51 protein-coding genes (1 of these 51 running past the window's edge) are annotated in these 56267 nt (G+C 68.6%); 24 read left to right on the forward strand and 27 right to left on the reverse strand.

What is annotated here, in order from left to right; all coding sequences use genetic code 11:
- Positions 1 to 896 precede the first annotated feature (896 nt).
- On the forward strand, positions 897 to 1328 hold the full coding sequence (locus tag VDQ83_RS13745; protein ID WP_309920015.1) for a hypothetical protein: 432 nt from the start codon (positions 897 to 899) through the stop codon (positions 1326 to 1328).
- A gap of 135 nt (positions 1329 to 1463) precedes the next feature.
- On the opposite strand, the gene VDQ83_RS13750 is transcribed toward VDQ83_RS13745, so the two are convergent.
- The 3 genes from VDQ83_RS13750 to VDQ83_RS13760 all read right to left on the reverse strand — a co-directional run bounded on the left by VDQ83_RS13750 (position 1464) and on the right by VDQ83_RS13760 (position 3022).
- Complete coding sequence (locus VDQ83_RS13750) at positions 1464 to 2168, reverse strand: DUF2306 domain-containing protein (protein ID WP_455435369.1); 705 nt, start codon at positions 2166 to 2168, stop codon at positions 1464 to 1466.
- A gap of 178 nt (positions 2169 to 2346) precedes the next feature.
- On the reverse strand, positions 2347 to 2700 hold the full coding sequence (locus VDQ83_RS13755) for a SymE family type I addiction module toxin (protein WP_455435370.1): 354 nt from the start codon (positions 2698 to 2700) through the stop codon (positions 2347 to 2349).
- Positions 2693 to 3022 (reverse strand): hypothetical protein, encoded by a 330-nt coding sequence (locus tag VDQ83_RS13760; RefSeq protein ID WP_455435371.1) that lies wholly within the window; start codon positions 3020 to 3022, stop codon positions 2693 to 2695. The genes VDQ83_RS13755 and VDQ83_RS13760 overlap by 8 nt, the downstream gene beginning before the upstream one ends.
- Positions 3023 to 3133: 111 nt before the next feature.
- On the opposite strand from VDQ83_RS13760, the gene VDQ83_RS13765 reads away from it, so the two are divergent.
- The gene (locus tag VDQ83_RS13765; RefSeq protein WP_455435372.1) at positions 3134 to 3379 is read left to right on the forward strand and encodes a helix-turn-helix domain-containing protein; all 246 of its coding nucleotides are present in this window, start codon (positions 3134 to 3136) and stop codon (positions 3377 to 3379) included.
- Between the two features lie 132 nt (positions 3380 to 3511).
- Here the strand turns inward: VDQ83_RS13765 and VDQ83_RS13770 are convergent, their stop codons facing one another.
- From VDQ83_RS13770 to VDQ83_RS13780, 3 genes are all read right to left on the reverse strand, one after another.
- On the reverse strand, positions 3512 to 4399 hold the full coding sequence (locus VDQ83_RS13770; protein WP_455435373.1) for a hypothetical protein: 888 nt from the start codon (positions 4397 to 4399) through the stop codon (positions 3512 to 3514).
- An 820-nt stretch (positions 4400 to 5219) separates the two neighbouring features.
- Complete coding sequence (locus VDQ83_RS13775; protein ID WP_455435374.1) at positions 5220 to 6200, reverse strand: hypothetical protein; 981 nt, start codon at positions 6198 to 6200, stop codon at positions 5220 to 5222.
- Between the two features lie 249 nt (positions 6201 to 6449).
- Positions 6450 to 8057 (reverse strand): N-acetylmuramoyl-L-alanine amidase, encoded by a 1608-nt coding sequence (locus tag VDQ83_RS13780; protein WP_455435375.1) that lies wholly within the window; start codon positions 8055 to 8057, stop codon positions 6450 to 6452.
- A gap of 397 nt (positions 8058 to 8454) precedes the next feature.
- Here VDQ83_RS13780 and VDQ83_RS13785 point away from each other — a divergent pair, with 397 nt between their 5' ends.
- The 5 genes from VDQ83_RS13785 (at position 8455) to VDQ83_RS13805 (ending at position 12022) form a co-directional block, all read left to right on the forward strand.
- Complete coding sequence (locus VDQ83_RS13785) at positions 8455 to 8901, forward strand: HIT family protein (protein WP_455435376.1); 447 nt, start codon at positions 8455 to 8457, stop codon at positions 8899 to 8901.
- A 158-nt stretch (positions 8902 to 9059) separates the two neighbouring features.
- Entirely contained in the window at positions 9060 to 9548 is a 489-nt protein-coding gene (locus VDQ83_RS13790; RefSeq protein ID WP_455435377.1) for a hypothetical protein, read from the forward strand.
- A 422-nt stretch (positions 9549 to 9970) separates the two neighbouring features.
- Positions 9971 to 10288, forward strand: a complete 318-nt coding sequence (locus VDQ83_RS13795) for a helix-turn-helix domain-containing protein (protein ID WP_455435378.1) — start codon at positions 9971 to 9973, stop codon at positions 10286 to 10288.
- Complete coding sequence (locus tag VDQ83_RS13800) at positions 10285 to 11568, forward strand: type II toxin-antitoxin system HipA family toxin (RefSeq protein ID WP_455435379.1); 1284 nt, start codon at positions 10285 to 10287, stop codon at positions 11566 to 11568. The genes VDQ83_RS13795 and VDQ83_RS13800 overlap by 4 nt, the downstream gene beginning before the upstream one ends.
- Position 11569: 1 nt before the next feature.
- A complete protein-coding gene (locus VDQ83_RS13805) occupies positions 11570 to 12022 on the forward strand; it encodes a hypothetical protein (RefSeq protein WP_455435380.1) in 453 nt (150 codons plus the stop codon).
- A 91-nt stretch (positions 12023 to 12113) separates the two neighbouring features.
- On the opposite strand, the gene VDQ83_RS13810 is transcribed toward VDQ83_RS13805, so the two are convergent.
- Complete coding sequence (locus VDQ83_RS13810) at positions 12114 to 12941, reverse strand: cupin domain-containing protein (RefSeq protein WP_455435381.1); 828 nt, start codon at positions 12939 to 12941, stop codon at positions 12114 to 12116.
- A 135-nt stretch (positions 12942 to 13076) separates the two neighbouring features.
- Here VDQ83_RS13810 and VDQ83_RS13815 point away from each other — a divergent pair, with 135 nt between their 5' ends.
- Positions 13077 to 14027, forward strand: a complete 951-nt coding sequence (locus tag VDQ83_RS13815) for an alpha/beta fold hydrolase (protein WP_455435382.1) — start codon at positions 13077 to 13079, stop codon at positions 14025 to 14027.
- 228 nt (positions 14028 to 14255) lie between these two features.
- On the opposite strand, the gene VDQ83_RS13820 is transcribed toward VDQ83_RS13815, so the two are convergent.
- Complete coding sequence (locus VDQ83_RS13820; RefSeq protein WP_309919947.1) at positions 14256 to 14822, reverse strand: TetR/AcrR family transcriptional regulator; 567 nt, start codon at positions 14820 to 14822, stop codon at positions 14256 to 14258.
- Positions 14823 to 14911: 89 nt separating this feature from the next.
- Between VDQ83_RS13820 and VDQ83_RS13825 the strand changes: the two genes are divergently transcribed.
- Together VDQ83_RS13825 and VDQ83_RS13830 are read left to right on the forward strand one after the other, a co-directional pair.
- A complete protein-coding gene (locus VDQ83_RS13825; protein ID WP_455435437.1) occupies positions 14912 to 15655 on the forward strand; it encodes an SDR family NAD(P)-dependent oxidoreductase in 744 nt (247 codons plus the stop codon).
- A 253-nt stretch (positions 15656 to 15908) separates the two neighbouring features.
- Positions 15909 to 16241, forward strand: a complete 333-nt coding sequence (locus tag VDQ83_RS13830) for a hypothetical protein (RefSeq protein WP_455435383.1) — start codon at positions 15909 to 15911, stop codon at positions 16239 to 16241.
- Between the two features lie 101 nt (positions 16242 to 16342).
- Here the strand turns inward: VDQ83_RS13830 and VDQ83_RS13835 are convergent, their stop codons facing one another.
- The 6 genes from VDQ83_RS13835 to VDQ83_RS13860 all read right to left on the reverse strand — a co-directional run bounded on the left by VDQ83_RS13835 (position 16343) and on the right by VDQ83_RS13860 (position 32390).
- Positions 16343 to 16726 carry a type II toxin-antitoxin system RelE/ParE family toxin gene (locus tag VDQ83_RS13835; RefSeq protein WP_455435384.1) on the reverse strand — a complete coding sequence of 128 codons (384 nt, stop codon included), beginning with the start codon at positions 16724 to 16726 and terminating at the stop codon, positions 16343 to 16345.
- A gap of 3 nt (positions 16727 to 16729) precedes the next feature.
- Positions 16730 to 17065, reverse strand: a complete 336-nt coding sequence (locus tag VDQ83_RS13840) for a type II toxin-antitoxin system Phd/YefM family antitoxin (RefSeq protein ID WP_455435385.1) — start codon at positions 17063 to 17065, stop codon at positions 16730 to 16732.
- Between the two features lie 178 nt (positions 17066 to 17243).
- A complete protein-coding gene (recD, locus tag VDQ83_RS13845; protein WP_455435386.1) occupies positions 17244 to 19247 on the reverse strand; it encodes an exodeoxyribonuclease V subunit alpha in 2004 nt (667 codons plus the stop codon).
- A 390-nt stretch (positions 19248 to 19637) separates the two neighbouring features.
- Positions 19638 to 23492 (reverse strand): exodeoxyribonuclease V subunit beta, encoded by a 3855-nt coding sequence (gene recB, locus VDQ83_RS13850; RefSeq protein ID WP_455435387.1) that lies wholly within the window; start codon positions 23490 to 23492, stop codon positions 19638 to 19640.
- A complete protein-coding gene (gene recC, locus VDQ83_RS13855; RefSeq protein ID WP_455435388.1) occupies positions 23489 to 26902 on the reverse strand; it encodes an exodeoxyribonuclease V subunit gamma in 3414 nt (1137 codons plus the stop codon). The genes recB and recC overlap by 4 nt, the downstream gene beginning before the upstream one ends.
- Positions 26903 to 27869: 967 nt before the next feature.
- Positions 27870 to 32390: a putative Ig domain-containing protein gene (locus tag VDQ83_RS13860; protein ID WP_455435389.1), complete on the reverse strand. Its 4521-nt coding sequence runs from the start codon at positions 32388 to 32390 to the stop codon at positions 27870 to 27872.
- A 263-nt stretch (positions 32391 to 32653) separates the two neighbouring features.
- On the opposite strand from VDQ83_RS13860, the gene VDQ83_RS13865 reads away from it, so the two are divergent.
- Genes VDQ83_RS13865 through VDQ83_RS13880 form a run of 4 tightly spaced genes read left to right on the forward strand, consistent with a single transcriptional unit; the run spans position 32654 to position 34964 of the window.
- Positions 32654 to 33199, forward strand: a complete 546-nt coding sequence (locus tag VDQ83_RS13865; RefSeq protein ID WP_309919930.1) for a phage tail protein — start codon at positions 32654 to 32656, stop codon at positions 33197 to 33199.
- 58 nt (positions 33200 to 33257) lie between these two features.
- On the forward strand, positions 33258 to 33785 hold the full coding sequence (locus VDQ83_RS13870) for a phage tail protein (protein ID WP_309919928.1): 528 nt from the start codon (positions 33258 to 33260) through the stop codon (positions 33783 to 33785).
- Positions 33786 to 33844: 59 nt separating this feature from the next.
- Entirely contained in the window at positions 33845 to 34381 is a 537-nt protein-coding gene (locus VDQ83_RS13875) for a phage tail protein (RefSeq protein ID WP_455435390.1), read from the forward strand.
- A gap of 10 nt (positions 34382 to 34391) precedes the next feature.
- Positions 34392 to 34964, forward strand: coding sequence for an N-acetyltransferase family protein (locus VDQ83_RS13880; RefSeq protein WP_455435391.1), 573 nt, complete (start codon positions 34392 to 34394; stop codon positions 34962 to 34964).
- Here VDQ83_RS13880 and VDQ83_RS13885 read toward each other — a convergent pair.
- Positions 34957 to 35244, reverse strand: a complete 288-nt coding sequence (locus VDQ83_RS13885) for a DUF6916 family protein (protein ID WP_455435392.1) — start codon at positions 35242 to 35244, stop codon at positions 34957 to 34959. The genes VDQ83_RS13880 and VDQ83_RS13885 overlap by 8 nt on opposite strands.
- A 357-nt stretch (positions 35245 to 35601) precedes the next feature.
- Between VDQ83_RS13885 and VDQ83_RS13890 the strand changes: the two genes are divergently transcribed.
- The 7 genes from VDQ83_RS13890 to VDQ83_RS13920 all read left to right on the forward strand — a co-directional run bounded on the left by VDQ83_RS13890 (position 35602) and on the right by VDQ83_RS13920 (position 40133).
- Complete coding sequence (locus tag VDQ83_RS13890) at positions 35602 to 36393, forward strand: ABC transporter ATP-binding protein (protein WP_263396365.1); 792 nt, start codon at positions 35602 to 35604, stop codon at positions 36391 to 36393.
- The gene (locus tag VDQ83_RS13895; protein WP_003466288.1) at positions 36393 to 37142 is read left to right on the forward strand and encodes an MlaE family lipid ABC transporter permease subunit; all 750 of its coding nucleotides are present in this window, start codon (positions 36393 to 36395) and stop codon (positions 37140 to 37142) included. The genes VDQ83_RS13890 and VDQ83_RS13895 overlap by 1 nt, the downstream gene beginning before the upstream one ends.
- 103 nt (positions 37143 to 37245) lie before the next feature.
- A complete protein-coding gene (gene mlaD / locus VDQ83_RS13900; RefSeq protein WP_263111720.1) occupies positions 37246 to 37791 on the forward strand; it encodes an outer membrane lipid asymmetry maintenance protein MlaD in 546 nt (181 codons plus the stop codon).
- Positions 37788 to 38456 carry an MlaC/ttg2D family ABC transporter substrate-binding protein gene (locus tag VDQ83_RS13905; RefSeq protein ID WP_309919919.1) on the forward strand — a complete coding sequence of 223 codons (669 nt, stop codon included), beginning with the start codon at positions 37788 to 37790 and terminating at the stop codon, positions 38454 to 38456. Before mlaD ends, VDQ83_RS13905 begins: the two co-directional genes overlap by 4 nt.
- Positions 38457 to 38463: 7 nt before the next feature.
- Positions 38464 to 38760 (forward strand): STAS domain-containing protein, encoded by a 297-nt coding sequence (locus tag VDQ83_RS13910; protein ID WP_455435438.1) that lies wholly within the window; start codon positions 38464 to 38466, stop codon positions 38758 to 38760.
- A 4-nt stretch (positions 38761 to 38764) separates the two neighbouring features.
- On the forward strand, positions 38765 to 39838 hold the full coding sequence (locus VDQ83_RS13915) for an MlaA family lipoprotein (RefSeq protein WP_455435393.1): 1074 nt from the start codon (positions 38765 to 38767) through the stop codon (positions 39836 to 39838).
- A gap of 52 nt (positions 39839 to 39890) precedes the next feature.
- Positions 39891 to 40133 (forward strand): hypothetical protein, encoded by a 243-nt coding sequence (locus tag VDQ83_RS13920; protein WP_455435394.1) that lies wholly within the window; start codon positions 39891 to 39893, stop codon positions 40131 to 40133.
- A gap of 839 nt (positions 40134 to 40972) precedes the next feature.
- Here VDQ83_RS13920 and VDQ83_RS13925 read toward each other — a convergent pair.
- From VDQ83_RS13925 to rmuC, 3 genes are all read right to left on the reverse strand, one after another.
- Positions 40973 to 41515: a glutathione peroxidase gene (locus VDQ83_RS13925; protein WP_455435395.1), complete on the reverse strand. Its 543-nt coding sequence runs from the start codon at positions 41513 to 41515 to the stop codon at positions 40973 to 40975.
- Between the two features lie 73 nt (positions 41516 to 41588).
- A complete protein-coding gene (locus VDQ83_RS13930; protein ID WP_455435396.1) occupies positions 41589 to 41969 on the reverse strand; it encodes a hypothetical protein in 381 nt (126 codons plus the stop codon).
- A gap of 83 nt (positions 41970 to 42052) precedes the next feature.
- Positions 42053 to 43645 (reverse strand): DNA recombination protein RmuC, encoded by a 1593-nt coding sequence (gene rmuC, locus VDQ83_RS13935; protein ID WP_455435397.1) that lies wholly within the window; start codon positions 43643 to 43645, stop codon positions 42053 to 42055.
- Between the two features lie 168 nt (positions 43646 to 43813).
- Here rmuC and VDQ83_RS13940 point away from each other — a divergent pair, with 168 nt between their 5' ends.
- From VDQ83_RS13940 to VDQ83_RS13950, 3 genes are all read left to right on the forward strand, one after another.
- The gene (locus VDQ83_RS13940; RefSeq protein ID WP_455435398.1) at positions 43814 to 44437 is read left to right on the forward strand and encodes a glutathione S-transferase family protein; all 624 of its coding nucleotides are present in this window, start codon (positions 43814 to 43816) and stop codon (positions 44435 to 44437) included.
- 116 nt (positions 44438 to 44553) lie between these two features.
- On the forward strand, positions 44554 to 45981 hold the full coding sequence (locus VDQ83_RS13945) for an amino acid permease (protein ID WP_455435399.1): 1428 nt from the start codon (positions 44554 to 44556) through the stop codon (positions 45979 to 45981).
- Positions 45978 to 46700 carry a DUF6882 domain-containing protein gene (locus VDQ83_RS13950; protein ID WP_455435400.1) on the forward strand — a complete coding sequence of 241 codons (723 nt, stop codon included), beginning with the start codon at positions 45978 to 45980 and terminating at the stop codon, positions 46698 to 46700. The genes VDQ83_RS13945 and VDQ83_RS13950 overlap by 4 nt, the downstream gene beginning before the upstream one ends.
- A 415-nt stretch (positions 46701 to 47115) precedes the next feature.
- Here the strand turns inward: VDQ83_RS13950 and VDQ83_RS13955 are convergent, their stop codons facing one another.
- From VDQ83_RS13955 to VDQ83_RS13995, 9 genes are all read right to left on the reverse strand, one after another.
- The gene (locus VDQ83_RS13955) at positions 47116 to 48327 is read right to left on the reverse strand and encodes an MFS transporter (protein ID WP_455435401.1); all 1212 of its coding nucleotides are present in this window, start codon (positions 48325 to 48327) and stop codon (positions 47116 to 47118) included.
- Between the two features lie 121 nt (positions 48328 to 48448).
- Complete coding sequence (locus VDQ83_RS13960) at positions 48449 to 48850, reverse strand: DUF2628 domain-containing protein (protein ID WP_455435402.1); 402 nt, start codon at positions 48848 to 48850, stop codon at positions 48449 to 48451.
- 332 nt (positions 48851 to 49182) lie between these two features.
- Entirely contained in the window at positions 49183 to 50328 is a 1146-nt protein-coding gene (locus tag VDQ83_RS13965) for a glycerate kinase (RefSeq protein WP_455435403.1), read from the reverse strand.
- Between the two features lie 319 nt (positions 50329 to 50647).
- Positions 50648 to 51898 carry a dipeptidase gene (locus VDQ83_RS13970; RefSeq protein ID WP_455435404.1) on the reverse strand — a complete coding sequence of 417 codons (1251 nt, stop codon included), beginning with the start codon at positions 51896 to 51898 and terminating at the stop codon, positions 50648 to 50650.
- 115 nt (positions 51899 to 52013) lie between these two features.
- Positions 52014 to 52511, reverse strand: a complete 498-nt coding sequence (locus VDQ83_RS13975; protein ID WP_455435405.1) for a hypothetical protein — start codon at positions 52509 to 52511, stop codon at positions 52014 to 52016.
- A 217-nt stretch (positions 52512 to 52728) separates the two neighbouring features.
- Complete coding sequence (locus VDQ83_RS13980; RefSeq protein ID WP_455435406.1) at positions 52729 to 54249, reverse strand: tryptophan halogenase family protein; 1521 nt, start codon at positions 54247 to 54249, stop codon at positions 52729 to 52731.
- Positions 54250 to 54316: 67 nt separating this feature from the next.
- Positions 54317 to 55336, reverse strand: a complete 1020-nt coding sequence (locus tag VDQ83_RS13985; protein WP_455435407.1) for a cupin-like domain-containing protein — start codon at positions 55334 to 55336, stop codon at positions 54317 to 54319.
- 5 nt (positions 55337 to 55341) lie between these two features.
- Positions 55342 to 56106: a SapC family protein gene (locus VDQ83_RS13990; RefSeq protein ID WP_263396382.1), complete on the reverse strand. Its 765-nt coding sequence runs from the start codon at positions 56104 to 56106 to the stop codon at positions 55342 to 55344.
- A gap of 138 nt (positions 56107 to 56244) precedes the next feature.
- Positions 56245 to 56267: the end of a TonB-dependent receptor gene (locus VDQ83_RS13995; RefSeq protein WP_455435408.1), read on the reverse strand. The gene runs 3151 nt beyond the window's last position; only the last 23 of its 3174 coding nucleotides appear in the window; its start codon lies off the right edge, out of view; its stop codon occupies positions 56245 to 56247.

Here is a 56267-nt window from a genome sequence, read left to right on the forward strand (position 1 = left end):
GTTGGCTGCACGAGGCTCCGCCCGCACCCTCATCCGCCCCTGCGGGGCACCTTCTCCCGGTGGGAGAAGGGAACAGCTGTTAGCCCCTCTCCCCCCGGGAGAGGGGTTGGGGTGAGGGTCCGGCGCGAAAGCGTCTCGCGGAGTTGGCTGCACGAGGCTCCGCCCGCACCCTCATCCGCCCCTGCGGGGCACCTTCTCCCGGTGGGAGAAGGGAACAGCCGCTAGCCCCTCTCCCCCCGGGAGAGGGGTTAGGGTGAGGGTCCGGCGCGAAAGCGTCTCGCGGAGTTGCTACACGAGGCTTCGCCCGCACCCTCATCCGCCCCTGCGGGGCACCTTCTCCCAGTGGGAGAAGGGAACAGCCGCTAGCCCCTCTCCCCCCGGGAGAGGGGTTGGGGTGAGGGTTCGGCGCGAAGCGTCTCGCGGAGTTGAGTGCACGAGGCTGCGCCGATCCCCGCACCCAGCGTTGCTGCACAGATGCAGCGGCGCTTCCAACTCCTGATGCCTGCGGCATATCGAAACGTTCGCTCACCTTCTGCAGCGATGCCAACACGTGGCCGCCCGTCCAGCAACCGACAGCATGTCTTCAACGCAAACATCAAAGCCAAACCCAGCGTCGTCGCGCGTACTGCCGGTCCGACTCGCTTGCACGAATCGCAATCTATCTACGCTTGCCAACAAGTATTCGCGTGTCGCCACGCGATCGCAGAACCTGTGCACACGCCCGCCATGCCAGCGACAAGCGCCATCACGCCCCATTTGCAATTGCCCAACCGGGTTGTTGCTAGAGTGCCGGCGCGTCCCTGGCAGCGGCCCGCCTGCGCATCGCAGCGGTCCGCAACGTTTGGAATCTTTCATCGAATAGGAGTTGTCACGTGCCCTGGAAGTCCACTGTCGCAATGCTCGCCCTGTCCACCGCCGCCCTGCCGGCCTTCGCCCAGCCCGACCGGCAAGTGGTCGAAGACATGGTGACCCGCTCCGCCAATGTCTGCCCCGGCCACAGCACCGAACGCACCACGCCCACCGTCAAAGCCGTGCCCGTCGGCGCATTGCGCGTCATGCTCGAGCGCGGCCTGGTGATGTGCCCCGACCGTCGCCTCGACGCCGAGGCGCCGGCCGTGTTCTACGGCAGGCTCGGCGTCTTCGCATGGAACCCCGACGTGGCGGCCAGTTCGGGCGTGATCGTCAAGCAGATCGGCAGCATGACCCGCAGCGACGAGTTCCCCACCGAGACCTTGGTCTGGGACAGCAAGGGCACCGCGCTCAAGCAGCAGACCGTGCCGATGTTCGAGCCGAGGCCGGGCGCCGCGGTGCTGTACAAGGTGCGCTAAGCCGGCTTGCGTACTGCGTTAGAGCGTAGGCGTTAGCGGCATTCTTGTCCCCTGAAAACGCAGGCCGACCGCTATTCCGAACCCCTTGTCATCGCGCCGCGCGCTGGTCGAAGCAACCCGGCGCGCCGCTCTTCCTCAGCCGGCATCGGCACCGATGCCGGCGCTGGTGGGCGCCGCCGCCCGCGTGCCGCGGCGCACGACGTCGACCAGGCGATGGCCCAGCGCATGGAGCAGCAACGGCACCGTCCAACTGCTCCACAGCAAGATCGCGATCAAATCGGGCGAAGGTGTCATGCCCATGCCGATCGCACCAGACAGCGCCAGACGGAACGCCACCGGCGCCAACGTCACCAGATACGCCCGCACCATCCACTGCCGGTGCCGCTCCACCTGGCCGCGCCGGATCGCCACGAACCCCACCGAACCGGTGACCAGCCACGCCAGACTGGTCGCGGCAAATGCCACGCGGATCGCCGGCGGCGCCGGCGACGTGGCGATCAATCCGACCGCCCCGGCCATCGCCACCAGCATGCCGGCGAAGTACGCGCGCCCCAGCCAGCGATGCAGCCGCGGAAACCTGCGCCAACGCTGCGTGGCGAACTGCAGCGTCCCGAGCAACAGGCCCACCGCCCCACCGCCGAGATGGCACCACAACCAACCGCGCCGGGTCAGGAACATGGCATAGGCGGGCGAATCCAGCGCCGCGTACTTGAGATAGACCGAATGGACGAACTCCACGCCCAACGCGGCCAGCGCCAGCCACAGCAGCGCCCAGCCCACGCGCGCGGCCGGCCTTGCGCGCGGCACGGCGGCACCCTGGCGAATCGGATCGAGCTTCATGCGCGGCTCCTGCGGCCTGCCTGCCCTCGGCAGCGGCACGCTAGCATGGAAGCGCGGCGGATCGCGGCCGCCGCCGGATAACGCGCCGCAACGAAACGGAGGAACGCGCCCAGCGCGGCTCCTCCGTTCCGTCATGCAGCCCGTGTTCCGACATTGCCGCGAACCGACGCCGCCCGCCTCAATCCTCGCCGGCCATGCGCACCACCAGCTCGCCGTCGCGCACCTCGATGCGCAGCGTGCTGCCGATGGCGAAACCCAGCTGCTCCAGCCAACGCCCGCGCAAGCGCAGCGACGGCACGCGCTGGTTGCTGGCCGCGTAGTAGCCATAGCCCACCGTGCACCGCTGCGGCGGGCGCGGACGGCGGGGTGCACGCGGCGGGCGAGCAAGATCGGCGGCGTTGGCCGCAGCGACCTCCTCGGGCGTCAACATCGGCGAGAGCGTCGGCTCGACAATGGTCCAGCGAAGGGACGGCGGCGGCCGGCGCGGTGCACGCTTGCGCGGGGCGGCGGCGCGAGAAGGCGGCTTACGCATGGCGCGGCTCCCCGTGCGACACCGGCGCCAGGCCATCGCCGCCCAGCCGCTGTGCGTGGATCTCGTCCACGATCCCGCGCACCGCGCGGGCGGCCGTGAAGATGCTCTCGCCCAGGATCGACACGCTCTTGTCGTCCAGCGGCACGCCACTGCACACCGCCACCATGTCGCTCTGCGCGGTGATGGTGCGCAACAGCGCGTGGAACTGGTCGAGCTGCTGCAGGGTGACGCCGAAGGTGAAGTGCTCTTCCTGCGTCTGCAGCGTGGCGGCTGGTGCAGTGTGCCGCAGCGCGGCGGTGGTGCGGGCTTTCGAAGTCGTCATGGCATCCGTCCTCGACGTGGGCGGACGGGGTGTCCGCAGAATCACAATATCCCTTTTTCGGATATTTGAAAAGGGGATATAGCTTTGCTGTGGGCCTCCGAGCTTGCAGACATGCCGACCAAGTCGATCCACAAGAAGGACTACGCGATTTTGCTGCGGCAGCTGCGTGAGCTTCGCCTCGCTGCCGGGCTGACGCAGGTTGGCTTGAGCGCCGCACTGGGCCGCCCGCAGTCCTATGTGAGCGACGTCGAGCGAGGTGAGCGCCGGATGGATCTTCTGCAGTTGCGAGATTTCTGCAAGGCCTGCGGAACGTCGCTCACAAAGTTCGTCGATGAATTCGAGCGGGAACTAAAATAGCTGCCAGTACCTGCTTTCGCTTTTCTGCTGGCACTTGTCTGCTTCTGTCTGCTTCCGGCCAGAAGCGGACGTTCCTAACATCCAAATCAAGCCGAGTAGCAGAGCGGCTTCGGCTTGAGTGAAGATTGCGGGCTACTGAAGCGACAGCCACTTTAGATTGTTGGCACGGCAGTAAGCCAATACCCGCAGGTACGATCTAAATTCAACAGGCACATCCCCGAGAATCTCTTCTGCTTCATCCACCCACAACTGGGCAAGGTGACTGAACCAGGTGTCTCTCGATGAAATTTCCGCAGGATTCTCTAAAGTGCTATTTATCGCCCCCACCAAGAACGCAAGGTTATCGCTGAGAGATTCACTGACGCCTTCTCGTTGATTGCTGAGCGTCTCAATCTGACTATCAAACTGACCAATCTCTACTCTTTCGAACTGAGGATTGGCAACACCGAATGTGCCGCACCGGTCGTAGTACCACCGAGCATGGCCCTGTAGCTTCCCAGCCGAAGGAAATGTGCTGTTCTGAACAATCGAGCGCTCCTCAGTGTGATGATAGAGTTCACCCTGGCTCAAAAACGCCGGCGCCGCGTAGCACACAAGCCCCTTACCTTTCAAGGCGGAGCTCAATCGATGCAGTGCCATCTGCTGCTGCTGGTCGATATTGAAGAAGTAGCAAGGGGTTGCAAGACCCTTATCCTTGGCCTTCTTGGGCGTGAGTGATCTATGGTTAGAGCGCTTCGCTTGAATGAATAGATTTAGTGCAAATGGCGGGAGCAGTTTTCCCTTCTTTTTCTTCTTCCAAATGTAACTGAGTCCGATCCCTGCCAGAGGTAGCCCCGCCCGATACCGCCCCCTGTGATAGCGCCAGAAGATCTCATGTTCAACATGCGCCGCATAGTCAATTCCTATGTGGTCTTCGAAAACTTGCCCGGGCTCCCAGAGCAAGTGATTGCCTCGCAAAAGTTGATTGAAGAGAGGCCCGCGAAACTCACTTTCTTCAAAATCGGCTGGTGACTCTGCCATGTCTCCTCCGCAATCTGACTGCCCAGTATGCGGACCCTAGGGGCCCGTCGTACGAGTTATACATAGAGCACCGCATGGCGGGCTTTCCCCTTGATACGGGCCGATCTTAAGGCGGCTGGATCTGGCTAACAAGCCGACAAGTAGCCGGGCCCAGCTAAAAACAGGGGCAGGTTCACTTCCTACTGCCCGATGCGTAGAAGCCCGATGGCATAGGAAGGCATTGCTCGATGCCATGGCGACAGGTATGACCGAGACTCACTGTTTCGCTTGGATCAGGCCCGCTCATCGGTCACGCAAGCCCACCACGGCTACTGTTAAGTGAATCTGCCCCGTTGCTCCCGTTGCTCCCGTTGCTCGTGGCCGGCTGTGATAAACACTTACGGCCGCGGCTGAGGGATTCACGCGCTCCTGCGCCGGATCAGGTCCCCGGCGTAGGGCACGACTTCACATTCGCGCCGTGGTACGACTGGAGCGCCCATGAGCCACCGCCTTGGCCGTTGGAGACCCACACGAAGGTCCAGGACTCCTGCTGTTTATTGATGCAGGAACTGATCGTAATTGAATCACCGGCTGCCCTCCCGGTGGCAGGGACGTGATTGGCGGGTTCGAGCCGATACCACTGGCCGTCGCCCGATCCGGCTGCAGAATCGTCTTGGTGACTGTAACGGTGCCCAGCCGATCCACGTCGCCGAGCGGCAGTCTGCTATCGCGACTGTAAAAACGGGGTCAGGTCCACTTCCTGCCGCCCGATGCGGCAAACGGGGTCAAGTTCACTTCCTGTGGCCGTTGCCCCACTCCGCTTCGGACAGAAGCGGCGCTTCTAGTCGACATCGAAAGTTTCGGCAAAGCGACTCGGCATGCTGCCAAGCATCGCCTCCAGGTAGACGTAGGGCTTGATCGCATCGAGCCAGGCGAAATAGCTTGCCTCCGACACGTGCCTGCGCACACCGGCCAGGACCGCCTGACAACGATCCGGTGACAAGAATGGCAGTGGTGGCGGCTCTGGATCGTAGACGCCCGAGAAATCGCCCTTCAACGTGTGCGCTCCATGCCACAGAACCTCTGCTGGCGTACCGGAATCGAGATGGGCCAGTTCCACCACACGCCCCGACAGTAAAGGATGGGCGGCTAACACCCAGCCGTACAGCTGCGTGGTCCACAGCGGGCAACGGATGGCGAATACCGAATCGAGCCAGTCAGCGAGTTCATGGTTGGCCAAGTACTTCGCACAGAAGAACATGCTCGCCGAGAAGTCGCCACACGCCACGCTCCACGCCACGCGCTCCCCACCCGTGAACGGATTCTCCGGCGCTGCGACCACCAGCCGCTCTCCTTCCCAGCGAGCGGGGTCCATCAGGCAGCGGCCCAACGTCTGCCTCGCATCGTCGGCGAACCCAGGGTACGGCTCGTCGATGCCGCGCGGATGCACGGCCATGAACGCCGTGACGAGGTGCTGATACAGGCTGTCGAACGACCGTTCCAGGTGGCGGGGAACGAGCTGGGCCAACAAGTAGCGATACCAATTGGTCCACTCGTCCATGGGGCCGAAACAGGAATTTCCGGAAGCGATTTCCTCAAGCGGTACGCGCAGCTCCTCGAGCGAGAAGCCCTCAAGATCGGCGAGCAGGAAGTCGAACATGCGCCGCTCTTTACTCATGAACCACGCTTCGCCCATCGGATGTGCAGGGCGGGGCAACTGATGGCGCATGCGTTGAACACAGCCGGAATTCAGCCCGTCGCCAGGACGCCAGACGAACGGATGCGCAATCTCGGGCTGTGGAAGCTGATGCGATGTGGCCATCTGGCGATTCTAGCCTTCACTTCCTACTGGCCCAATGCGTAGAAGCCCCTTGGCATAAGGATGCAGGCTAATAGAAAAGCCGCCGGTGCGCGCCCGGCGGCTTTTGAGTGTCAGCACATAGCTTCCGAGCGATGAAACCGACATCGTCCTGACAACACGAGGTGGGTAGACATCCCAAGTGCACTTTCGTCCTACAGCGAAGAGTTCGCTATAGGAAAATTATTACGTAGGGATAAGAAAAAATAGCTCTTAGAGTTGCGTAGCCTCAGCCATGCCATCGTTGGTGAGTGGTGTTGTCTTTGAAGTCGACTTAACACAAGTGTGAGTTGCCTCAACAGGATCTGTCTTTACACCATCGGCATCTACCAGCCAGCGCTTAAAGACTGAGGTTGACGATGCATCAGTACCGCTTCCGCAACTGAACTGAAAAGTGAGCGGCGATGATGTAGACGTGGTTGTCCGCGTGCCCGTCTGGCAGGTCCAACCTGGGGCGCATTTAACAGGCTCGAAGTACATAGTCACGGGGAATGTGGGGTTCCCGGAATAATTGACTTTATATGGCACCTGAGAGCCTTGGGGGCCAGTTGAAGCTGGAATGGAATCAATCTTGAACTTGGAACACGTTTTTCCGTCCTTATTGATTTCAATTCCCTTGGCGATGCCTTTACCGGCCAAGGTGCGGAATGTTGCATCTTGCAGGGCGATTGCATCATCCGCGTTTGTATGAAATGCAACCTCGATAATTGTCGCGGGGAGGCGCGCAAGAGTATTTTCACCTTTATTGGTCACACCGCGCGGTACAGTATCAATGGTCCAATTTGCATACGTTGAATTCGCCTGAATAATTTCCTTCATCGAGCAAAGTATGTTGCTGGTCAATAAGCGACTTGGTTCTGCGTAATCACCGTTGTGATACCAACCGGTAGTTCCGCGAGATGCCGTGTTAGTTCCGGCATTTGTGTGAATGCTGACAAGATAATCAGCACCTAGATAATTTGCGTAAAGTGGTCTTGCCCGGATATCTTCATTGTACTCCCGCAACTTAGAAGTATCGTAGGGGAGCGTGTCCCAAATGTCGGCTCCGTGAGTAGGCAATATACTCTGTAAATTGTACTTCGCAGAGACTTTCCACCAAGGCTCGCCTGAAGGCGTGTGAATTGCCGTGGAGTCCGATCTTGGCTTGACTATGGCTACCTGAGAGCCTCGCTCGGTAAGTGCTGAACTAATTTCACTCACGTATCCGGGTGTAATGAAGTCCTCAGTGATTCCGTTTGACGGCAATGGACGCTGTGGAAGCCAAACTGTAGGCTTTCCAACTGGGTAGTCTAGATAAAGACCGTGCCCTGCAGAGAGCATCACGAGCGGCAGTGGATCTTCTTGGCTAGGAGCGGTTAGTTTTTTTTTTGGGGCTGGAATGCTGGCCTCCGGATGATAAAAATAGATATCCTTTCCGCCGAACGTGCACTCGTAGCTTTCCACACTCACAATTCCAACCAGAAGTGGTCGTGCAGCTTCGATGAAGAGGCTGCATTGTTCTTCGTAGTCAGCCCCGTTTTGATCCGGGATGGCATCTTTGCCAAGGTCAATTTGAAGCAAGCTTTTCTTTGGTGAAAGTCGAGCAGACATATTGAACTTCTTCTGCCCTGGCACCTTCGTAACCTGCGCAGCCGTTTTCTGGAGCTCCTCAGATAATGACCTCTCAATACCCGCTTTATCGATTGCGCTCAATTGCGATGTGCTGACTCCGTCTGATGCTGGTGCATATCGTTGTGCAAACGAAGCTCCAGGGGCGGCCAGTAAGGAAAGAGCGGCAGTCAATAGAAATGCAAGCCGGTTCGGGTTTGTCCTGAGTTTCATCTTTACTCTCCTTGAGAACTTCCTTGAGAAGCGAGGCATCCGATGCTTATTTGTTAAGGCATGCCTTGCTTTGGATCCACCCTTGGCTGGGAGGGTAGGTAGAAGATGCTGTCGTGTCTAGCGCATGATCAAAAAAACGTGATTCGTTACGTGATTACTGCAGCCTCCAAAACTCGGGGCAGGTTCACGTCCTAATGCCCGATGCGTAGAAGCCCGATAGCATAGGAAGGCATCACAAGCCTGGAGTCAGTGTGCACTTCTCCCGGCCGCCATCCACCGCCCGAGCGGTATGGCGATCGGCACCAGTCACCCGCGCGTTGTCCAATTGACGAGTCGCCAAAGCGCGCCACAGAATCCGTTCCCGCCCCACAGTGGGTTCTCTTCGCCGTTGCGCCTCATGCAGCACGCTCCCCCCGGGTACGACTGTCCGTTCTGCGGTATCGCCGCTACGCTGCCCTCGCCCGCGCCGGAATCGGCCGTTGTCCTGGTGGATGCCAACGTGTACGCCTTGGTGCCAACGCACCACTACGCCGGCATCCAAGGCAACTGCCTGGTGATCCCGCGTGGCCACTACGAGAACGTATTGGACATGCCCGACGAGCTGGGCCGCGAGGTCTTCCGCGCCACGCGGCGCCTGGCGCACGCGATGCTGGCCGCCTTCGGCTGCGAAGGCATCTCCACGCGCCAACACAATGGGCCGGCCGGCAATCAGGATGTGTGGCACTACCATCTGCACGTGTTCCCGCGCTACACGAACGACGGGCTGTATGGGGGGCAGAAAGTGCGCTACGCCACCAAGCAGCGGATTGCGCTGGCCGCCCGTCTCCGGGCTGCTTTACCGTAAGAGCCGCCGTTTCGGCATCAGAAGACCCGCTCATCGGCCACGCAAACCCGCCACGGCACTGAACCTGACCCCGTTACTCGTTAGACTCGCCTCGCCTTGGACACGTCCGTTTTGGCCTTTGGCCCTCGACCCCTGCAGCGCAACCGGAGTAATTTGGAATGACCATGAGTCAATGGATGACGTATTCGCGTGGTGCCCGCATCAAGCGCCTGGCCCCTCTGCTGATTGGCGTACTCGCCGCACCAGCGGCGCATGCGCTCGACGCGGCGCAATGGCAGGCCGTCGCGCCCGCGATCCAGGCCGCCGTGGAGTGCCGGGCAAAGCCCGATACCGCCAGTGCGGCGTGGAAGGCGCTGCCCCGTGACGAACACGGTGGCATTGGGCCGATCACACCGCCCGCCCCCTTTGCGGTGTTCGGCCTGCCGGTGAAGGCCGTGTCCATCTTCATCGACCCGAACGGCGAACTTGGCGAGAGCTACACCGCCGACCTCGGCGCCAGCGCGGCGGCAGCGCGCAAGTCGGCCAAGCTCGGCGCCAACGGACGCACCACCAAGATGGGCGACCTCGCCCTCTCCGAAGACAGCCCGCCGAAGCTGACCTGCACCGTTGCGGGCAGCTACGACGAAAGCGGCTATCAGGAAAACTGATGCCTCGCTGCGCGTTGCAGGGAACAAAGGCCGGGGCCAGGTTCACTTCCTGCTGCCCAATGCGTAGAAGCCAAATGGCCTAGAAAGGCAGTGCTCGATACCTATAACGACAGGTATCGGCCACGCTCATCGGCATGGCGCGACGTCCCCGCCGCGATCTTCCTGGCATTCCGCAGCACATCGTGCAACAAGGAAACGACCGCCTGCCGTGCTTTTGGGGATGACGACGACCGCGTCCGTTACCTCCCTTTGCTGCATGACGCCCTGCATGCCTGGCCCGTCACTCGCCTTTTGGGGTTGTCCGCATCCGCTCTCTGGCTGTGGCCATGCTTCCGATGCATGGAGGTGCCAAACTGAACATCCGAGCGCCCGCATAGCAAATAAAGTTGTGTTTCCTCTCAGGAAATGTAATTTAATCTTCCATGTCCAAGCGTACCCCGCCCACGATGCCCCGTGCCCAGCGCCAGATCCGCGCCCTGGGCGAGCGCCTGCGCGCCGCGCGCATGCGCCGGCAGATGACCCAGGCCGAACTCGCCGCCCGGGTGGGCGTGAGCGTGCCCACGGTAGGCAAACTTGAGCGCGGCGACCCGGCCACCAGCCTGTCCACCATGCTGCGCGTATTGACCGCGTTGGGCCTGGACAAGGACATCGACCTGCTGGCCCGCAACGACGAGGTCGGCCGCCAGTTGCAGGACAGCCAGCTGCGCCGCACGAATGCGAAGCGGGAGAGCACGCCGTGAGCCGCGCGGCCGACAACGTGCAGGAGCTCACCCAGGTTGAGGTCTGGCTGGACGATGCCGCGCTCGGCGGCCGCGCCCTGGTCGGCCACCTGACCCGCCGGCCCAGCCGCACGGGCGACACGCTCCAGTTCCACTACACCGACAGTTGGGCGAACCAGGCCGCGCCGATCCGCGCCTTTGCGCTGGACCCGCAGTTGCCGCTCCACCGCGGCCCGTTGATCGCGCGCGGCGGCGCCAGCGCGCTGACCGGCGCGTTCGTCGACTGCTCGCCCGACCGCTGGGGCAAGCGCCTCATGGACCGGCGCGAGGTCATCGACGCGCGCGAGCAAGATCGCCGGGCGCGCGCGCTGCGCCCATGGGACTACCTGATCGGCGTCGGCGACGCCTCCAGGATGGGTGCGCTGCGCCTGCGAACGGCCGACGGCCGCTACCTGGACGACCATACCCTGAGCGCTCCGCCGATGACCGAGCTGCGTGCGCTGGAGGCCATTGCGGTGCGCGTGGAACGTGGCGACACCGACGACAGCGACCACGACATCAAGTGGATCAAGCAATTGGTGGCGCCCGGCGCGTCGCTGGGCGGCGCCAGGCCCAAGGCCAGCGTGCGCGATACCGATGGGACGCTGTGGCTGGCGAAGTTCCCTGCCGCCGACGATCGCCACGACGTGGGCCTGTGGGAATTCGTGACCTACCGGCTCTCGCTGGCGGCGGGCATCGCGATGCCCGCCGCGCGCCAGCTGGCCCTGTCCGACCTGGGCACCACCTACGCGGTGCAGCGCTTCGACCGTGCCGGGGCCGAACGCCGCGCCTACGCCTCGGCCTTGACCCTGCTGGACGTGGACGACAGCGAGGGCAGCAGCTACGCCGAGATCGCCCATGCCATCGAGAATCACGGCGTGGCCTCGGCGATTGCCGACGACCTGCATCAGCTCTACCGCCGCGTCGCCTTCAACGTGCTGATCGGCAACCGCGACGACCACCTGCGCAACCACGGGTTCCTGCGCGAGCCCGGTGGCTGGCGGCTGTCGCCGGCCTTCGACGTGAACCCCAATCCCGACAAGGACGCGCACGTGCTGGCCATCGGCCTGGACGATCCCACCCCCGACACGCGGCTGCTGCTGGACACCTGCGCGTACTACCGCCTGAGCAAGGCGCAGGCCGGCGAGATCATCGAACAGGTGCGCACGGCCATGCGCGGCTGGAAAGAGGAGGCCCGGCGCTGCGGAGCGCGCGGCGCCGAGATCGCGGCAATGGACGCGGTCATCGACGCTGAGCGCTGAGATGCCACGCAAGCACACGTTCCCGCCCTTCCTCGCCGGCGTAGTCAACGAAGTGGCCTACGCGCGCTGGTTGAACCGCAAGGCGATGGCTCACGTGCGGCGTGACCGGTTGCGCGGCCGCGCCTGCACCCGCGTGGCGTACAAGGACGCCATCCATGCCGCCGTGTTGGACAGCGGCGGCAAGGACCACTACACCGGCGAGCCGTTGGACTGGTCGCGGATCAGCACCTACACGAACGGCGACTCGCAGACGGGCCGGCACGCCTACAAGCTGGGCTTCGCGCTGCTGCCCACCGTCGACCATGTATCCGCCTCGGCGACGGAGGCCAGTTTCAAGATCTGCGCGTGGCGCACCAACGATGCGAAGAACGACCTGTCGGTGCCGGATTTCGTGGCGCTGTGCCGACGCGTGCTGGAGCATCACGGCTACGCGGTGACGCCGCCGGCCAGCTGACGCGGCGCGATGAGCCCTTCCGCATGAACTTCGGTCGATCGACCGCCGAGCGGCGGCAAGGCTGGGACCCGCGTGGTTCTTGCGGGCCGATTCAACTCACAACCTGCGCGCGCCTCCAGTCGCGCGGCGTCTGGCCCACGTGCGCCTTGAACGCGCGCGACAGCGCCGCTTCGCTGCCGTAGCCCACGTCGGCGGCCACCACCTTCAATGGACGGTCCTGACGCAGCGCCTGCTGCGCCAGGCTGACCCGCCAGCCTTGCAGGTACTGCCCGGGCGTGATGCCCACGGTGTCGCGGAACGCGCCGGCGAACACGCTGCGCGACATGCCCGCGGCGGCGGCCAGGTCGTCCAGCGTCCACTCCTTCGCCGGCGATTCGTGCATGGCGACCAGCGCGTGGCGCAGCCGCGGATGCGCCATCCCCGCCAGCATGCCGCCGCGCACTTCGCCGCGCTCCATCAGCTGGCGCAGGATCAGGATGATCAACGCTTCGAACAAGCGGTTGATCAGCGCGTGGCGTCCGCAGCGCTGCGCGAACGCTTCGTCGAACAGCAGGTCCAGCACGGGTGAACCGCCGTCGATCGCGTGCAGCGGCAGGCAGATGAACTCCGGCAGCGATGCGGCGATCGGGTTGCCCGCGCCGCCCTCGAAGCGCATGTTGGCGCAGGCCATGTCTGCGCCGCGCACCGGATCGGTGACGAAGCGGTGCGGCATCGGCCGCGGATACAGCAGCAGGCTGGGCACCTCCACGCGGTGCGACGCGCTGCCATGGAATACCTCGACCGCGCCCTCTTTCACCAGGTGCAGTTGGCCCGGGCCGTCATCGGCCTCCAGCAGGTTGACCCCGCACAGGGGGCCGGCATGGAACATCTGGGCGGTCACGGAGAAGCGCTCCAGCAACACGGCGAGCCGGTCGGTCATCGGGACTCTCGATCAAGTTTTCAGGACGATACGTGGCCAATCGTATCGCCCCGGCGCGCAAAGTACACCTCGCCAGCCCGGCACGGCCAACCCGCCGCCCACCTTCCTCTTCCTTCCACCCAAGGATTCCATGCCATGAACGCTCTCACCCGCTCCGTCGCCGTCGCGCTCTTCGCCCTCACCGCCCAGGCCGGCTTCGCCGCGCAGGCCGCTCAACCGCAAAACGTCACCACCCAAAGCGCCGCCACCGTGAGCGGCAGCTACGTCACCACCCCGGACGGCGTGCAGCTGTACTACAAGGACTGGGGCCCGAAGGACGGCCCGGTGGTCACCTTCAGCCACGGCTGGCCGCTGAACTCGGACAGTTGGGAATCGCAGATGCTGTTCCTGGCCTCGAAGGGCTACCGCGTGGTCGCCCACGACCGCCGCGGCCACGGCCGCTCCAGCCAGCCGTGGGACGGCAACGACATGGACCACTATGCCGACGATCTGTCCGCGGTGATCGAGGCGCTGGATCTGAAGGACGTCACCCTGGTCGGGTTCTCCACCGGCGGCGGCGAAGTGGCGCGCTACATCGGCCGCCATGGCACCGGGCGGGTCAAGAAGGCCGTGCTGGTCAGCGCCGTGCCGCCGATGATGCTGAAGACCGCCGACAACCCGGGCGGCCTGCCGATCGCGGTGTTCGATGGCCTGCGCAAGGGCTCGCTGGACAACCGCGCGCAGCTGTACATGGACATCGCGTCCGGCCCGTTCTTCAACTTCAACCGCCCCGGCCACACGCCGAACCCGGCGCTGATCCAATCGTTCGTGGCGCAGGGCCTGCAGGCCGGGCACAAGAACACGTACGACTCCATCGCCGCGTTCTCCGCCACCGACTTCCGCGCCGACCTGAAGAAGTTCGACGTGCCGACCCTGGTGATCCACGGCGACGACGACCAGATCGTGCCGCTCGACAGTTCGGGCAAGGCCTCGGCCGCGCTGATCAAGGGCGCCAAGCTCATCGTCTACCAAGGTGCGCCACACGGCCTGGCGGACACGCACAAGGATCGCCTCAACCAGGACCTGCTGGATTTCCTGAGCAAGTGATCGTTGCATGGCAACGGGCCCGGGCAGTCGATGCCCGGGCTCGTTGCTTTTTGGCGATCAGGTGGAAGATCCCTGCATCCGGCCAGCACTGTCGGCCGCTTTTCTGCCAGCTCATCCAGCGAATGATTCTGCGGCAGATCTTCGCGCACGCAATCCAGCAAGCTGCTCAGCAATGCGTCCTGCAACTGGCATCCCACCTGATGCCGACCCGGTGCCCGCGACGCCGCCCTAAGCGTGCGGCGTGCGCGAGCCGATGCCCTCGATAAACAACCCGATCAGGTGCGCGATGCGCGTCTTCGGCGAGCCGAGTTGCTCGGTGGCCAGCGAGGTGGCGGTGGCCACCACGACGAGGTCGTCGAAGCTGACGTCGCGGCGGACGACGCCGGATTTCTGCGCGAGCCGCAACAGCCGGCGCCCCTCCTTGCTGATGGCGTCGCACCCCGGGGTGCCGCTCTGCAGCATCGCGCCGAGCGAGGCGGCGAGCCCGCGATAGACGCTGGTGTGCACCACCAGGTCCTCGAGGTACGCGCGCAGCGCGGCCAACGGATCGAGCGTACTGGCGCGCGCGTGGCTGACCGCGGCCAGCGACAGGAAGTGTTCGCTGTAGGCGGCCGCGAATAGCGACTCGCGCGTGGGGAAGCGCCGGTAGAGCGTGCCGATGCCGACGCCGGCGCGCTTTGCGACGTCCTCCATCGACGCCTCGGCGCCGCGCTCCAGGAACACCGCCTCGGCCGCGGCGAGCAGGCGCTCGCGGTTGCGCTGGGCATCGGCGCGCAGGGGGGTGTCGGTGGTCAACGTGGGCTCGTTCGGGATGGCTTGTGGAAACGGAGGCTACCTCCATATACTAAGTGGAGCAATCCTCCACTTACAGAAAGGAACGATTTATGAGCAGTCGATTCGAGGGCAAGGTTGTGGCGATCACGGGCGGCACCGACGGCATCGGGCTGGCGACGGCGAAGGCCTTCGCCGCGGAAGGCGCGCAGGTCTACGTCACGGGACGGCGCCAGGACCGGCTGGATGCCGCCGTGGCGGAGATCGGCCACGGCGCGGTGGGCGTGCAGGGCGACGTGGGCGTGCCGGAGGACCTGGACCGGCTGTACGCGCGCATCCGGCAGGACCATGGTCGGCTGGACGTGGTCTTCGCCAACGCGGGCGTGTCCGAGTCCGCGGCGCTGGGCGAGATCGACGAAGCGCACCTGGACCGCCTGCTCACGATCAACCTCAAGGGCACGGTGTTTACGGTGCAGCAGGCGCTGCCGCTGATGACGGCCGGCGGTGCGGTGATCCTGGCCGGCTCCGCCGCGGGCAGCATGGGCATTGGCGGGCTGTCCGTGTACAGCGCGACGAAGGCGGCCATCCGCGCCCTGGCGCGCACCTGGACCACCGACCTGAAACCCCGCGGCATCCGGGTGAACGTGGTCTCGGCCGGCATGGTCCACACGCCCTCCATGCAGAGCTACCTGGAGCGCAATGCGGGCGCGGAGGATGCGTTGACGCAGATGATCCCGTTCGGCCGCCTGGGCACCTCGGAGGAGATCGCCGCGCCGGTGCTGTTCCTGGCCTCGGACGCGGCGAGTTTCGTCGCCGGGCACGAACTGTTCGTCGATGGCGGGGTCATGGCCGTCTAGCTTGCTGCGTCGGCGGCAGGTCCACCGTTCCAGGCTCGTCGGTCATCCGCACGTGCAGCGGCAGCGGAACTCGAGCGTGATGGCGAACGCTGGGCGAGTCCGGAATGGTGCCGAGCGGGCGATGCACTGACGGTGTCGGACTAGCGTTGCAACGCTAGTCCGACACCGCTGGCGACGCAGCCCCACCCTCTTGACCTCCCATACATCCAGGCTTCCTCATCCTCGCCCCTGACTTTCACACCGGAGCGCCGAGATGACGAAATGGATGGGTGCCGCGCTGGCCGCGGCGATGCTGATGACCGCCTGCGCCAAGGTGGAGGGCGAGAAGTTCGTCGGCCACTGGGTCAACGTGCAGTCGCAGGACGACGTGATGGAGATCGAGCGCAACGGCGAGTCCTTCATGGTGCGCAACACGACGCCGCGGTTCTTCAGCCGCAAGCCGAAGACCGAGAGCTACCCGGCCATCTACAAGGATGGCGTGCTGCAGGTCTCCAACGACGGCGAAACGGTGAACTTCGCCATCGACCACGCCAATGGCCACCTCAGCACCGGCAGCGACGAGTACCAGCGCGTTCCGGCCAAGTGAGCGGCAGCGAACAGGGACGCAGGCCATTGCTCGGCCTGCGATCCCCCACGGGCCGAGGATGAACGAGGACCGGCGTTAGGTGCACGTGCCGCCTGCCGCCATCATCCTCCGGGCCATTGCCTTGCGAAGTCGAACGAAAGCTGCCGGTGGTGCCGGATGGAGAGCAAGTACACCGTGGCGTTGGTCGAGGCGGACGCGTCCACCACCGTGTAGAGCATCACATAGTCGCCATGCAGGTAATCGCGCAATGCATCGGGCGCGCCCACCGGCAACGCGGCCAACTGTGCCAGCGCCTCGGCCGACTGCGGCGGGTTGTCCAGGTAGCGCCGGCCTATGCGTGGGAAACGCCGCAGGTTCGGAATGACTGTGGCGCGCAACTCGGCGAGCAGGTCGTCGAAGGCGGCACCGGCCTGGGCTTCCAGCAGGAACGCCTCGATGGCGTCCAGGCACGCAAGGAAGCTCGCGGTCAGTTCAACCCGGTACAACGGTCAGCTGCGCTTCTTGGCCGCGCGCTTGCCGGCATTCGCCGCACTGGATGCCGCGCGTCGCTGCTGCAGCTGGCCGATGGCCGCGTCCGCTTCGACTGTGCGACCGGCGGCGATGTCGGCCAGGCCGCGCTTGGCATCGTCGATCAACAGCAGGTGGATACGCTCGCGTTCCAGCCGGTGGTAGTAATCCAAGCGGTCGGCGTCGATCAGCGCGACGTAGCTCTCGCCGTTCTTGGTGATGATCTTCTCGGCGCCGGCCTTGACCTGGTCGGCCAGCTCGGAGAGGTTGGCGCGTGCAAGGGTGAAAGGCACCACATCGCGGGCGGAAAAGCCCATGGTCGGCTCCTGGCATTCGGATTACAGAATTCTGTACAGTCATCCTGCCATTGCTTCCGCGGGCCGGCAAGGCAAAGCTATTGTCTGATTCGGCGGCTGCTCTTCGAAAAGCGCTTGCCTGCCTAACACCGCCCCGTCCTGCCGCAGGGGATCACGCCATCGCTTCGGTCCGCCTCCATCAGAACAACGAACCCTGCACGGGCGTGACGGTGGACGTTTCCGCTGCGTGCGTGGCGGGTGCCGCCTCTTGCTCCCCACCCAAGCGCCACGCCAACCCCGAGATCCGTGCCGCATGTCGCGCCAGCGCGGCGCGCAGCACGGCTTCGCTGGCGGCCAGGTGCAGGGTCTGCCGGGCGCGGGTCAGGCCGGTGTAGACCAGCTCGCGGCTGAGCACGCGCACGTCGCGCGTCGGCAGTTGCAGCCAGACTTCCTCGAATTCCGACCCCTGCGCCTTGTGCACGGTCATCGCGAAGGCGCTTTCGTGCGCGGGCAACGCGGCGGGGTGGAAGCCGCGGACCTGGCCGTCGCCCTCGCCTTCGAACCAGGCCACCAGGGCGCCTTGCGCGTCCCTGAGGCAGATGCCGACGTCGCCGTTGAACAGGCCGTGGCGGTAGCTGTTCTCGGTGATCAGCAGCAGGCGGCCGTGGAACCAGGGCGAGGCGGCGCCGAGGCGGCGGGCGCCGGCACCGCTGTCGGCCAGCAACTGTTCGACGCGGGCGTTGAGGCCGCGCGCGCCTTGCGGGCCGGCACGCACGGCGCTGAGCAGGCGCAGGCGCGCGGCGTCGCGCAGGGCATGGGCGGGATCGGCGGCGTCGGCCAGGGCGCGCCAGTGCGCGAGCAGGGCGTCGCGGCGGGCGGCGAGCGGGTCTTCGCTGTCTTCGTGGAAGTGCACGCCGGCCAGCTCGCCGCTGCGCAGCAGGGCCAGGGCGGTGTCGGCGTCGCCGGCACGCACGGCGTCGGCCAGCGGTGCCAGTGCGAAGCCCTGCGCCTGGCGGTAACCGCGCAGCAGGTGCACGCGATGCCCGGACAGGCCGCCGCCGCGGGTATCGGCGTGGGTGTGGCCCAGCAGCGGCTGCAGCGCTTGTGCGTCGTCGGGCTGCAGTGCGTCGCCGGGACCGGCGGCCTGCAGGATGGCGGCGAGAACGTCGCCGGCTTCTACCGAGGGCAACTGGTCGGCGTCGCCGAGCAGGATCAGCTGGGTGCCGTCGGCGACGGCTTCGACCAGCTTGCACATCAGCGGCAGGTCGACCATCGAGGCTTCGTCGACCACGATCAGGTCGAACGGCAGGGGGTTGTCGGCGTCATGGCGGAAGCGCGGCAGGTCGGGGATCACGCCGAGCAGGCGATGCAGGGTGCTGGCGCCGGCCGGCAGCGCGGCGGCCAGGGCCGGGTCGATGCCGCTTTCGATGGCGCGCGCCACGGCGGTGCGCAGGCTCTCGGCCATGCGCTCGGCGGCGCGGCCGGTGGGCGCGGCCAGGGCGATGCGCGGGGCGGCGCTGTCCGTGGCCTGCGCCTGGGCGATGCGCAGCAGCAGCAGGCGGGCGATGGTGGTGGTCTTGCCGGTGCCGGGGCCACCGGTGACCAGCAGCAGGGCGCGGCGCAGGGCGAGTGCGGCGGCCTGGGCCTGGCGGTCGGTGGGGTGGTCGGGCGCGGGCGTGCCCTCGCCCGCCCTTTGGGCACCCTCTCTTCCATGGGGGCTTCCTTCGGTCGCCGATGGGAGCGGGAACAGCTGCGCGAACAGCGGGGCGAGTGCGGCGACGCCGGAGGCCGGCAGCGGGTGCGCGGCGATGCGGCGCAGGCCTTGCGCCAGGCGACGTTCGTATTCGCGGTAGCGGCGCAGGTAGAGCAGGCCGTGCTCCAGCACCAGCGGGCAGTCGGCGGCAGACGGGTCCTCCGCCGCGGGCTGGGCGATCCAGCGCGACGCGGACAGGACGCGTTGCCAGTCGGTCGGGTCCGGGAGTTGCGGCGGCGGGCCGTCGCGCGGGTCGAGCAGGACGCTGGCGCGGGCCGGGTCGAGGCCGGCGTGGCCGCTGGCGACGGCGAGCGAGGCCAAGGCGGCGGCGGACAGGACCAGGTCGGGGGTGTCCGGGGCCAGGCGGCTCAGGGTTTGGGCGAAGGCGTGGTCGAGCGTGCGTAGCGTGCCGCTGCGGTGGAGGGCGGTCAGGAGGTTGGGTTGGTTCACGGGGTGGGCGCTCCGTGGACGGACGTACCCTCACCCCAACCCCTCTCTCCCACGGGGACTTCCTGCGGTCGCCGGGGGGAGAGGGGCTCCAAAGCGGCGCCGGCGGACAGGGCGTCGGCGGCTTCGAGGAGCGCGGGGTCGAAGGCGTCGTCCAGGGTGCTTAGCGCGCCGCTGCTGTGGAGGGCGGTCAGGAGGTTGGGCTGGTTCACGGGGTGGGGGTTCCGTGGGCGGACGTACCCTCACCCCAACCCCTCTCCCGGGGGGAGAGGGGCTCCAAAGCGGCGCCGGCGGACAGGGCGTCGGCGGCTTCGAGGAGCGTGGGGTCGAAGGCGTCATCCAGGGTGCTTAGCGCGCCGCTGCGGTGGAGGGCGGTCAGGAGGTTGGGTTGGTTCACGGGGTGGGGGCTCCGTGGGCGGACGTACCCTCACCCCAACCCCTCTCCCGATGGGAGAGGGGCTTAAGCGGCGCGCCGGCGAACAGGGCGTCGACGGACTCGACCAGGTCGGGGTCGAAGCGCCAGGCGTGCACGCCCGGCGAAGGATCGCGCGTGGCATCCAGGCCGCGGCAGAACAGGTAGCGCACGCCGCCGAAGTCGCGGGCGTAGGCGTAGTTCTCGCCCAGGCGGAAACGCAGCCAGCGGTGCAGCGCGACGGTGTAGATCAACGCCTGCAGTTCGTATTCGCTGTGCGCCATCGCTCGCATCAATGCATCGGCGTCGTAGCTGGGCAGGCGGTTGGATTTGTAGTCGAGCACGTACCAGCGTCCGTCGTGCTGGTAGGTGAGATCGATCAGGCCGGTCATCAGGCCTTCCAGGCGCTGGCGTGCGCCGAACGCCTGGCGCTCGCCGACCACGCCGAAGCGGTGCAGCAGCGTCAGCAGCGCGTCGACGCGGGTGGGCCGCATCGCGAAGTGGAATTCCATTTCGTTGCGGCGTTGCGGTTCGGGCACCGCGGCCAGGTGGGTGCCTTCGGGCAGCGCGACGGTGAGGGTGTTGCCGACCAGGGCGGTGAGCATGGCCGCGCCATCCTCCAATTCGTCCTGGGCGTAGCCGCCGCGTTGCAGCGCTTCGACGATGGCCGCGGTCTGCCCGTCCGGTGCCGGCTGGCCGGGAATCCAATCGCGCCAGGCGGCGAAGTCGCAGCGTTCGAACACGTCGTGCATCGCCACGCCGAAGCGGTTGCCGGCGAAGCGGCGGTCGAAGGCTTCGACGTCCAGCGTGGTCGCAATGGCCTCGCTGGTGGACGGTTCGTCGCTGCCGCCGCTGCCGACGACGGTGGCGCTGGCCATCGGGTCGGTGGCGACGCCGGCATCGGCATTGGCCAGCTGGGTGAAGCTGTACACCCACCAGTCCGGGGCGATGTGCCGCTGCGGCACGCGCGCTGGCGGCACCTGGATCTCGGCGGCCGGCGGCAGGCGCGGCAGGTTGGCCGGCGGCGGCGTGGTGTCGATCGCGATCGCGCCTGTGCCGGCGGCCGCCTGCAACGCATCCAGGTCGGCGACCATCGCCGCCAGCGCGGTGCGCTCGTGCTGGTGGAACGGGCCGGCGGCGATCCACAGCGCGTGCTCGGCGCGGGTCAGGCCGACGTAGAGCAGGCGCGCGTCCTCGGCGCGCTGTTCCTGTCTCCACGCCGCCTCGGCCGTGCTCCAGGCCGGATCGTCGTTGCCGCCGCTCCACTTCGACGTGTTCCAGTGCAGCTGGCGGCCGAGCGGCGGCGCGTGCACGGCGCAATGCCGGCCGGCGCCGCGGTCGCTGCGGCCGATGCCGACGTAGGGCAGGAACACCAGCGGATATTCCAGGCCCTTGCTCTTGTGCAGGGTCACGATCTGCACCCGGCGCGCGTCCGATTCCAGGCGCAGTTGCTGGGTCTCGTCGCTATCGTCGGCATTGGCGATGCGCCGCGCCAGCCAATCGACCAGGCCGTGCGGGCCGAGCGCGCGGGTGTCGGCTTCCTGCAGCAGTTCGGCCAGCTGCAGGTAGTTGGTCAGCCGGCGCTCGCCGTCGAGCAGCGCAAGCAGGCGTTGCGCGTGCGCGGCGCTGAGGTCGCCGATCAGCGCCAGCGGACCACCGCGCTGCCAGCGCTCGCGCCAGTCCAGCGCCTGTTGCTGCCAACGGCGGTGGCGGTCGCCATCGTGTTCCAGCGCAGCGATCGCCGCGGCGTCTTCGCCGATCAGCACCGTCGCCAGCGCCGCGCGCAGGCGGCTGTCGTCGCCCGGGTCGAGCAGCGCCTGCAGCAGGGTCAGCAATTCCAGCGCCTGGTCGGTGGCGAACAGGCTCTGCCGGCCGGCGGCCACCGCGGGAATGCCGACCGCGCCAAGCGCCTGCTGGATGCGGGTGGCCTCGCCATGGCTGCGCACCAGCACCGCGATGTCGCCGGCCTGCACCGGACGGCCGCCGACCATGGCGGTGCCGGCGCGGCCGCCGGCGAGCCAGTCGCGGATCGCGGCGACGCAGGCGGCAGTGCACAGCGCGCGTGCGCGGCCGGCGCTCCAGGGTTTGGGCTTTCCTTTGTCCGGCGGCGGCGGCTCCGGCGCGCGCCACAGGGTCAGCGCTGGCGCGGTGGCGCCGTCGCGCTGCAGCTCGACATCGCTGCGCTTGGTGCCCGGCTGCACCGGGTGGAAGGCGATGCCCTCGGTCAAGAATGCCTGCGCGTGGCCGGCCTGCGCGTACAGCGCCTCGATCGCCGCCAGCAGCGCGGGACGCGAGCGGAAATTGTGCCCGAGCGGCGGCGCCGGTTCGGCGGTGGCGGCCGCGGCCAGGTAGGTCTGCACGTCGCCGCCGCGGAAACCGTAGATGGCCTGCTTGGGATCGCCGATCAGCGCGAGGAAGCGCGCTTGCGCCTGGTCGAGCGGTTCGGTGCCGTGCTCGCCTGGCGAAACGCTGCGCTCGCCATGTTCGTTCGCGGATCCGAACACCGTGGAGAAGATCGACCACTGCCGCGCATCGGTGTCCTGGAATTCGTCCACCAGCGCGATGGCGTACTGCGCACGCAGCCGCTGCGCCAGCGCCTCGCCCTGCGGGCCTTGCAGCGCACGCGCCACGCCGTCGACCAGGTCATCGTAGGTCTGCACGCGGCGCTGGCGCTTGAGCAGGGCCAGGCGCGCGCCGGCATCGTCGCGCAGCGCGTGCAGCAGGCGGATGCGGCGCCGGCCGCGCCATTCCTCCACGCGCGCCAGCGCGGCCAGATAGCCGTCGATGGCATGGCTCAGCGGCGAGGCCGGGGTGCGGTCGACGAATTTCTTGTTGGTGCCGGCGGCCAGTTCCGCGGCGGTCAGCTTGATCAGCTTGGGGTGCGGCGGCAGGCCCTGTGCGGGCGCGGCGGCGAATCCGTCGAACCAATGCCAGAGCGCGGCCAGCCAGTCGGGCTTGTAGCTGACCTTGCTCAGCACGCCGCCGTCGATCGCGGCCATGATGGCGTCGAAGAAGGCGACGCCATGGGCCTGGAACTCCGCGGCCAGTGCGCTGCCCGCCGCTTGCGCCGCCTGCAGCAACGCGGCGGGATCGTCGGCGGTGGTGGCGACCGCCGGCAGCAGCTGCGGATGCCGCACCAGTTCGCGCAGGTCGCTGGCCAGCGCCTCGGGACCGCCCGGCCACAGCGCGACCAGGTCCTCGGCCATCGCCGCGTCTGCGGCGCGCTGGCGCCACAGGTCGGCGGCGACTTCGGCCAACAGCTCGCGGTCGTTGGCCAGCAGTTCCGGCGCGGCGAAGGCCTGGCCGCTCTCCAGCGCGTGCTCGCGCAGCACGCGGGCGCAGAAGCCGTGGATGGTGAAGATCGCGGCGAGGTCGATTTCCTCCACCGCCTGCTGCAGGCGGCGGCGCAGGGCGGCGGGGGTTTCGCCGCTGGCGGCCAGATGCGCGGCAAGGATGGCGCGGGTGAGAACAGCGTCGGGCGTTTCCTGTAGGAGCGGCTTCAGCCGCGACGGGTCGTTTGCGATCTCGGTCGGTGACAGGTCGTCCGAACTCTCTGTCGCGGCTGAAGCCGCTCCTACAGGGAGCGCTGGGGCATCGGGCACCAGCGTCGCCGCCAGCGCCAGGCGCTCGCGGATGCGCCGGCGCAGTTCCTGGGTGGCGGCCTCGGTGAAGGTGACGGCGAGGATCTGGCCGACGCGCAAGCGGCGCTCGACCACCAGCCGGGTGAACAGCGTGGCCAGGGTGAAGGTCTTGCCGGTGCCGGCGCTGGCCTCGATCAGGCGCACGCCGTGCAGCGGCAGGGTCAGGTACGGGTCGTCGGCGAGCGGTCCGCTCATTCGGCGTCCTCCTGCGCGCCGCGCCACTGCCGCCAGCTCTCCGCCAGCCGCGCCGGATCCAGCGCGCCGCCGGGGTCGCCGCGTTCGAGCAGCGCATACAGCCGGTGGCTGGTGGCGGCGAATTCGGCGAAGCGCTGCGCATCGGCGAACGGGTCGCGGCCGCGATGCACCAGGCGCAGTTCCGGACTCGTCGCTTCGCTCCAGCCGAAGCTGGCCTGCCACTGCGCGGCGGCGTCCTTGATCGCCTTGTCGAGGTCGTCGTCGCGCGCGGCCTGGTGGTATTTCCAGCTGCTGTACGGGGCGAACGCCAGCGGCGCCTGCTGGCCCTGCCGGTACAGCTGCAGCAGCTCGGCCAGCGCCGCCTGCGCCTGTGCCTGCGACAGCGGTTCGGCCGCGTTGGCGTCCATCGGATGCGGGCCGAGGCTGTCGTCGTCTTCGAAGAAGCGCACGTAGTCGGCGCGCTCGCCGGCGGCGCGCAGCAGCAGCCACTCCAGGCCGTGACGGATCGCCGCGCGGCCGCTGACCGCGCCGACCTGCACCCGGCCCACGCCGTTGGCGTACCAACCCGGCAGGCGGCCGTGCAGGTCGATGTCGTCGATCCGCACCTGCAGCCGCTGCGAGCGTGCCGGCGCGTCGCCGCGCCACTGCGCGAACGCTTCAGCGTACGGGCGCAGCTGGCGCAGGCGCTCGTCGAGCAAGCGCCGGCCGAGCGGGCCTGACGGCAGCAGCGCGCGCGCGCGCAGGCGCTCGTACAGGCCATCGACGGCGCCGGCGAGCACCGCCTCCAGCACCTGTTGCTGCAGGCCGTACTGGTCCAGCCCGCCGCTCGGCGCCAGCAGCGGCTCCAGGTCGCTGTCCTCGCCGGCCGGATCGGGCAGGCGCATGCCCAGCCGATGGCGCAAGAACTGCCCGGCCGGATCGGCGAACAGCCGGCGCAGGTCGTCGATCGACACGCTTGCCGGCAGCGCCATGGCGTCCGCCGGCAACGCGCCCACGACCCATGGCGCCAGCGGCTGGCGCTGCCCGGCCAGGCTGTCCACCGCCGGCCGCCATTGCCGGCGGTAGCTGAAGCGGCGCGGGTCGGCGCCGTCCTCGCCGAGCGCGCCGAACGCGGCGGCGGCGAACGGCTGCAGCGGATGGCGCACCACCAGCGCGTCGATGGCCTTGGGAGCGGCGTGGTACTGCGCGGCGCTGGCCAACAGTTCGCTGACCAGCACCGACGGCTCGCGCGGCGTGCCGTCGCGCGCATCGGCGCCCAGGTAGCTGAGGTAGAACACGTCCTGCGCCGAGGCGAACAGCTGCAGGAACAGGAAGCGGTCGTCCTCGCGGGTGGAGCGGTCGCCGTGGCGGCGGCGCTCGCTGCCCAGGTCGGCGGTGAGGCGATTGAGCCCGGCGGCCGGGTCGCGGCGCGGGAAGTCGCCGTCGTTCATGCCGAGCAGGCAGATCGCGCGGAACGGCAGCAGGCGCATCGGCACCATGCGGCCGAAACTGATGCCGCCGGTGAGCAGCGGCGCGCGCGTGTCCGATTCGCCCAGCACCGCGGCGAAGTGCGCGCGCACCACCTCGGCCGGCACCTTGCCGGCGTAGTCGGCGCGCGCCGCGTCGCGGGCGAACTGGTCGATCAGCGTGCGCAACCGTTCCAGGGCGCGCTGCGCGCGCGGGGCCGACGGCGCCTGCGGGATCAGCGCGTCGAGCAGGCCGAGCAGGCATTCGCGCCAGTCCGCCGGGCTCATCGGCTCGGCCAGCATGGCCTGGTGGCGGTCCAGCACCCGCAGCAGCCGCAGCAGCGTGTCCAGCGCCAGCAGCGCGCTGCCTTCCAGCTGCGGCCATGGCGCCACGCCGGCGATGTCGTCCTCGGCGCCGCTGGCGTGGCCGAGCAGCAGCCGGTCCAGCGCGAAACGCCAGGTGTAGGCGTCGTCGCCGGGCGCCTGGTGCTGATGCCGATGCGCGGCATCCAGTCCCCAGCGCGCGCCGGCGGCGTGCAGCCAGCCGCGCAGGCGTTCCAATCCGGTTTCGTCCAGCCCGGCCGCCTCGGCGATCGGCGCGCTGGCCAGCAGGTCGAGGATCTCGTGCAGGCCGAAGCGCGACAGCGGCAGGCCGAGCAGGGTCAGGAACACCTCGGCCAGCGGCTCGCTGGCCAGCGGACTGGCGTCGGCCAACGCGTAGGGCAGCGCGTCGTCGCTGCCGTGGCCGCCGAACACCGCGTCCAGGTACGGCACGTACGGGTCGATGTCCGGCGACAGCACCGCGATCTCGCGCGGCTGCAGCGGCGGATCGAAGCGGGGGTCGTCGAGCAAGGCGCGCAGCTGATCGTGCAGCACCTGCAGTTCGCGCAGGCGGGTGTGGCAGGCGTGCACCTGCAGGCTCGGATCGGCCAGGTCGACCGCCGGCAACGGCGGCGGCACGGCCGGCGCGCGGCGGTGGAACAGGTCGCTCTGCATGCGCCGCAGCAGGCTGTCGCCGAGGCCGCCGTCGGCGAGCGCGCGTGCGCCGGAGGCCAGCGGGTCGGCGTAGACCGCGATTTCGGCCAGCGGATGCACCACTTCGTAGTCGCCGACCAGCGCCATGAAGTCGCGCCCGGCCGCACCCCAAGCCTGCAGCAGCGGATTCTCCTGCACCTGCTCGGCGAACAGATCCACCGCCCCGTCCTGGCGGCGGCGCTGCCACAGCGTCTGCAGGTCGCCCCAATAGCCCTGGGTCGGCGTGGGCAGGTAGAAGTGCAGCGTGCCCATGCGCGCCTGAGTGGCGAGCACGCGCAGCACGTCCGGGGAGACGTTGAGGATGGCGAAGGCGAACAGCCGCCGCGGCAGTCCTTGCGGCAACGGGCCGTCGGGGCGCGCGTAGCGGTCCAGGTACTGGCCGATGCGGCGCGCGCGGTACTGGCGGCCACTGGCGATCCGGCGCCACAGCCGCGCCTGCGGGTCGTCCGCGTCGGCGCCGCCTTCCCAGCGCAGCAGCCAGTCGCGGCGCCAGGCCTGGTACTTCTCGAACACGTTGCCCAGCTCGCCGGCCAGCGCCCAGGGCTTGAGCGCGTCGCCGTCGGCCAGGTAGCCGGCCAGCGGGGCGAGCGCCGCATCGCTGCCCAGGTCGGCCTGCAACGCCGCGTACAGCCGCCACTGGGTGGTGGCCATGTCCAGGTCGTCGGCGGCCGGGCCGAGGTTGGCCTCCAGCGCGCGCGCGACGAATTCGCCGGGGGTCAGGAATTCCAGGTTCGCGGCGACGCCGTGCGCAGCGGCGAGCGTGGACTGCAGCCAGCGACGCATCGCCACCTGCGGGATCAGCACCACTTCCGGCGTCAGCAGCGGCTGTTCCGGCACCGGCCGGCGCAGCTCCTCGGCAAGCAGGGCGGCCAGGGTATCCAGCGCATTGGACGGATACAGGCGGAAGTCGGGCGCGGAGGTGGCGTGCATGCGTGCGGCATTGTGCCGGATGCGCGGGTGCGGTGGCGTTGCGGGATGGTGGTGGCTGGCTGTTCCTTCTCCCACCGGGAGAAGGTGCCCCGCAGGGGCGGATGAGGGTGCGGGCGAAGCCTCATGCACCCAAACTCCGCGAGACGCTTCGCGCCGTACCCTCACCCCAACCCCTCTCCCGAGGGGAGAGGGGCTACGGCTGCTCCCTTCTCCCACCGGGACCATGGCCCCCCCTTTCGGGAGAAGGTGCCCCGCAGGGGCGGATGAGGGTACGGGCGCAGCCTCGTGCACCCAAACTTCGCGAGACGCTTTCGCGCCGAACCCTCACCCCAACCCCTCTCCCGGTGGGAGAGGGGCTACGGCTGCTCCCTTCTCCCACCGGGACCATGGCCCCCCTTTCGGGGGAAGGTGCCCCGCAGGGGCGGATGAGGGTCGGGCGCAGCCTCATGCACCCAAACTCCGCGAGACGCTTCGCGCCGAACCCTCACCCCAACCCCTCTCCCGGTGGGAGAGGGGCTACGGCTGCTCCCTTCTCCCATCGGGACCATGGCCCCCCTTTCGGGGGAAGGTGCCCCGCAGGGGCGGATGAGGGTACGGGCGCAGCCTCGTGCACCCAAACTCCGCGAGACGCTTCGCGCCGAACCCTCACCCCAACCCCTCTCCCGACGGGAGAGGGGCTACGGCTGCTCCCTTCTCCCCTCGGGAGAAGGTGCCCCGCAGGGGCGGATGAGGGTACGGGCGCAGCCTCGTGCACCCAAACTTCGCGAGACGCTTCGCGCCGGACCCTCACCCCAACCCCTCTCCCGGTGGGAGAGGGGCTTGGCTTCTTCCTTCTCCCATCGGGAGAAGGTGCCCCGCAGGGGCGGATGAGGGTACGGGCGCAGCCTCGTGTACCCAAACTCCGCGAGACGCTTCGCGCCGGACCCTCACCCCAATCCCTCTCCCGAGGGGAGAGGGGCTTATCGCGTCAGTACTTCTTTTCCACGTTGAACATCCAGGTCTGGTCGCTGCCGCTGTCGCCGTCGGTCACGCCGCGGTATTCGACGCGGGTGGACAGGCCTTGTTCGGTGGTGAACACCGCGCCCAGCCCCAGCATCAGCCGGTTGCGGTCGAACACGCTCAGCCCGGTGCGGTACAGCGGGCCGCCGCTCAGGTCGGCGTAGCTCAGCGTGGCGTCGCCGCGGCCCTGGAAGTCGCGCTGGTATTCCACGCGCAGCTGCGGGGTGAACTGGCCCCAGGACATCTCGCGCCGCCACTCCAGGCGCAGGCCGAGGTTGCCGGTGGTGGTGGACACGTCCATGTCCGCGTAGTGCAGCGCGTACGGCGCCATCGCCGCTTCGCTGTAGGCGTCCAGCGTGGCGCGGGCCATGTCCACCCGCGCATATGGGGTGATCTGCCAGTCGCCGCGCTGCAGGTCGGCGCCGGTGGACACCGATGCGATCCACTGGCTGCCGTCGCGGCCGCCTTCGGCCAGTTCGCCGTTGTCGGTCACGTAGCGGCGCAGGTCGTAGGACAGCAGCTGGTAGCCGACCAGGGTGTCGAAGAAGAAGTGCTGCCCGGGATGGACGCTGGCATACAACGCCAGCGTGTACGCGGTCGCCTTGCTGCGGCTGCCGTTCCTGCCGACGTCGCTGTCGTCGCGGCCCCAGCCCAGCCCCGCGCCCAGCGCCAGCCAGTCCGATGCCCGGTAGTCGGCACCCATGCTCAGGCCGTCGGACTGGAAGTCCACGCCGGCGCGCTGCGCCTGCTTGTCCAGGCTGCCGGAGCGGATCGCACCGCCCACCCACAGGCCGAGGTCGCCGTCGACCGCGGTCCTGGCGGTCGGCGTGCGCGTGGCCGCCGGATCGCCGGCGTCCATCGCCGTATCCGCATCCCAGGTCGGCTGGCTGCACGGCTGCGCCGTCACCCCGCGCTCGGCCTGGCGGCAGTGCGAGCTGGCCTGGAAGCTCAGGCCGTTGTCGAAGCTGCGATCGCCGCGGTGGGTCGCCTCCAGCCGGCGCTGGAAGTTGTCGATCTGCGCCTTGGCGAAACGCCGGGTCGACTCGGCCTGTGCATCGATCAGCCCGCGCACTTCCGCATCCAAAGTCGGATCCGGGCGCGGCGCGACCACGAACACGATGGCCGCTTCGGCCGACGTCGCATAGGCGTTGGACAGGGTGAAGCGCACCGTGGCCTGGCCGGAGAACGCCGGGTTCGGGGTGAAGGTCATGATGAAGCTGGGGCCATCGGCCGCGGCTGCGGTCGGAACACCAGCCGCCGCCGCGCCGCCGCTGCGGGTGATGGTTGCGGTGCCGGCATTGGCCGGCATGATCGCCACCAGCGCGGCGGCCACGAACGGCCCACCGGTCGCGTTGCGGGTCAGATCAACCGTCTGCGCTTCGCCGGACACCGCCTGCATCGTCGCCGACGCCGCGACAGGACGCGCATTGACGGTGATGGTGACCGTGGCCGGCGCCGAGGTGCCGCCGGCGCCGGTGGCGGTATAGCTCAGGGTGTCGGCGCCGACATAGCCGGCGGCCGGCGTGTACATCAGCTGCACGCCGTTCACCACCGCGGTGCCGTGGGTCGGCGCCGTCGTCACCGCGATCGTGTCGATGCTGCCGGTGTCGTTGCCGGTCACCGCCAGGGTCAGCGCGGTCTCGACCAGCGTTGCGCCGCTATCGTCCACCGCCACCGGCGCCGGCACCGCCGCGGCGATCGCCACGGTGTAGGCCTGTGCCGCGGTGAAGCCGTGCGCATCGGTGACAGTCACGGTGAAGGTAGAGCTGGCGATGGCGGTCGGGGTGCCCGAGAGCGCGCCGCCCGCGGCCAGGGCCAGCCCGGCCGGCAAGGTGCCGGCGCTGACCGCGTAGCTGTACGGCGCGGTGCCGCCACTGGCGCTCAGGGTCTGGCTGTAGGCGTTGCCGACCGTGCCTGACGGCAATGTCGGCGGCGCGACGCTCAGCGTCGGCGCGGCGATCGACAGCGTGTACGCCTGCGCCGCAGTGAAGCTGCCTGCGTCGGTGACGGTCACGGTGAAGGCGAAGCTACCGGCAACCGTCGGGGTGCCCGCCAGCGCGCCACCGGCCGCGAGGCTCAGCCCGGTCGGCAACGCGCCGGCGCTGACCGCGTAGCTGTACGGCGCGGTGCCGCCGCTCGCACTCAGCGTCTGGCTATAGGCGCTGCCGGCCGTACCGGTCGGCAGCGTCGGCGGCGCGATGCTCAGCGTCGGCGACACGATGCTCAGGCTGTAGCTCTGGCTCGCCTGCCCGGCGCTGCCGGTGGTGCTGTCGGTCGCGGTCAGGCTGAAGTTGAAATTGCCGGCCACGGTCGGCGTGCCGCTGAGTGCACCGGTCGCGCTGTTGACCGTGACGCCGGCCGGCAATGCGCCGGCGCTGAGCGTATAGGTGTACGGCGCGATGCCGCCGGTCGCCGGGTTGATGGCGGCCGTGTACGCCTGGCCGGCAGTACCGCCCGCCAGGGTGGTGGCCGGCAGGGTGAGCGTCGGGCTGGCCACGACCAGCGCGTAGGCGCGGTTGCCGCTGGTGGGGCTGCCGCCGCTGTCGGTGGCGGTCGCGGTGAAGTTGAAGCTGCCGCTGGCGGTCGGCGTGCCGGACAGCACGCCGGCGGCGCTCAAGGTCAATCCGGCCGGCAATGCTCCCGCGCTGATCACGAAGGAGTAAGGCGCGGTGCCGCCGCTGGCACTCAGGTTCTGGCTGTAGGCGGTGCCCGCCGTCGCCGATGGCAGCGACGCCGGACCGACAGTCACCACCGCATCGTCGTTGGTGATGGTGCCGGTGCCGGTGGCGCGGGCGATGCCCGCGTTGCTGGCGCCGGACAAATCGACGCTGAAGGTCTCGTTCGGCTCGACCGCGGTATCGCCGTTGACGGTGATCGCCACGCCTTGCGCGGTGGTCCCCGGCGCGAAGGTCAGCGTACCGACGCGCGCGACATAGTCGCTGCCGGCGGTGGCGGTGCCGTCGGCGCTGGCGTAGTCGACCGATACGGTCTGGCCGCTGGCCGCGCTCAGGCTCACCGTGAAGGTGGCCGTGGTGGTGCCGCTGTTGCCTTCGTTGACGCTGACATCGTCGATCGACAGCGTCGGCTGCGCATCGTCGTTGACGATGGTGCCCTGGCCCTGGGGGTCGCTGACGCTGGCGCCGCTGACGTTGCTGACGTTGACGAAGAAGTTCTCGTTGGCTTCGTTGAGCGAGTCGCCGTTGATCAGCACGGTGAAGGTGCCGCTGCTGCTGCCGGCGGGGATGGTCTGCCCGGTCAGGCTCGAGGCGACGTAGTCCACGCCCGCAGTGGCGGAGCCATCGGCCGTGGCGATGTCGAAGCTGACGCCGCCGGCGCCGGCCGGCTGGCTCAGCGAGACGGTAAAGGTCGCGTTGCTGGTGCCGGCATCGCCTTCGTTGAGGCTCACATTGTTGATGCTCAGCGAGGGCACATCGTCGTTGGCGATGGTGCCGGTGGCGCTATCGGGCGAACCCACGCTGTAGCCGCTGCCCGCGGCCAGGCTGATCACCACGGTTTCGTCGGGTTCGACGGTGCCGTCGGCGGTCGGATTGATGGTGATGGTGCCGATGGTCTGGCCGGCGCCGATCACCAGCGGCGAGCTCACGGCCGCGTAATCGGCGCCGGACGTGGCGCTGCCGCCGACGCTGAAGGCGACCGACGTCGCGTTCACCGGGGCCTGGTCGAGCGTGACGGTGTAGACCAGGTTGGTGGCGCCGTCCTCGGACACGCTGGCCGGGGCCACCGCGATCGACGCGCTGGGCACGTCGTCGTCGAGGATGGTCGCGGTCGCCGCGGACGGGCTGCCGATGCCGTAACCGCTGCCGCTGACCACGCTCATGATCACCGTCTCGTCCGCTTCGACGGTGCCGTCGGCGATCGGCGTGATGGGGAACGTGGCGGTGGTGGTATTGGCCGGAATCACGACGCTGCCCACCGCGCCGTTGTAGTCCCCCCCGCTGGTGGCGGTGCCGCTGGAGGCGATGTTGACCGTCGTCGCCGAATTGCTGGTCTGGCTCAGCGTCACCGTGTAGGTGAAGGCCGCGCCGCTGTCTTCGTTGCGGCTGGCCGGCGCGACCGCGATGCTGGCCGATAGCGCAGGAACGACGGTGATGTTGACGGTAATGGTGTTGCTTTCTCCATCCTCCAGCGGAAAGCTGTCACTGGCGGTGGAAATTCCGTCGTGGGTATAGGTGACGATCTGGGTGCCCTGCGGGCCGCTCGGGTTCGGCACGTCGAGCGTGCCGTGCGCCGGCTGCACGCCATCCCAGCCGACGCCGATGTCGTAGATTCCCGTGCCGTCGCAGGTGGTGACGTCGATCTGCACCGAGCCGCCCTGCACGACGCTGGTATTTATCGTCGGACAGAACTGGGAGGGCGCCGCTGCAGCCGCTCCGGAATACAGCGTTGCCACCAGCAACAAGGCGAGCATTATCGGCCAGCGCGAGGCAACGCGCGCCCAGCCGAAAGAGACGGTGCATTTCGTAGACATATTCCATTTCCCCAAAGGTCGCGCCATCCCACTGACGCCGGCAACGCTCCTGGTGCCTCAGACAGCGCGAATATAGGCCTTTGCAAGGCGTATCCCCTTCGCGCCGCCCCGCATTTGAACAGTAATTTTTACTGCGGGTAAAGCAACAAATGCGCTGAGACTGTCTCGTTCATTATTATCAAGACTTGCGTGTCAGGAAATCCGTGATTAAGTAGAGCGCGCCGGGCACGATGCCCCGGCACCACAATCGGGGGGAGATCCGCATGAGCGAGTTCTTCATCGGTCAGATCATGATGACCGGTTTCGTTTTCGCGCCCAAGTATTTTGCGCAGTGCAACGGACAGATATTGCCGGTCAACCAGAACCAGGCGCTGTTCAGCGTGCTCGGGACGCGCTTCGGCGGCAACGGCAATACCACCTTTGCATTACCCGACATGCGCGGACGCACGCCACTCGGCGCTTCGCCATCGGCGGATCCGGCCTGGCAACCGCCCGCGGCGCCGGTCGGGCAGGTGGGCGGTTCCGAGAACGTCTCGCTGCTGCCGGACAATCTGCCTGCGCACAACCATCTACTGCAGGGCTCGAGCGCCGCGGGCAACAACCGCAACCCATCCGGGAACCTGTTCGGCAACAACGTCAGCACCACCGGGCCGGCGTCGGCGCTGTATGCGGCGGCGGGACCATTGGTGGCGCTGAACCAGGCGTCGATCGGCCCGGCGGGCAGCAGCCTGCCGCATCCGAACCTGCAGCCGTACACCGCGCTCAATTTCTGTATCGCGCTGAACGGCATCTTCCCCTCGCGCAGCTAAGCCGCCCTCCATCCGCGCGCCGATGGCGCGCAGTGCACCATCGACCAGGAAGGACACCATGGCCACTCCATTCATCGGCGAGATCCGCATGTTCGGCTTCGGCCGCACCCCGCAGAACTGGCAAGCCTGCGACGGCAGCCTGTTGTCGATCGCCGAATACGAAGTCCTGTTCATGCTGATCGGCACCACCTACGGCGGCGATGGGCAGAACACGTTCGCGGTCCCGGACCTGCGTGGGCGCCTGCCGCTGCATCAGGGACAGGGGCCGGGCCTGAGCAATTACGTGCTCGGCCAGATCTCCGGAACCGAAGCCGTCACTCTCATCGGCCCACAGATGCCGGCGCACACGCATACGCTGGTGGCCACGACGGCAGCCGCGACCGCCACCGCACCGGCCGGACTGTTGCCGGCCGCGGTCGCCGCTGACGTGTTCTATGCGACCGACATCACCGGCGCCACGGCGGTGGCGATGTCCACGCAATCGACCACGATCATCGGCGGCGGCCTGCCGCACGACAACCTCATGCCGACGCTGACGGTGCAGTACTGCATCTCCACCGCCGGCATCTTCCCGCAGCAGAGCTGATTCCATTCGCCGCGCCCGCCTCGCGGCGGCGCCCGTCCGTTCCATCGGAGCACTCGTTCATGACCGAACCCTATCTTGGCGAAATCCAGCTGTTCGGCTTCGATTTCAACCCCGTGGGCTGGGCGCTGTGCAATGGCGCCATGCTGCCGGTGCAGCAGAACAGCGCCTTGTTCTCGTTGCTCGGGACCGCCTACGGCGGCAACGGCAGCAACACGTTCCAGCTGCCGAACTTCTGCGGGCGTGCCAGCTGCGAACAAGGCCAAGGCCCTGGTTTGACCAGCCGGCAGCGCGGCGATACGTTCGGCGCGGCAGGAGTCAGCCTGCAGACCACGCAGATTCCGCCGCACCAGCACGCCGCCACAATGTTTGCGCAGCCGGACCGGACCAAGAAGAGCGGCACGCCCACTGCGGGCGCGGCATTGTCGGCACTTGGCAGCAGCACCGCCCGCCCCTTCGTCACGGCAGCACCAAACGCGCAGTTCGCGCCAACGGCGCTGCAGCCCACCGGCACCGGCGCCGCACACCAGAACCAGCAGCCCTACCTGGCGGTGAACTTCTGCATCGCGCTGTCGGGTGTCTACCCATCGTTCGACTGAGGCGACCCGCATGTCCGCCGCCGCCGGTACGCCGGCGCCGACTTTTCCGGCTGGACGCGAGCCCGCCGCCCAGCCGGGCATCTTGCGCGCGCGCGGCATCGGCCTGCGCGCCGCACGCGAGGCCGACCTGCCCTGGCTGCGCGACCTGTACGCCAGCACCCGCAGCGCGGAGCTGGCCGCTATCCCATGGCCGGACGCCGCCAAGCGCGCGTTCCTCGATCAGCAGTTCGCGCTGCAGCATGCGCACTATCTAAGCCACTTCGCCGACGCCGACTTCCTGATCGTGGAAACCGCGCAGGCGCCGCTGGGCAGGCTCTACCTGCAGCGCGGCGCGACGCAACACGTGCTGGTCGACATCAGCCTGCTGCCGGCCTGGCGCGGGCAGGGCGTGGGCACCGCGCTGGTCGCGCACGCGCAAGCGCTGGCGGCCGCGGCCGGATGCCCGCTGTCGCTGCATGTGCTGCATGCCAATCCCGCCGCCCAGCGGCTGTACGCGCGGCTGGGCTTCCTCGCCGGCGACGCCAGCGAAACCCACCTGCAGATGCACTGGCGCGCCGCCTGCGCGGCGCCGGCGCTCAGTTGAACACGGCCTGGTACAGGAAGCCGTCGCGCTCGCGCGCCACCGGCACCAGGAAGATCCCCACTTCGCCCAGGCGCGCATGGCGCATGCGGTAGATCTGTTGCGGGAACAGGAACGAGGAGGTATTGCGGAACAGCAGCGAGAACGGCGCGCGCTGCGCGGGGGTCTTGATCGGCAAGGGCCGTGCCTCGACCAGCACGAAGGAGATCTCGCCCTCGTTCAACTCCGCCGCAAACGTCTCGTTCACGCTTCCTGCGAAATGTTCCAACGTCAGCAATTCCATGTACGACTCCCTGTCGCGGCGCCATCGCCCTGCGCATCGTGGCGGTCCGCGGCAGCGCGCACAAGGCCGACGCTGCGCCACGCCGACAGATCAGGCGCCGCCACGCTACAGTGGCTGCACGCACCACCGCATTGCATCGCAGGACCGGCATGGCGGCGTAAAGCGCAGCGCCTCGGAGCATCTGCCGAAGCCCGGCATGGAACCGGCCGCCCCAGACCCAAGACACGCTGTTGCATGTACGGCGTCCCCGGACCACGCGCACGCGGGCTTCACGGATGCGACAATACTGCACGGCCCAGTTCGGTTAAGTTCAGCGGACTGGCTCAATCCTGTGTTGATTTTTCGTTAAAGGCCGCGATGGCGTCTCCCGAATCCAACTTGGTGCAGCTGTCCGGCGTGCGCATCGACCGCGGCGGGCGCGCGATCCTGCGCGACGTCTCGCTAGCGGTGCCGCGCGGCAGCATCACGGCCGTGCTCGGCCCGTCGGGCAGCGGTAAGTCGACGCTGCTGGCGGCGCTGACCGGCGAGCTGGTCCCGGTCGCCGGCACGGTCGAAGTGTTCGGCCAGCCGCTGCCGCACGGTAGCCGCGCGCTGCGCGAGACGCGCAAGAGCATCGGCGTGCTGCTGCAGGGCAACGGCCTGCTGACCGACCTGAGCGTGGCCGAGAACGTGGCGCTGCCGCTGCGCGCCCACACCCGCCTGCCCGAACCGGTGCTGCAACGGCTGGTGGCGCTGAAGCTGCATGCGGTGGGCCTGCTCGCCGTCGCCGACGCCTGGCCGCGCGAACTGTCCGGCGGCATGGCGCGGCGCGTGGCGCTGGCCCGCGCGCTGGCCCTTGACCCGCCGCTGATGATCTACGACGAACCGCTGACCGGGCTGGACCCGATCGCCTCCGGGGTGATCATGAGCCTGATCCAGCGCCTCAACGACACCCTCGGCCTGACCAGCATCATCGTCAGCCACCACGTCCACGAGACCCTGCCGATCTGCGACCAGGCGGTGGCCATCGCCAACGGCGGCGTGGTCTTCGCCGGCACCCCGGACGCGCTGCAGGCCAGCGCTGACCCGCTGCTGCAGCAGTTCCTGCACGGCCGCCCGGACGGCCCGATCCCGTTCGATGCGCCGGCGCGCGCGCGGAGCGCCGCCTGATGGGCGCCGTCGCCTCGATCCGCGCGCTCGGCCGTGCCGGGCTGTTCTCGATCACCGTGCTGCGCGGCTCGCTGCCGACCCGCGATTTCCTGGCCGAGCTGGTCCGCGAGATCTACAAGGTCGGCGCGCGCTCGCTGCCGATCATCGCCGTCGGCGGCGCCTTCGTCGGGCTGGTGCTGACCCTGCAGGGCTACCGCACGCTGCAGACCTACGGCGCCTCCGACGCCTTGTCCACGCTGCTGGGGCTGTCGCTGTACCGCGAGCTGGCGCCGGTACTGACCGCGCTGCTGTTCATCGGCCGCGCCGGCAGCTCGATCGCCGCCGAACTGGGCCTGATGCGCGCCACCGACCAGATCAAGGCGCTGGAGCTGATGGCGATCGACCCGGTGGCCAAGGCGGTGGCGCCGCGCTTCTGGGCGGCGGTGCTGACCGTGCCGCTGCTGACCGGCATCTTCTGCTCGCTGGCGATCAGCGCCAGCTACTTCGAGGCCGTGCACGTGCTGGGCCTGGACAAGGGCACGTTCTGGTCGGCGCTTTCGAGCAGCGTGGATTTCTGGGACGACTTCGGCGTGGCGATGCTGAAGTCGGCGGTGTTCGGCGGTACCGCGGCGCTGGTCGCCTCGTACGTCGGCTTCCATGCCGAGCCGACCATCGAGGGCACCTCGGTGGCCACCACCCGCGCGGTGGTGAACGCCTCGCTGCTGGTGCTGATGTTCAATTTCGTGTTGTCGGCGCTGCTGTTCCAGTAGGGACCGCACGCCGCACCGAGGCCCGCCGTCGCTGGCGGGTCACCGCTTTAACGGCCCCGGCACTGTCGCCGCGGCCCGGATGAATCAACAAGGTAGACACGTTATGGCTATCCGTGGTCCCCGTCTCGAGTTCGCCGTCGGCGCCTTTCTGCTGCTGGGCCTGGCCTCGCTGCTGGTGCTGGCGCTCGCCTCCACCAACCGCCAGTGGGGGTTCGGCGGCGGCCGCTACGAGCTGACCGCCCGGTTCTCGCAGATCGGCCAGCTGCGCCAGCAGGCGCCGGTGAAGATCGGCGGGGTGATCATCGGCCAGGTGGCCAAGATCGAGCTGGACCCGGCCAAGTTCGACTCGGTGGTGACCCTGGCCATCGACGACCGCTACAAGGACCTGCCGGCCGACACCTCGGCCGGTATCCTGACCAGCGGCCTGCTCGGCGAAAGCTATGTCGGGCTGCAGCCCGGCGGCGATCCCGACACGCTCAAGCCGGGCCAGGAGATCGCCTTCACCCAGCCGGCGGTGGACCTGATCCAGTTGGTCGGCAAGTACATGTTCGGCGGCGGCAGCGGCGGAAGTAACACCGGCGCGACACCCGCTGCCGCATCCTCCGCGAACAGCCCCACTCCCTCTACGGAAACGGAACCCAAGCCATGACCAATAAACTGCTCTCCGCCGCTCTCGCCGCTGCGCTGGCCGTCGCCGCTCCCGCCGTCGCGCTGGCGCAGGCCGCGCCCGCCGGCGCCGCCGCCCAGCAGGGTTCGGCCAGCAAGGTCGTGCTCGACAACAGCACCCGCATCCTGGCCACGCTGGAACAGCGCCGCGCCGAGTTCAAGAGCAACAACGCCGCGCTCAAGCAGTTCATCGACAGCGAGATGAACAAGTCCTTCGACCGCGACTATGCCGCGCGCCTGGTGCTCGGCGTGCACGGCCGCGGCGCCTCCGATGCCGACGTCAAGCTGTTCGCCGATGCGATGGCCGACAACCTGATGCAGCGCTACGGCACCTCGCTGCTGACCTTCGAAGGCAAGCCGCAGGTGCGGGTGAAGTCGGAAACCCCGCTGCCGGGCGGTCGCGGCGCCAAGGTCTCCACCGAACTGCTGCGCAGCGGCGGCGACCCGATCCCGGTCGACTACCTGGTGCGCAATACCGGCGGCAACTGGAAGATCTTCGACGTGATGGTGGAAGGCGTGTCGTACGTGCAGACCTTCCGCAACCAGTTCGACACCCCGCTGCGCACCAAGTCGATCCCGCAGGTCGCGGCCGACCTGCGCAACGGCGCGCTGCAGGTCGCACCGGCGAGCAGCAGTGACAAGAAGTGAGCCACGCCTGCGTCGCGACGGCGACACGCTCGCGCTGAGCGGCGTGCTCGACCGCGCCGCCGCCACCGCGTTGTGGCCGGCGGCGTTGCCGCTGCTGGTCGGCGCGCGCGCGCTGGATCTGCGCGAAGTGTCGCGGGTGGACAGCGCTGGCCTGGCGCTGCTCGCCGAACTGGCCGCACGCCTGCGTGCGCAGGGCCAGGCCGAGGTCGCCATCCACGGCGCCCCGGCCGGCCTGACCGAATTGAGTGCCGCCTACCGGCTGGCCTCGACCCTGGATTTCCAATCTCCCCCGGCGGCGAGCTGATCCCATGAACGTGCTGCGTATTCTCACTTCCCTGGCCCTGGTCGCCGCCCTGGGCGCCTGTGCCGGCGCTCCCAAACGCACGCCACCGCCGCCGCAAGCGGCCGTGGCCACTACCGAGGCGATGCCCGCCGACACGGCTGCCGCCGATGACGCGCGCGCCGCCGAGGCCGCGACGCAGGCCGCCGCCGAAGCCCAGGCGGCACAGGCACCCGCCGCCGGCGAGGCAATGGCCGCTGCTGCGGGCACGCCGCCGACCGGCGGCGCCGAGACCGCGGCCGAGGACGACTATGCCGCGCTGTACGGCAGCGACCCGTACAACCCGGTCGCCGACCCGACCCTGCCGGCCGGCGTCGCCGTGCCGCAGAGTTTCGACCCGTGGGAGAAGTTCAACCGCAAGGTCCACACATTCAACAACGTGGTCGACCGCGCAGTGGCGCGGCCGCTGGCGCGCGCCTACGTCAACGTGGTGCCGCGGCCGGTGCGGCTGGGCGTGACCAACTTCTTCGACAACCTCAGTTCGCCGTTGACCATGGTCAACCAGCTGCTGCAGGGCCGGCCGTTGCAGGCCGGACAGACCCTGGGCCGGTTCCTGATGAACAGCACGCTGGGCATCGCCGGCATCTTCGACCCGGCCAGCGACGCCAAGCTGCCACGGCGCAGCGAGGACTTCGGCCAGACGCTCGGCGCCTGGGGCTGGCGCCGCTCGCGCTACGTGGAGCTGCCGCTGTTCGGGCCGCGCACGGTCCGCGACGTCTTCGGCCTGGCCGGCGACGCGCCGCTGTCGCCGTTGCGGCAGATCGAGGAAGACACGGTGCGCATCGGCCTGCAGGGCCTGCAGCTGGTGGACACTCGCGCGCAGCTGCTGTCGCTGGACAGCCTGCGCGACGAGGCGCCCGACGAGTACCAGCTGACCCGCGACGCGTGGATGCAGCGCCGCAGCTACCAGATCGAAGGCGACCTGCACACGCACAAGCGCCAGGACAACGATCTGCCCGACTATCTGCGCGAGGAAGAGACCAATCCGACCGTGCCGGTGGACGCGATGCCGATCCCGGAGTGGCGCGGCGGCAGCCGCTGAGGCTGAGACGCTTCCGGTAGTACGAAAAACCCGGCTTCGGCCGGGTTTTTTTGTGGCTGAATCCTTCCAGTTCCCGCTGTGGGGGCATCGCGATCGTGAGAGAGCATTGCGGCGCGATTTGCGGCGCAGGACGCCCGGCGGCATCGCGGATGCCATGCATGCCGTGCACGCAGCAGGCTTCGCTATTGCCGTTGCTATTGCCGTTGCTATTGCCGTTGCTATTGCCGTTGCTATTGCCGTTGTTCTTGCCGTTGTTCTTGCCGTAGCTCCTGCTGTCGCTCCTGCTGTTGCTTAGCTTTTGATTTACCGGGCCCCCTCAGCGCGGCAGGCCCGGCGGGCGAATACCCGAAGGGCGGCGCGCAGGATGCGCGCCGTTTTTCGCCGGCACATGGATGTGCCGTCGAAAAATGCCCGTTGGGACTGCGGACCTGGAGCGCGAAGCGCGGAAGGCGCGTTGCGGGGTGTGCTTTCTTTTGGTTACTTTTCTTTGCACAAGCAAAGAAAAGTGACCCGCGCCAGCGGAAGCTCTTGCTCTTGCTCCAAAGCTTCAAAGCTTCGAATTTCAGTGCCAGAACCAAGACAAACGGCAAGGCAAAAGCAAAGGCAAGGCAACGGCTTTCGCCTTTGGGCGAGTCACTTTTCTTTGCTCGCGCAAAGAAAAGTAACCAAAAGAAAGCGCGCCCTGCCTACGCGCCCTCCGCGCTGCGCGCTACGGGTCCGCGGATGCACCGGGGATTCGCGGAAGGGGCATCCTGCCCCTGCCGCGAACGGCGCACATCCATGTGCGCCGCCCTTCGGGTTTTTCCCCGGTCCATCCGCCGCTGCGGAAGGGAACCCGGTAAGTCAAAAGCAACAGCCAAAGCCAAGCCCAAATCAAAGCCAAAGCCAAAGCCAAAGCCAAAGCCAAAGCAGAAGCCAAAGCGACGGCAAAGGCGAGGCCGCGAGCTGCACGCACTCGCGACGCAGCAAGCCAGCTGCGTGACTACTGTGGGAGCGGCTTCAGCCGCGACGAGCGGAGCCGGAATCGCAAGGGGTGCGATGGCTCCTCGGGTCCGATGGCCGAGCCACCCGGAGCCAAAACAGCGCATCCGGATAGCCAGGCATGGCCTTGCGGCAGCGAACGCCGCAGGCCGTTTACGCCAGCGCCGCCTCGATCGCCGTGCGCAGGCGCGGATCCTCGGCCGTCACGTCCGGCGCGAAGCGGCCGACGACCTGGCCGTCGCGGCCGACCAGGAACTTCTCGAAGTTCCACAGCACGCCCGGCGCCGGGTTGGGCTCGATGCCGTAGCCGAGCAGCTTCTCGCGCATCGGGCCCTCGCCCTCGGTCTGCGGTTGCGCGTCGATCAGCGCGCGGTACAGCGGATGCGTCGCCTCTCCGGTGACCGCGATCTTGGCGAACATCGGGAAGGTCACGTCGTAGGTGAGCTGGCAGAACTGCTGGATCTCCGCCTCGCTGCCCGGCTCCTGGCCCTTGAAGTCGTTGGCGGGAAAACCGAGCACTTCCAGCCCATCGGCCTGCTTTTCGCGGTACAGCGCCTCCAGCCCTTCGTACTGCTTGGTCAGCCCGCACTTGGAGGCGACGTTGACCAGCAGCAGCACCTTGCCGCGATGCTCGGCCAGCGACGCGGGCTGGCCTTCGATGGTGGTCAGCGGGATGTCCTGGATCGACTGGTGCATGCACGGCTCCTGCAACGGAATGGGGAGCGCAAGCATAGGCGCAGGGCCGCGCCGCGGCCATGGTGCGACGGGTTCAGTCGATACAGATCTGCGAAGCGCCCACACCGCCCTGCACTTGCTGCCGGCAGCCGAAATTCTCGCTGATGTCGCGCTGGCACACGCCCTGGGCGGCGCTGCCGGTCGGCACCGGCGTCACCGCCAGGCAATCGCCGCGGCACTGGCCGCTGTCGCTGCAGGTCTTGCCGGCGTCGGCGAACGGGACCACGCACTTGAGCAGGCCGCGCCGGCCGAGCGGTTGCAGGCTGCCGCCCTGCGCGGTGCACGCCGCAGCGTCCGGCGCCGCCTCGGCGCCATCGCTACCGGATTGCGCCGCGGGCGGGGCATGCGGGGTGGGGCCGCTGGCGCAGGCGGCCAGCAGCAGGCAGGACAGCAGGGTGCACCAGCGCATCGACATCGGCGTCTCCATTCGGACAGGGTTGCGATGCTCAGTATCGCAGCGCGCGCGTTGCAGCGGATGCATGGCCGTGCGCGATGCGCTCACTCCTGTTCGTCGCGCGCGGCATCCTCGTCCGGATCGGGATCGGCGATCGGCAGTTCGAGATCCAGCAACGGCGCGAGTTGTGCGTCGGCCAACGTCTCCACACCGCGCAGGCGGCGCTCGATGGTGCGGGTCTTGCGGCTGGCATCGCCCAGGCTCTTGCCGACGGTGCTGATCTGCTTTTCGGCCTTTTCCAGGATGCCGGCGAACTTGCCGAACTCGCTCTTGACCGCCGCCAGCACGCCCCACACTTCGCTGGAACGCTTCTCGATGGCCAGCGTGCGAAAGCCCATCTGCAGGCTGTTGAGCAACGCAGTGACGGTGGTGGGGCCGGCGATGACGATGCGGTGCTCGCGCTGCAGCAGGTCGGCCAGGCCGGGCCGGCGCAGGGTTTCGGCGTACAGGCCTTCGGTGGGCAGGAACATCACCGCGAAGTCGGTGGTGTGCGGCGGCGCGATGTACTTGTCGCTGATCGACTTGGCCTGCACCCGGATCGCGCGTTCCAGTTGCGCGCCCATCGCCAGCACCAGGTCCGGATCGCCCTGTTCCTGCGCATCGAGCAGCCGCTCGTAGTCCTCGCGCGGGAACTTGGCGTCGATCGGCAGCCACACCGGCGTGTCCTCGTGGCCGCGGCCGGGCAGGCGCACCGCGAAATCGACCATCTCGTTGCGCTCCGGGCGCACCTTCACGCCGCGCGCGTACTGCTCCTGGGTCAGGGTCTGCTCGAGGATGTTCTCCAGTTGCACCTCGCCCCAGCCGCCGCGGTTCTTGACGTTGCTCAGCACGCGCTTGAGGTCGCCGACGCCGGTGGCCAGCTGCTGCATCTCGCCCAGCCCGCGCTGGACCTGCTCGAGCCGTTCGGAGACCAGCTTGAACGACGCATCCAGGCGCGTGTTGAGCGTGGTCTGCAGCTTCTCGTCGACGGTGCCGCGCATCTGCTCGAGCTTGGCCGCGTTGTCGGCCTGCAGTTCCTTCAGCCGCTCTTCCAGGGTGGCGCGCATCTCGCCGATGCGCTGCTCGTTGCGCTGGATCAGTTCGTTGAGCCGCTGGCCGAGCGCGTCGGCGAAGCGTTGCTGCGATTCGGCGCCTTCCAGACGCCCGCGGCGCGCATCCTCGACCAGGGTTTCGCGCAACCCGGTCAGGTGCGCGTCGATGCGCGCGATCAGCTCGCTCTGTTGCTGGCCGAAGTGCAGCATGCGCACGTCCTGCTGCTGGCCGAACGCATCGAGCTGGCCGCGCATTTCGAGCAGGCGCTGGTTGAGCAGCTCGGCCACGCGCTGCTGCGCCTCGCCGGCCTCGACCCGGCCGCGGCGCGCGTCTTCGGTCAACGCCTCGCGCAGCAGGTCCAGGCGCTGGTCGGTGCGGGTGGACAGGTCGGCCAGATGGCGGGCGAAGCCCTCGCTGCGTGCGTCCTGCTGGCGCGCCAGGCTGTCGAGCTGCTCGCGCAGTTCGCCACGGCCGCTGCGCTGTTCCTCGCGCAGGGCCTGTTCCAGCGCCGCGGGATTGTTCCGGCGCAACAGCAGCGCCAGCAACAGCACGATGACCGCGCACAGCAGGCCGGCCAGGATCAGGAAATGGGGATCGGTTTGCATGCCGCCAGTGTAGCCGGCCGCGTCGCAGCAGCTGCGCCACGGCCGCGCCGTCGGCCACGCCCTGGCCTGCGTGTCGCGCTGAGCGTGCGCGCTGCATGGCGAGCGCGGCGCATTGCGCACGATGCCGCGCTGGTGCACGCTCGGCCGCCCCACACTCGGCCCGACCGCATGCTCACCCTGTACGGCAAGTCGTCCTCGATCAACGTACGCAAGGTGCTGTGGCTGTGCGCGGAACTGGACCTGGCGATCGAACAGCTGCCCTATGGCGCCGGCTTCGCCGCGGTGGACACGCCGGCGTTCCGTGCGTTGAATCCGAACGCGCTGGTCCCGGTGCTGCGCGACGGCGACTTCGTGCTGTGGGAATCCAACAGCATCTGCCGCTACCTGGCGGCACGGCAAGGGCGCAGCGACCTGCTGCCGGCCGCCGCGCAGGGCCGCGCCCACGTCGAGCAATGGATGGATTGGCAGGCCACCGAATTGAACAACGCCTGGCGCTACGCGTTCATGGCGTTGGTGCGCGACAGCCCCGACCATCGCGACGCCAAGGCGATCGCGCGCAGCACGGCGGACTGGCACCGGCACATGGGCATTCTCGACGCGCAGCTGCAGCGCACCGGCGCCTATGCGGCGGGCGCGGACTTCACCCTGGCCGACATCGTGCTCGGCCTGGCCACCCAGCGCTGGATGGCCACGCCGATGCCGCGCCCGACGCTGGCGGCGGTGGAGGCGTACTACGAGCGGCTGTCGGCGCGTCCCGGGTTCCTGGCGCACGGGCGCAACGGCCTGCCCTGACCGCGCCGTCGCTCAGGGCGCGCCGCCGCGATGCCGCCCGCCACGCGCTCCCGTAGCTTTGCTGCACCGCATTGGGCGACACTCGCGGGCTTGTCCCATCGCTTCCCGAGGCCCGCATGTCGTTCCTGTTCCGGCGCAAGTCGCTCGATCTGGTCACCGTCCACGAGGCCGGGCGCCGGCTGGTGCCCACGCTGAGCTGGCCGCACCTGGTGGCGCTGGGCATCGGCGCGATCGTCGGCACCGGCATCTACACCCTGATCGGGGTCGGCGCCGACAAGGCGGGCCCGGCGGTGCTGCTGTCGTTCGCGGTGGCCGGTGCGATCTGCGCCTGCGCCGCGCTGGCCTACGCGGAGATGGCGACGATGATGCCGGCCGCCGGCAGCGCCTACACCTACAGCTACATCGCGCTCGGCGAGAGCATCGCCTGGGTGGTGGGCTGGAGCCTGATCCTGGAGTACTCGCTGGTGGTCAGCACGGTGGCGGTGGGCTGGTCCGGCTATGCGGTGGGCTTCCTCAAGGGCGTGGGCGTGGACCTGCCGTTGTGGCTGACCGCCGGGCCGCATGTGCCGGGCGGGTTCGTCAACCTGCCGGCGGTGCTGATCACCTTCGTCGTCGCCGGCATGCTGATGCTCGGCACCCAGGCCAGCGCCACCGTCAACGCGGTGCTGGTGGCGGTGAAGATCGTCGCCCTGACCGTGTTCGTGGTGATCGCGCTGCCGCATTTCGACAGCACGCGGATGGAGCCGTTCATGCCGTTCGGCTTCGTCAAGACGATGGGCGCCGACGGCGTCGAACGCGGGGTGATGGCCGCCGCGGCGATCATCTTCTTCGCCTTCTACGGCTTCGATGCGATCTCCACCGCGGCCGAGGAAACCAAGAAGCCCGAGCGCGACCTGGCGATCGGCATCCTCGGCTCGATGGTCGGCTGCACGCTGATCTACGTGCTGGTGGCGCTGTCCGCGGTCGGCGCGATGAGCTACACGGTGTTCGGGCAGAGCGCCGAGCCGCTGGCGCTGATCCTGCGCGAACTCGGCCAGGGCAAGGCGGCGACGCTGATCGCCGCGGCCGCGGTGATCGCGCTGCCGACGGTGCTGCTGGCGTTCCTGTACGGGCAGAGCCGGATCTTCTTCGTGATGTCGCGCGACGGGCTGCTGCCGCGCGGGCTGTCCAAGGTCAGCGCGCGCACCGGCACGCCGGTGGCGACCACGCTGTTCACCGCGATCCTGGTGGCGGCGCTGGCCGGCGTGGCGCGGCTGGACGAGATCGCCGCGCTGGCCAACGCCGGCACCCTGGCCGCGTTCATCGCGGTGGCCGCGTGCCTGCTGGTGCTGCGGGTGCGCGAGCCCGACCGGGTGCGCAAGTTCCGCACGCCGCTGGCGTGGGTGGTCGCGCCGCTGGCGATCGGCGGCTGCCTGTACCTGTTCTGGAGCCTGCCGCACACCACGCAGAAATGGTTCTTGTTGTGGAACGCGATCGGCGTGGTCGCCTACCTGCTGTACGGGCGCCGCCACAGCCTGCTGCGGCGCGAGCAGCCGCGGCCGTGACGCCGTCCTTCCAGACCCTGCTGGCGCGCCACATCGGCACCGCCTTCGCCCGGCAGATGGCGCTGGCCGACGTGCTCGGCGAACGCGGCTGGCGCCTGGATCTGGCCGAGGGCGTCGCGCACTTCGGCGACGACCTGCACTTCCCGGTCCAACTGCTGGGCAGCGCCGCCGAGGACAGCGCCAGCTGGCTATGGGCCTGGGCCAACACCGCCAGCAACCTGCCGGAGAACCTGCTGGTCGCGGCGAACGCGCTGCGCGAAATTGGCGAACGCGAGGGTCCGGCCGAACTGGCCACCGCGTCGCTGCCGCTGGACGACGACGGCCACACGCTGGCCCTGCTCGCCGCCGCACTCAGCGTGCAGTGCTACTACCGCGGCCCGTATCGCGGCGGCGCACTGTTCTTCCTGCTCGACGACGTCCCCGCCAGCGTGTTCGCGCCGTGCGACGATGCGCGCGTGCTCAGCCTGCTCGGGCAATTGGTCGCGCAGTTCCCGCTCGATCACCGCGCGATGACCGAGGGCTTTCTCGACGACCAGGGGTATGCGTTGCTGCGCGAATCCGGGCAGACCGTGGCCACGCGTGGCGACAGCCGGATCACGCTCGCCTTCGATGCGCTGGGTCGCCTGGCCCAAGTGCAGGGCAGCCTCGCGCCGCAGCAAGCCACCACGGTGGCGGCGGCGGACAAGCCGGCGCCGAAATGGCAGTTCTGGAAAAAGTAACAACGCCACGCATAGCCCCTCTCCCCTCGGGAGAGGGGTTGGGGTGAGGGTACGGCGCGAGCGTCTCGCGGAGTTTGGGTGCATGAGGCTTCGCCCGTACCCTCATCCGCCCCTGCGGGGCACCTTCCCCCGAAAAGGGGGCCATGGTCCCGATGGGAGAAGGGAACAGCCATAGCCCCTCTCCCACCGGGAGAGGGGTTGGGGTGAGGGTACGGCGCGAAAGCGTCTCGTCGCGTTTGGGTGCACGAGGCTGCGCCCGTGCCCTCATTTGCCCCTGCGGGCCGCCTTCCCCCGAAAAGGGGGCCATGTCCCGACGGGAGAAGGTACAAATTTCACGGCACCGTGGCCTGCCGGTTGCCGTAAATGCATGCCTCGGAACGGATGCAAGCTTCACCCGATCCAAGCAGAAGCGCGCTCAGCGCGCCGCCACCGCCGCCCGCCGGAATTCGCTGAAGTAGAACAACAGCGCGGCCACGCCGAAGCCGGCGCCGAGCAGCGACAGGCCCGGCCAGCCGGCGTAGGCGAACACCGCCGCGGCCAGCAACGAACCGGCCGCGCCGCACAGGAACACCGAGGTCATGAACAGGCCGTTGAGGCGGCCACGCTGTTCCGGCGCCAGCATGTAGATGCTGCGCAGGCTCAGCACCTGGCACACCTGTACCGCCGCATCCAGGACCAGCGCGGCGACCACCAGCCACAGCAGCGCATGCGCGTGTGCGGCCCAGGCGCCGATGCCGAAGGACAGCGCCGCCGCGGCCAGCGCCCAACCGGTGGCCGGGCGGGTCCAGCCGCGGTCGGCCATGCGCCCGGCGAGCGGCGCGACCAGGGCGCCGGCGGCACCGGCCAGCGCGAACAGCGCGATATGCCGCTGGTCCATGCCGAAGGACTGCGCCAGCAGCAGCGGCGAGCCGGTCCAGAACACGTTGAACGCGGCGAACATCATGCCCTGGTAGAACGCGCGCCGGCGCAGCAGCGGGGTGTCGGCATACAGCCGCGGCAACGAGGCCAGCACCGCCGCATAGGACGCGCGCTGCGCAGGCCGCCGCTGCGGCAGGCGCCAACGCAGCACCGCCATCAGCAACAGCATCATGCCGGCGGACAGGAAGAACACCGCGCGCCAGCCCAGGGTGGCGGCGACGAAACTGGAGAACGGCCGCGCCAGCATGATCCCGGCCAGCAGCCCGCCCATCACCGTGCCGACCACGCGGCCGCGGCTGGCCTCCGGCGCCAGGTGCGAGGCGAACGGGACCAGGATCTGCGTAGCCACCGCACACACGCCGACCACGAACGAGCCGATCAGAAAGCCGGCGGCCGACTGCGACAGGCCGATGCCGACCAGGCCCAGCACCACCCCGCCCAGCAGCAGGATCGCCAGGCGCCGGTTCTCGGCCACGTCGGCCAGCGGCACCAGCAACAGCAGGCCGGCGCCGTAGCCGAGCTGGGTCAGCGCCACGATCAGCCCGGCCAGGCCCGCGTGCAGGCGCAGTTCCGGCGCGATGATGCCGATCAGCGGCTGCGAGAAGTAGATGTTGGCCACCGCCAGGCCGCAGGCGGCGGCGAACAGCGCGATCAGGCCGGAGGACAGGCCGGCGGGTGCCGCAGCGGCCTGGGACGCAGGAGGGGACATGGGAACCTGAAGCCGGGACTCGGGACTCGGGACTGGGGACCCGGAAGAGCAAAAGCATAAGGCAAAGCGCCGCGGCGCCGCTTTTCCGGGTCCCGAGTCCCCGGTCCCGGCTACATCCCGCTTACCACCAGCGCATGCCTTCGAACGGGTTCCAACTGGTGCTGCCCTTCTTCACTTCCAGGTAGTAGGCGTAGTTGGCGATCATGCCGACCAGCACCGCATAGGCCACGCTCAGGCCGTTGATGACCATGTTCGGCAGGAAGAACGACAGCACGCCGATCGCCACCGAGATGCCGATCAGCACGATCGCCTTGCGCCACAGGCCGAGGATGAAGAAATAGATCCAGCCGAAGAAGAACGCGAAGAAGTTCATGTTGATCTTCAGGCGTTCGCCGAACGACAGGGCCTTGAACGCCGGTTTGAAGCCCGGCGAGGCCGGTCCGCCGTAGCGATCGAAGAAGTCGAAGCGGAACTGCCACTTCGGGCTGAGCGGCGCGCGCTCGGGAAGGTTCTGGGTGCTCATGCAGGTCAATTCCTTTTTGTAATCGTTTTCATTGTAGCTGAATAGGCTGCTGCGAGGCCATGCGCGCAGGTGGTGACTGCTGTCGGCAGCAGCCTTCGCGACGCCGGAGCCAGGCGCTCGCGGAACCGCGCACGAGGTTGCGCTGGCCGCCGCACTTGGGCGCCAGGCCGGCTCGTTGCCGCTCGTTGGCATGGCCTGATCGTGCCGGGCCGCAGCAGATCCCCATCGCAGCGAAGAACGGCTGCTGCTCCCGCCCGTGGAAGCGCAGGCCTCGGACGTGCACCCGCGTCCGGCCTATCAACCCGATCCGAGCGCGCGCGCCTGCGCGCCGCTCACTTCCCCAGATCGCGGCCGATCCGGATCGCTTCGGCCACGTTGCGCGCCGTCCTGCGCAGGTTCGCCGCCGCCTCGGCCAGCGCCTGCTCCAGCGTGCAGGGGCGTGGCACCGCGCCGAACATCGCATCGATGCCATGCGCATGCAGCAGCGCCGCGTCGGCGCCCAGGCCGCCGGCGATCGCCACCACCGGCTTGCCGTGGCGTTTGGCGATGCGGGCCACGCCGAGCGGCGTCTTGCCGTGCGCGCTCTGGCTGTCGAGCCGGCCTTCGCCGGTGACGACGAGATCGGCAGCGGCCACCAGCGCCTCCAGCCCCAGCGCCTCGGCGACGATGTCCGCGCCCGGGCGCAGTTGCGCGCCCAGGAACGCGACCAGCGCCGCGGCCAGACCGCCGCCGGCACCCGCGCCGGGCAGCGCGGCGATCGCGATGCCCAGGTCGGCGTCGATCACCGCGGCGTAGTGGGACAGGTTGGCGTCGAGCTGCGCGACCTGCGCCGGGGTGGCGCCCTTCTGCGGCCCGAACACCGCAGAGGCGCCTGCGGGCCCGGTCAGCGGGTTGTCGACATCGCAGGCGACCTGGATCGCGCAGTGCCGCAATCGCGGATCCAGGCCGGTCGCATCGATCCGCGCGAGCGCGGCCAGCGCACCGCCGCCGGCACCGAGCTCACGGCCCTGCGCGTCGAGCAAGCGCACGCCCAGGGCCTGCGCCATGCCAGCGCCGCCATCGTTGCTGGCGCTGCCGCCTACGCCGACGACGATGCTGCGCGCGCCGGCGTCCAGCGCCGCCAGGATCAATTCGCCGACCCCGTAGCTGGTGGCGGCGAGCGCATCGCGCCGCGCCGGCGGCAGCAACGCCAGCCCGCTCGCCGCGGCCATCTCGACGATGGCGGTGCGGCCATCGCCGCTCATGCCGAAGAAGGCCTCCACCGGCGCGCCCAGCGGCCCGGTCGCCGTGTGCCGGACCAGACGCCCGCCGGTGGCCGCGACCAGCGCCGCGACCGTGCCCTCGCCGCCGTCGGCGACCGGCACCTTGACGTAGGTCCACGTCGGAAACACGTCGCGAAACCCCGCCTCGATCTGCGTGGCCACTTCCAGCGCGGACAGGCTTTCCTTGAACGAATCCGGTGCGATGACGATCTTCATGGTCGCCCCGATGCTAGCCGATGCCGCGCATCGCCGCCGCGCTGCAGGCCATGCGCGTGACCACGCGGGCCGTGATCGCACGTGCAACAGCTATCACGTGTTGGCACGGCCAGCCGATCCACGCCGAGCGCGCGGCAATGCGCCCGTTCCGATCGAAGTCGCCCAACACGTGCTGGCGTCATCGACGCACGCTGCGGCAGCGTCGCGGTGGCGATGCGCCAGCACGTGCGCAGTGCATTCCTGCCGTGGGCGTAGCGCCAATTGGAGCCGCGGATGCGGCCTGCCGCGATGGTCGCTGCTGCCTCTGTCCTTGGCGGGCTCAGGAAGCTCCAGCCTTCGCCTGCGCCGCCGCCCAGTCCTGCGCCTGCTGCATCACCCGCAACAGGTTGCCGCCCCAGATGGCGGCGATCTGCTGCTCGCTGTAGCCCTTGCGCAACAACCAGGCGGTGATCTTGGGCAGGTCGCCGACGTCCTCCATCCCGACCACGCCGCCACCGCCGTCCCAGTCCATGCCGATGCCCACATGCTCGGGGCCGACCAGCGCCAGCACGTGCTCCAGGTGCGCGAAGAAATCGTCCAGCGTCGCCTGCCGCACCGGATACCTGGCGTCCAGCGCCTTCATCTCTTCGCCCAGCGTGAGCCCGTCGGCCAGTTGCAGATGCTCCCAGCCGCCGTATCGGGCGATCAACGCCTCCTCGGCGGCCTTGCGCTCGGGGCTGGCGCCGTTGTCGATCAGGTAGCCACCGTAGGAATTCAATTGGATCACCCCGCCGTGCGCGGCCAGCACCTTCAGCCGCGCATCGTCGATGTTGCGCGGATGCGCGTGCAGCGCGCGTGCGCCGCTGTGCGAGAGCAGGATCGGCACCGGCGACAGCGCGATCAGCTGGTCGAACACCGCATCGGAGGCATGCGACTGGTCGATGACGATGCCGAGCTTCTGCGCCTGCTGCACCAGCTGCTTTCCGGCCGGGCTCAGCCCATGCCATTCCGGTCCCTTCGGATCGGTGGCCGAGTCGGCGAATTCGTTGTTGAGGAAATGCGCCGTGCTCATCAGCCGCAGGCCTTGCGCGTAGTAGAAGCGCAGCAGCGTCGGATCGGCGACCAGCGGGCTGGCGTTCTCCATGCTCAGGTACACCACGCGCTTGCCGGCGGCCTTGATCCGCGCCGCGTCGGCCGGCGTGGTGGCCATGCCGAACTGCTGCGGATGCGCCGCGAGCAGCGCGCGGATCGCCATCAGCCGTTGCAGCCCGGCATCGCGATCGTCCAGGTGCGCCTGCGCGCTGCGGTCGCCCTGGCCGGTGTAGATCGCCCAGAACCCGCCGTCCAGCGCGCCGGCGAGCATGCGCGGATAGTCCACCTGCGCCAACCGGTTGCCGGCATGCGCGGTCATGATGTCGAAGTCGCCGCGCTCGAAATTGGCCGGCGTGTCCAGGTGCGAATCCAACGTCAGCAGCCGCTGCTGCAACGCGGTGGCGCGCGCCAGTTCCGCTTTCGTGAATTCGACGGCGTGCGCCGGCAACGCCGCGGCCAGCGCCAGCGATACGGAAAGACAGAGGGTTCGCAGCGTCATGCGCATGGAGCTCCGGAACGGACGGCCTTCGATGATAGCCATGCTGGTGGTCAGGCGAGCACCATGAAGCAACGGTAGATGCCCACCGGCCGCCTGCCTGTCGGTGCGCTGCGGCTCAATCGGCCGCCGGCGCAGCCCCTCCGGCAGCCGCCATGCCCTCGGTAAGCAGCGCATCCACTAACTCGCCAAGCGTCAACGTCCCGGCGGCTTGCCAGAAGCGCGCCGGCATGGTGATGCCGAGGGAAGCGTGGATGTCGTGGATCGTGCGCTCGAGCTCGCCCTCGTTGCCCAGCGACGCAAAGCGCGGGCCTCCGCCAATGACCTCGACCGCGTCGTCGGGCGAAAAATACGGACCAGGCCAATGCAGGCGATGCATGAAGATGGCACCGATCGCGCGCGCCGCCTGTTGTCGCGCGCCACCACCCCACAGATCCAGCAACTCGCCGCTGCGCGCCTTCTGCTGGGCGTAGAGTCGCCCGAAGAACGACAGGTCCGGGCCGAGCCACCTGACACCGATGAAAAATCGCTCGCGCGCGCCGGTCGGCGGATAGCCTGGCGGGTAGCGCAGCGGCGCTGCCGGATCCGAGCAAGCGGTTGGCGTTGGTGTGTGCACGGCAGCCTCCCAAGGCTCGTCGCTGCAGGACAATGCGTGGGCAGGACCCGGGGCGCCGTCCTGGCCGCGCACGCTGCGCAAGCGTAGCCTGCGCGAGTCGCGTGAACCAGCACGCGTGCACTGCGCGGCAAAGCCGTGCAAAGGCTATGGCGCTACCGACCGATCCCGTGCTTGCGCGACCAATGGCGCACCGCGCGCGTCGGCAATCGGCTATCCGTCACGCCGCCGTCGTCCTGGCGGGGGCACGCCCCGCCCAGACTTCCGGTGGCGCCTTGCAATAGCCCGCGATGAACGCCTCCTGCGACGGCATCTGCGCCACCGCACGGTCGATGGGTTGGCGGATCGCGTCGAGGAAGCGCTGCAGTTCCTGGTCGGGCAGCGCACGCGCCAGCAGGTGGTGCTGCGCCGGCACGATGCCCTGGCCAAGCAGCACGTGGATCCACGAATCCACCCGGAACAGTTCGTCGCTGCCCTGCCAGGCGTGCGCGCGCTCGCGCCAGGCGCGCAGCCGCTGCTGCAGCGACTCGGGCAGCGCCATCTCGCGGCAGGCCTGCCACATCGGTTCCTCGCGCTGGTTGGCGTGGTAGTGCAGGATGATGAAATCGCGCACGTGTTCCATCTCGGCGCGGCTGACGTCGTTGTAGAGGTCGGCCATCGACGGGGCGATGCCGTCGGTGGGGAACAGCGCGATCAGCCGCATCACCGCGGAGATGGTCAGGTGGATGCTGGTGGATTCCAGCGGTTCGATGAAGCCGCTGGCCAGGCCCAGCGCAACTACGTTCTTGTTCCAGGCCTTGAGCCGGCGGCCGGTGCGGAACGGCACCAGCCACGGGTCCTTGATCGGCGGCGCGGCGGCGTCGTGCAGCAGCTTGGCGCGTGCCTCGTCGTCGGACATGTGCGCGCTGGAGAACACCAGCCCGCAACCGACCCGATGCTGCAACGGGATATGCCAGCGCCAGCCGGCGGCATGGGCGATGGCGCGGGTGTACGGCACCGGCGCCGCCACCGCCTCGGTCTGCACCGCCACGGCGCGATCGCACGGCAGCCACTGCTTCCAGTCTTCGTAGCCGGTGTGCAGGGTCTGCTCGATCAACAGCCCGCGGAAACCGGTGCAGTCGATGAACAGGTCGCCTTCGACCAGCGTGCCGTCTTCCAGCAGCAGCGCCTCCACGAAGCCGCTCTCGGCATGCTGCCGCACCTGCTGGATCTTGCCTTCCACGCGCTTGAGTCCGTAGCGCTCGGCGTGGCTGCGCAGCAGGCGCGCGTACAGCCCGGCATCGAGGTGGTAGGCATAGTTGACCGACGGCGACTGTTGCAGCGCGAAGCGGTCCACGCGCGAGGCCACGGTTTCCAGGCAGTAGTCGCCAAGTTCGGAGACCATCCCGCGGCGCTGCGCTTCCAGCCAGAAATGGTGGAACGCGCAGACCAGGGTGCTCTGCCCGGTGAGGCCGAACGGATGGATGTAGCGCTCGCCATGCCGCGGCCAGTTCTCGAAGGAAATGGAGAGCTTGAAGGTGCCGGCCACCGCGCGCAGAAATTCCTGCTCGTCGATCTGCAGGAAACGGTGGAAGCTGCGGATCGGCGGCACCGTGGATTCGCCGACGCCGACCGTGCCGATCTGCTCGGATTCGATCAGGGTGATGTCCAGCAGGCCGCGGAACTGGTGCGCCAGCGCGCAGGCGGCGATCCAGCCTGCCGTGCCGCCGCCTGCGATCACCACCTTGCGTATCTGGGCCATTGCGTCGTCTCTCCTGCAGTCGTGGATGTGGCGCGCGGCGGCGCGCGCAGGGCATGTGGTGGCGGCGTCAGCGGTTGAGCTTGGCCAGCAGCATCGCGCGCAGCTGCCGCGCACGCATGTCGTCGATCGGCCCGAGCAGTTGCCGCGCCTGTTCCGGCAGGTGCTCGCCCGCGCGGTCGGCCGGCCCGAACACGTAGTACTCGAACACCTCGCGCCAGGCCGCCTTCTCCGCTTGCGGCCGGTCGCGCAGCGCCCACATGGCGTGATACAGCGCCGGCAGCGGCGGCGGCAGCCAGGCCGGTGCGCCGCTCCACCAGTAGTTGACCAGCACGTTGAACGCCTCCAGCCCTTCCACGTGGTGCCACCACAGGCCGGGCAGGAACAGCGCGTCGCCGGGCTCCAGCACCGCGCTGCGGCCGTGCGCCAGCGCCTCGGCGAAGCGCGGGTAGCGCGCGAAGTCGGGCGCGGCGAAATCCACCACGCTGATCGCCTGCCCGCCCGGCGTCGGCTCCAGCGGGCCGGGATAGAGGTTGCCGATCTGCTCCGGCGGGAACACGGTGAAGCGGCGCCGGCCGACCGCGCAGCAGGCCAGGTTGTTCGGCGCGTCGTAGTGGCAGGACGCGGTGATGCGGTTGCCGATCCAGATGCTTGGCCGCCCCTGGATGCCATGCGCGGCGAAGTCGACGTCGTTGCCGTCGCGGAACCCCGGCAGGCTGTCGTCCACCGGCAGCGAGGCCAGGTAGTAGGCCGGCGGCCGCGGATCGTCCAGGTGCGTGGCGATCGCATCGAGCAGGCCGGGCAGGTCGCCGCGCCGCACCTCGAAGTTCAGCGCGGTGAAATCGTCGTTGTAGAACGGGCGGCCGCCGATCTCCGGCGCGCCGTAGGAATATTGCAGCGCGCGGCCGTTGCTGTGCCCGCGCAGCAGCTCCATCGCCGCATGCGTGCCGCGCAGGCCGGCCTGGACCAGCGCCCAGTCGCGCACCAGCCCGCGCAGCACCACCGGCTCGCCGGCCTCGAGCAATTCGGCCAGCGGCAGCGCGCCGGACCGGCAATCGCTGCGTTCGGCAATCGCCGCCAACGCCGCCATCGCGCTCAGGCGGCCTGCCCGGCGGCGGCCGTGGCGATGTCCGGGTGTTGCAGGCGGCGTTGCTTCTCGGCCATCAGCCGGCGCATGTTGTGCAGCGAGGCCAGCAGCAGATATGCCCCTTCCAGGTAGCCGGTGCGGTGCAGTCCATGCAGCGACGGCGCATCCAGCGCGGCCAGCCGCTCGCGATCGATGCCGTACAGCCCGGCCAGGTGCACGTTGTGCGCCTGCCCCAGCTGCACGTCGATGCGCACCGGCTGGATCAGGCCCAGCGCATCGAACGCGGCGAACATGGCGTTGCCGCCTTCCACGCCGTCGCGGATGCCGCGCAGCACGGTGATGATGTGTTCCAGGTACGGGCTGTTCCCGCCCTGCGGCAGGAACACCCGCTCGCCCTCGCTGAAACTGACCCGCGGGTGGTCCAGGTCGACGTGGATCACCGGCTCGCGGCGCAGTTCGCCGTCCTCGTGCTGCTCCTGGAACCCGATCAGGAACGGGCCCTTGGCGACGATGCCCGGCAGGTACGCCGCATTCCACTGCGCGCCCTGCAGGAACAGGTTTTCCTGCTGTTCGAAGCCCAGCAGCGCCACCGACTGGAACGCGCCGTCGCCCGGATCCTTGCGCAGCAGGATCGGGTATTCGCGCTGCAGCTCGGCGAACTCGGTCGGGAATGCCTGGACCACGCCGGTGGCGTCGCCGAACTCCGGACCGAAGCGCAGGATCACGCGCAGGTCCTGGTGGGCGACGTTGTTGAGCAGTTCGTATCGGGCCATCTGTACTCCAGCGGGTCGGTGGCGGAACTCGGCGGGACGCCACGCGACCATTGCAGCAAAGCGCCGCGCCCGCAAGACGCGGTGCGGCGCGCGTGCCGTTGCCGCACGCGGCCGCCGCCGCGCGCGGCCGTGCCGGGTTCAGAAGTTGTAGCGCACGCCCA

The organism is Xanthomonas sp. WHRI 7945 (assembly GCF_035026585.1).

Excerpts from the sequence above, each read along its gene's own strand:
- VDQ83_RS13745 (WP_309920015.1), top strand. The coding sequence starts at position 897 with ATGCTCGCCCTGTCCACCGCCGCCCTGCCGGCCTTCGCCCAGCCCGAC.
- VDQ83_RS13750 (WP_455435369.1), bottom strand. The coding sequence starts at position 2,168 with ATGAAGCTCGATCCGATTCGCCAGGGTGCCGCCGTGCCGCGCGCAAGG.
- VDQ83_RS13755 (WP_455435370.1), bottom strand. The coding sequence starts at position 2,700 with ATGCGTAAGCCGCCTTCTCGCGCCGCCGCCCCGCGCAAGCGTGCACCG.
- VDQ83_RS13760 (WP_455435371.1), bottom strand. The coding sequence starts at position 3,022 with ATGACGACTTCGAAAGCCCGCACCACCGCCGCGCTGCGGCACACTGCA.
- VDQ83_RS13765 (WP_455435372.1), top strand. The coding sequence starts at position 3,134 with ATGCCGACCAAGTCGATCCACAAGAAGGACTACGCGATTTTGCTGCGG.
- VDQ83_RS13770 (WP_455435373.1), bottom strand. The coding sequence starts at position 4,399 with ATGGCAGAGTCACCAGCCGATTTTGAAGAAAGTGAGTTTCGCGGGCCT.
- VDQ83_RS13775 (WP_455435374.1), bottom strand. The coding sequence starts at position 6,200 with ATGGCCACATCGCATCAGCTTCCACAGCCCGAGATTGCGCATCCGTTC.
- VDQ83_RS13780 (WP_455435375.1), bottom strand. The coding sequence starts at position 8,057 with ATGAAACTCAGGACAAACCCGAACCGGCTTGCATTTCTATTGACTGCC.
- VDQ83_RS13785 (WP_455435376.1), top strand. The coding sequence starts at position 8,455 with ATGCAGCACGCTCCCCCCGGGTACGACTGTCCGTTCTGCGGTATCGCC.
- VDQ83_RS13790 (WP_455435377.1), top strand. The coding sequence starts at position 9,060 with ATGACCATGAGTCAATGGATGACGTATTCGCGTGGTGCCCGCATCAAG.
- VDQ83_RS13795 (WP_455435378.1), top strand. The coding sequence starts at position 9,971 with ATGTCCAAGCGTACCCCGCCCACGATGCCCCGTGCCCAGCGCCAGATC.
- VDQ83_RS13805 (WP_455435380.1), top strand. The coding sequence starts at position 11,570 with ATGCCACGCAAGCACACGTTCCCGCCCTTCCTCGCCGGCGTAGTCAAC.
- VDQ83_RS13810 (WP_455435381.1), bottom strand. The coding sequence starts at position 12,941 with ATGACCGACCGGCTCGCCGTGTTGCTGGAGCGCTTCTCCGTGACCGCC.
- VDQ83_RS13815 (WP_455435382.1), top strand. The coding sequence starts at position 13,077 with ATGAACGCTCTCACCCGCTCCGTCGCCGTCGCGCTCTTCGCCCTCACC.
- VDQ83_RS13825 (WP_455435437.1), top strand. The coding sequence starts at position 14,912 with ATGAGCAGTCGATTCGAGGGCAAGGTTGTGGCGATCACGGGCGGCACC.
- VDQ83_RS13830 (WP_455435383.1), top strand. The coding sequence starts at position 15,909 with ATGACGAAATGGATGGGTGCCGCGCTGGCCGCGGCGATGCTGATGACC.
- VDQ83_RS13840 (WP_455435385.1), bottom strand. The coding sequence starts at position 17,065 with ATGGGCTTTTCCGCCCGCGATGTGGTGCCTTTCACCCTTGCACGCGCC.
- recB (WP_455435387.1), bottom strand. The coding sequence starts at position 23,492 with ATGAGCGGACCGCTCGCCGACGACCCGTACCTGACCCTGCCGCTGCAC.
- recC (WP_455435388.1), bottom strand. The coding sequence starts at position 26,902 with ATGCACGCCACCTCCGCGCCCGACTTCCGCCTGTATCCGTCCAATGCG.
- VDQ83_RS13860 (WP_455435389.1), bottom strand. The coding sequence starts at position 32,390 with ATGTCTACGAAATGCACCGTCTCTTTCGGCTGGGCGCGCGTTGCCTCG.
- VDQ83_RS13865 (WP_309919930.1), top strand. The coding sequence starts at position 32,654 with ATGAGCGAGTTCTTCATCGGTCAGATCATGATGACCGGTTTCGTTTTC.
- VDQ83_RS13870 (WP_309919928.1), top strand. The coding sequence starts at position 33,258 with ATGGCCACTCCATTCATCGGCGAGATCCGCATGTTCGGCTTCGGCCGC.
- VDQ83_RS13875 (WP_455435390.1), top strand. The coding sequence starts at position 33,845 with ATGACCGAACCCTATCTTGGCGAAATCCAGCTGTTCGGCTTCGATTTC.
- VDQ83_RS13880 (WP_455435391.1), top strand. The coding sequence starts at position 34,392 with ATGTCCGCCGCCGCCGGTACGCCGGCGCCGACTTTTCCGGCTGGACGC.
- VDQ83_RS13885 (WP_455435392.1), bottom strand. The coding sequence starts at position 35,244 with ATGGAATTGCTGACGTTGGAACATTTCGCAGGAAGCGTGAACGAGACG.
- VDQ83_RS13890 (WP_263396365.1), top strand. The coding sequence starts at position 35,602 with ATGGCGTCTCCCGAATCCAACTTGGTGCAGCTGTCCGGCGTGCGCATC.
- VDQ83_RS13895 (WP_003466288.1), top strand. The coding sequence starts at position 36,393 with ATGGGCGCCGTCGCCTCGATCCGCGCGCTCGGCCGTGCCGGGCTGTTC.
- mlaD (WP_263111720.1), top strand. The coding sequence starts at position 37,246 with ATGGCTATCCGTGGTCCCCGTCTCGAGTTCGCCGTCGGCGCCTTTCTG.
- VDQ83_RS13905 (WP_309919919.1), top strand. The coding sequence starts at position 37,788 with ATGACCAATAAACTGCTCTCCGCCGCTCTCGCCGCTGCGCTGGCCGTC.
- VDQ83_RS13915 (WP_455435393.1), top strand. The coding sequence starts at position 38,765 with ATGAACGTGCTGCGTATTCTCACTTCCCTGGCCCTGGTCGCCGCCCTG.
- VDQ83_RS13925 (WP_455435395.1), bottom strand. The coding sequence starts at position 41,515 with ATGCACCAGTCGATCCAGGACATCCCGCTGACCACCATCGAAGGCCAG.
- VDQ83_RS13930 (WP_455435396.1), bottom strand. The coding sequence starts at position 41,969 with ATGTCGATGCGCTGGTGCACCCTGCTGTCCTGCCTGCTGCTGGCCGCC.
- rmuC (WP_455435397.1), bottom strand. The coding sequence starts at position 43,645 with ATGCAAACCGATCCCCATTTCCTGATCCTGGCCGGCCTGCTGTGCGCG.
- VDQ83_RS13940 (WP_455435398.1), top strand. The coding sequence starts at position 43,814 with ATGCTCACCCTGTACGGCAAGTCGTCCTCGATCAACGTACGCAAGGTG.
- VDQ83_RS13945 (WP_455435399.1), top strand. The coding sequence starts at position 44,554 with ATGTCGTTCCTGTTCCGGCGCAAGTCGCTCGATCTGGTCACCGTCCAC.
- VDQ83_RS13955 (WP_455435401.1), bottom strand. The coding sequence starts at position 48,327 with ATGTCCCCTCCTGCGTCCCAGGCCGCTGCGGCACCCGCCGGCCTGTCC.
- VDQ83_RS13960 (WP_455435402.1), bottom strand. The coding sequence starts at position 48,850 with ATGAGCACCCAGAACCTTCCCGAGCGCGCGCCGCTCAGCCCGAAGTGG.
- VDQ83_RS13965 (WP_455435403.1), bottom strand. The coding sequence starts at position 50,328 with ATGAAGATCGTCATCGCACCGGATTCGTTCAAGGAAAGCCTGTCCGCG.
- VDQ83_RS13970 (WP_455435404.1), bottom strand. The coding sequence starts at position 51,898 with ATGACGCTGCGAACCCTCTGTCTTTCCGTATCGCTGGCGCTGGCCGCG.
- VDQ83_RS13980 (WP_455435406.1), bottom strand. The coding sequence starts at position 54,249 with ATGGCCCAGATACGCAAGGTGGTGATCGCAGGCGGCGGCACGGCAGGC.
- VDQ83_RS13985 (WP_455435407.1), bottom strand. The coding sequence starts at position 55,336 with ATGGCGGCGTTGGCGGCGATTGCCGAACGCAGCGATTGCCGGTCCGGC.
- VDQ83_RS13990 (WP_263396382.1), bottom strand. The coding sequence starts at position 56,106 with ATGGCCCGATACGAACTGCTCAACAACGTCGCCCACCAGGACCTGCGC.